The 56,634-nt window shown below is 60.9% G+C and carries 56 protein-coding genes (2 of these 56 running past the window's edge); 41 read left to right on the top strand and 15 right to left on the bottom strand.

Going from position 1 to position 56,634, the window contains the following annotated elements; genetic code table 11:
• The 6 genes from RAE21_RS18325 to RAE21_RS18300 all read left to right on the top strand — a co-directional run.
• Positions 1-408, top strand: the 3' portion of a protein-coding gene (locus tag RAE21_RS18325; protein ID WP_313874185.1) for a protein phosphatase CheZ. Its footprint begins 228 nt before the window's first position; 408 of the gene's 636 nt are visible here — the last part of the coding sequence; its start codon lies off the left edge, out of view; its stop codon occupies positions 406-408.
• A 94-nt stretch (positions 409-502) separates the two neighbouring features.
• A complete protein-coding gene (locus tag RAE21_RS18320) occupies positions 503-1,657 on the top strand; it encodes an EscU/YscU/HrcU family type III secretion system export apparatus switch protein (RefSeq protein WP_313882586.1) in 1,155 nt (384 codons plus the stop codon).
• Positions 1,654-3,735: a flagellar biosynthesis protein FlhA gene (gene flhA / locus RAE21_RS18315; protein WP_313882585.1), complete on the top strand. Its 2,082-nt coding sequence runs from the start codon at positions 1,654-1,656 to the stop codon at positions 3,733-3,735. Before RAE21_RS18320 ends, flhA begins: the two co-directional genes overlap by 4 nt.
• On the top strand, positions 3,732-5,192 hold the full coding sequence (flhF, locus tag RAE21_RS18310; protein WP_313882584.1) for a flagellar biosynthesis GTPase FlhF: 1,461 nt from the start codon (positions 3,732-3,734) through the stop codon (positions 5,190-5,192). Before flhA ends, flhF begins: the two co-directional genes overlap by 4 nt.
• A complete protein-coding gene (locus RAE21_RS18305; RefSeq protein WP_313874189.1) occupies positions 5,185-5,979 on the top strand; it encodes a hypothetical protein in 795 nt (264 codons plus the stop codon). The genes flhF and RAE21_RS18305 overlap by 8 nt, the downstream gene beginning before the upstream one ends.
• Positions 5,979-6,695: an RNA polymerase sigma factor FliA gene (locus RAE21_RS18300; RefSeq protein WP_313874190.1), complete on the top strand. Its 717-nt coding sequence runs from the start codon at positions 5,979-5,981 to the stop codon at positions 6,693-6,695. Before RAE21_RS18305 ends, RAE21_RS18300 begins: the two co-directional genes overlap by 1 nt.
• A gap of 58 nt (positions 6,696-6,753) precedes the next feature.
• On the opposite strand, the gene RAE21_RS18295 is transcribed toward RAE21_RS18300, so the two are convergent.
• The 3 genes from RAE21_RS18295 to flgA all read right to left on the bottom strand — a co-directional run bounded on the left by RAE21_RS18295 (position 6,754) and on the right by flgA (position 8,329).
• Positions 6,754-7,131 (bottom strand): hypothetical protein, encoded by a 378-nt coding sequence (locus RAE21_RS18295; RefSeq protein WP_313882583.1) that lies wholly within the window; start codon positions 7,129-7,131, stop codon positions 6,754-6,756.
• Between the two features lie 43 nt (positions 7,132-7,174).
• Positions 7,175-7,507: a flagellar biosynthesis anti-sigma factor FlgM gene (gene flgM / locus RAE21_RS18290; RefSeq protein ID WP_313882582.1), complete on the bottom strand. Its 333-nt coding sequence runs from the start codon at positions 7,505-7,507 to the stop codon at positions 7,175-7,177.
• A gap of 93 nt (positions 7,508-7,600) precedes the next feature.
• Positions 7,601-8,329, bottom strand: coding sequence for a flagellar basal body P-ring formation chaperone FlgA (flgA, locus tag RAE21_RS18285; RefSeq protein WP_313882581.1), 729 nt, complete (start codon positions 8,327-8,329; stop codon positions 7,601-7,603).
• A gap of 175 nt (positions 8,330-8,504) precedes the next feature.
• Between flgA and flgB the strand changes: the two genes are divergently transcribed.
• The 12 genes from flgB to RAE21_RS18225 all read left to right on the top strand — a co-directional run bounded on the left by flgB (position 8,505) and on the right by RAE21_RS18225 (position 20,441).
• Positions 8,505-8,945: a flagellar basal body rod protein FlgB gene (gene flgB / locus RAE21_RS18280; RefSeq protein ID WP_313882580.1), complete on the top strand. Its 441-nt coding sequence runs from the start codon at positions 8,505-8,507 to the stop codon at positions 8,943-8,945.
• Between the two features lie 28 nt (positions 8,946-8,973).
• On the top strand, positions 8,974-9,378 hold the full coding sequence (gene flgC / locus RAE21_RS18275) for a flagellar basal body rod protein FlgC (RefSeq protein ID WP_313874195.1): 405 nt from the start codon (positions 8,974-8,976) through the stop codon (positions 9,376-9,378).
• Between the two features lie 17 nt (positions 9,379-9,395).
• Positions 9,396-10,043 (top strand): flagellar hook assembly protein FlgD, encoded by a 648-nt coding sequence (locus RAE21_RS18270; protein ID WP_313882579.1) that lies wholly within the window; start codon positions 9,396-9,398, stop codon positions 10,041-10,043.
• Between the two features lie 27 nt (positions 10,044-10,070).
• Complete coding sequence (gene flgE / locus RAE21_RS18265; protein WP_313882578.1) at positions 10,071-11,474, top strand: flagellar hook protein FlgE; 1,404 nt, start codon at positions 10,071-10,073, stop codon at positions 11,472-11,474.
• Between the two features lie 22 nt (positions 11,475-11,496).
• Entirely contained in the window at positions 11,497-12,237 is a 741-nt protein-coding gene (locus RAE21_RS18260; RefSeq protein WP_313882577.1) for a flagellar basal body rod protein FlgF, read from the top strand.
• A 5-nt stretch (positions 12,238-12,242) separates the two neighbouring features.
• The gene (gene flgG, locus RAE21_RS18255; RefSeq protein ID WP_313882576.1) at positions 12,243-13,025 is read left to right on the top strand and encodes a flagellar basal-body rod protein FlgG; all 783 of its coding nucleotides are present in this window, start codon (positions 12,243-12,245) and stop codon (positions 13,023-13,025) included.
• 9 nt (positions 13,026-13,034) lie between these two features.
• A complete protein-coding gene (locus RAE21_RS18250) occupies positions 13,035-13,724 on the top strand; it encodes a flagellar basal body L-ring protein FlgH (protein ID WP_313882575.1) in 690 nt (229 codons plus the stop codon).
• Positions 13,725-13,790: 66 nt separating this feature from the next.
• Positions 13,791-14,936 (top strand): flagellar basal body P-ring protein FlgI, encoded by a 1,146-nt coding sequence (locus RAE21_RS18245; RefSeq protein WP_313882574.1) that lies wholly within the window; start codon positions 13,791-13,793, stop codon positions 14,934-14,936.
• 1 nt (position 14,937) lies between these two features.
• Positions 14,938-15,897 carry a flagellar assembly peptidoglycan hydrolase FlgJ gene (gene flgJ / locus RAE21_RS18240; RefSeq protein ID WP_313882573.1) on the top strand — a complete coding sequence of 320 codons (960 nt, stop codon included), beginning with the start codon at positions 14,938-14,940 and terminating at the stop codon, positions 15,895-15,897.
• Positions 15,898-15,915: 18 nt separating this feature from the next.
• On the top strand, positions 15,916-17,901 hold the full coding sequence (flgK, locus tag RAE21_RS18235; protein WP_313882572.1) for a flagellar hook-associated protein FlgK: 1,986 nt from the start codon (positions 15,916-15,918) through the stop codon (positions 17,899-17,901).
• Positions 17,902-17,920: 19 nt separating this feature from the next.
• The gene (flgL, locus tag RAE21_RS18230; RefSeq protein WP_313882571.1) at positions 17,921-19,216 is read left to right on the top strand and encodes a flagellar hook-associated protein FlgL; all 1,296 of its coding nucleotides are present in this window, start codon (positions 17,921-17,923) and stop codon (positions 19,214-19,216) included.
• A 4-nt stretch (positions 19,217-19,220) separates the two neighbouring features.
• Positions 19,221-20,441 carry an HDOD domain-containing protein gene (locus RAE21_RS18225; protein ID WP_313882570.1) on the top strand — a complete coding sequence of 407 codons (1,221 nt, stop codon included), beginning with the start codon at positions 19,221-19,223 and terminating at the stop codon, positions 20,439-20,441.
• A gap of 82 nt (positions 20,442-20,523) precedes the next feature.
• Here RAE21_RS18225 and RAE21_RS18220 read toward each other — a convergent pair whose 3' ends face one another.
• Together RAE21_RS18220 and RAE21_RS18215 are read right to left on the bottom strand one after the other, a co-directional pair.
• On the bottom strand, positions 20,524-22,101 hold the full coding sequence (locus RAE21_RS18220) for a methyl-accepting chemotaxis protein (RefSeq protein WP_313882569.1): 1,578 nt from the start codon (positions 22,099-22,101) through the stop codon (positions 20,524-20,526).
• Between the two features lie 85 nt (positions 22,102-22,186).
• Positions 22,187-23,662: an aminotransferase-like domain-containing protein gene (locus tag RAE21_RS18215; protein WP_313882568.1), complete on the bottom strand. Its 1,476-nt coding sequence runs from the start codon at positions 23,660-23,662 to the stop codon at positions 22,187-22,189.
• Positions 23,663-23,773: 111 nt separating this feature from the next.
• On the opposite strand from RAE21_RS18215, the gene RAE21_RS18210 reads away from it, so the two are divergent.
• From RAE21_RS18210 to RAE21_RS18170, 9 genes are all read left to right on the top strand, one after another.
• Positions 23,774-24,727, top strand: a complete 954-nt coding sequence (locus RAE21_RS18210; RefSeq protein WP_313882567.1) for a DMT family transporter — start codon at positions 23,774-23,776, stop codon at positions 24,725-24,727.
• The gene (locus RAE21_RS18205; RefSeq protein ID WP_313882566.1) at positions 24,724-25,347 is read left to right on the top strand and encodes a LysE family translocator; all 624 of its coding nucleotides are present in this window, start codon (positions 24,724-24,726) and stop codon (positions 25,345-25,347) included. Before RAE21_RS18210 ends, RAE21_RS18205 begins: the two co-directional genes overlap by 4 nt.
• 29 nt (positions 25,348-25,376) lie before the next feature.
• The gene (locus RAE21_RS18200) at positions 25,377-26,612 is read left to right on the top strand and encodes an aminotransferase-like domain-containing protein (RefSeq protein WP_313882565.1); all 1,236 of its coding nucleotides are present in this window, start codon (positions 25,377-25,379) and stop codon (positions 26,610-26,612) included.
• Positions 26,613-26,614: 2 nt separating this feature from the next.
• Complete coding sequence (locus RAE21_RS18195) at positions 26,615-27,238, top strand: glutathione S-transferase family protein (protein ID WP_313882564.1); 624 nt, start codon at positions 26,615-26,617, stop codon at positions 27,236-27,238.
• Positions 27,239-27,262: 24 nt separating this feature from the next.
• A complete protein-coding gene (locus RAE21_RS18190) occupies positions 27,263-28,135 on the top strand; it encodes a PhzF family phenazine biosynthesis protein (protein ID WP_313882563.1) in 873 nt (290 codons plus the stop codon).
• Positions 28,136-28,151: 16 nt separating this feature from the next.
• Positions 28,152-29,090, top strand: coding sequence for a PhzF family phenazine biosynthesis protein (locus RAE21_RS18185; protein WP_313882562.1), 939 nt, complete (start codon positions 28,152-28,154; stop codon positions 29,088-29,090).
• Positions 29,090-29,752, top strand: coding sequence for a LysE family translocator (locus RAE21_RS18180; protein ID WP_313882729.1), 663 nt, complete (start codon positions 29,090-29,092; stop codon positions 29,750-29,752). Before RAE21_RS18185 ends, RAE21_RS18180 begins: the two co-directional genes overlap by 1 nt.
• 25 nt (positions 29,753-29,777) lie before the next feature.
• On the top strand, positions 29,778-30,749 hold the full coding sequence (locus RAE21_RS18175) for a threonine dehydratase (protein ID WP_313882561.1): 972 nt from the start codon (positions 29,778-29,780) through the stop codon (positions 30,747-30,749).
• 370 nt (positions 30,750-31,119) lie between these two features.
• Positions 31,120-31,812, top strand: a complete 693-nt coding sequence (locus tag RAE21_RS18170; protein WP_313882560.1) for a hypothetical protein — start codon at positions 31,120-31,122, stop codon at positions 31,810-31,812.
• 38 nt (positions 31,813-31,850) lie between these two features.
• On the opposite strand, the gene RAE21_RS18165 is transcribed toward RAE21_RS18170, so the two are convergent.
• Positions 31,851-32,180: a J domain-containing protein gene (locus RAE21_RS18165; protein ID WP_313882559.1), complete on the bottom strand. Its 330-nt coding sequence runs from the start codon at positions 32,178-32,180 to the stop codon at positions 31,851-31,853.
• 147 nt (positions 32,181-32,327) lie between these two features.
• Between RAE21_RS18165 and RAE21_RS18160 the strand changes: the two genes are divergently transcribed.
• The 5 genes from RAE21_RS18160 to RAE21_RS18140 all read left to right on the top strand — a co-directional run bounded on the left by RAE21_RS18160 (position 32,328) and on the right by RAE21_RS18140 (position 36,430).
• Entirely contained in the window at positions 32,328-32,996 is a 669-nt protein-coding gene (locus RAE21_RS18160; RefSeq protein WP_313874216.1) for a histidine phosphatase family protein, read from the top strand.
• Between the two features lie 94 nt (positions 32,997-33,090).
• Positions 33,091-34,557 carry an ammonium transporter gene (locus tag RAE21_RS18155; RefSeq protein WP_428984046.1) on the top strand — a complete coding sequence of 489 codons (1,467 nt, stop codon included), beginning with the start codon at positions 33,091-33,093 and terminating at the stop codon, positions 34,555-34,557.
• A 52-nt stretch (positions 34,558-34,609) separates the two neighbouring features.
• Positions 34,610-34,963, top strand: a complete 354-nt coding sequence (locus RAE21_RS18150) for a hypothetical protein (RefSeq protein WP_313874217.1) — start codon at positions 34,610-34,612, stop codon at positions 34,961-34,963.
• Between the two features lie 43 nt (positions 34,964-35,006).
• Positions 35,007-35,411 carry a hypothetical protein gene (locus RAE21_RS18145; protein ID WP_313882558.1) on the top strand — a complete coding sequence of 135 codons (405 nt, stop codon included), beginning with the start codon at positions 35,007-35,009 and terminating at the stop codon, positions 35,409-35,411.
• On the top strand, positions 35,408-36,430 hold the full coding sequence (locus tag RAE21_RS18140; RefSeq protein WP_313882557.1) for a CapA family protein: 1,023 nt from the start codon (positions 35,408-35,410) through the stop codon (positions 36,428-36,430). The genes RAE21_RS18145 and RAE21_RS18140 overlap by 4 nt, the downstream gene beginning before the upstream one ends.
• A gap of 1 nt (position 36,431) precedes the next feature.
• Here RAE21_RS18140 and RAE21_RS18135 read toward each other — a convergent pair whose 3' ends face one another.
• Entirely contained in the window at positions 36,432-37,268 is an 837-nt protein-coding gene (locus RAE21_RS18135) for a creatininase family protein (RefSeq protein WP_313882556.1), read from the bottom strand.
• 9 nt (positions 37,269-37,277) lie between these two features.
• Complete coding sequence (locus RAE21_RS18130; RefSeq protein ID WP_313882555.1) at positions 37,278-39,257, bottom strand: ATP-binding protein; 1,980 nt, start codon at positions 39,255-39,257, stop codon at positions 37,278-37,280.
• Between the two features lie 214 nt (positions 39,258-39,471).
• Here RAE21_RS18130 and RAE21_RS18125 point away from each other — a divergent pair, with 214 nt between their 5' ends.
• The 5 genes from RAE21_RS18125 to RAE21_RS18105 all read left to right on the top strand — a co-directional run bounded on the left by RAE21_RS18125 (position 39,472) and on the right by RAE21_RS18105 (position 46,749).
• Positions 39,472-41,736, top strand: coding sequence for a protein-disulfide reductase DsbD family protein (locus tag RAE21_RS18125; RefSeq protein WP_313882554.1), 2,265 nt, complete (start codon positions 39,472-39,474; stop codon positions 41,734-41,736).
• A 31-nt stretch (positions 41,737-41,767) separates the two neighbouring features.
• Complete coding sequence (locus RAE21_RS18120; RefSeq protein ID WP_313882553.1) at positions 41,768-42,178, top strand: CoA-binding protein; 411 nt, start codon at positions 41,768-41,770, stop codon at positions 42,176-42,178.
• A 105-nt stretch (positions 42,179-42,283) separates the two neighbouring features.
• Entirely contained in the window at positions 42,284-43,447 is a 1,164-nt protein-coding gene (gene hemE / locus RAE21_RS18115) for a uroporphyrinogen decarboxylase (RefSeq protein ID WP_313882552.1), read from the top strand.
• A gap of 372 nt (positions 43,448-43,819) precedes the next feature.
• A complete protein-coding gene (gene priA / locus RAE21_RS18110; protein ID WP_313882551.1) occupies positions 43,820-45,958 on the top strand; it encodes a replication restart helicase PriA in 2,139 nt (712 codons plus the stop codon).
• 209 nt (positions 45,959-46,167) lie between these two features.
• Entirely contained in the window at positions 46,168-46,749 is a 582-nt protein-coding gene (locus RAE21_RS18105; protein WP_313882550.1) for a PEP-CTERM sorting domain-containing protein, read from the top strand.
• Between the two features lie 80 nt (positions 46,750-46,829).
• On the opposite strand, the gene RAE21_RS18100 is transcribed toward RAE21_RS18105, so the two are convergent.
• Positions 46,830-47,153, bottom strand: coding sequence for a hypothetical protein (locus RAE21_RS18100; protein WP_313882549.1), 324 nt, complete (start codon positions 47,151-47,153; stop codon positions 46,830-46,832).
• Between the two features lie 143 nt (positions 47,154-47,296).
• Entirely contained in the window at positions 47,297-48,277 is a 981-nt protein-coding gene (locus RAE21_RS18095; RefSeq protein ID WP_313874228.1) for an AEC family transporter, read from the bottom strand.
• A 106-nt stretch (positions 48,278-48,383) separates the two neighbouring features.
• Here RAE21_RS18095 and RAE21_RS18090 point away from each other — a divergent pair, with 106 nt between their 5' ends.
• The gene (locus RAE21_RS18090) at positions 48,384-50,525 is read left to right on the top strand and encodes an ATP-dependent helicase (RefSeq protein WP_313882548.1); all 2,142 of its coding nucleotides are present in this window, start codon (positions 48,384-48,386) and stop codon (positions 50,523-50,525) included.
• Positions 50,522-51,538 carry a phospholipase A gene (locus RAE21_RS18085; RefSeq protein WP_313882547.1) on the top strand — a complete coding sequence of 339 codons (1,017 nt, stop codon included), beginning with the start codon at positions 50,522-50,524 and terminating at the stop codon, positions 51,536-51,538. The genes RAE21_RS18090 and RAE21_RS18085 overlap by 4 nt, the downstream gene beginning before the upstream one ends.
• A 6-nt stretch (positions 51,539-51,544) precedes the next feature.
• Here RAE21_RS18085 and RAE21_RS18080 read toward each other — a convergent pair whose 3' ends face one another.
• Entirely contained in the window at positions 51,545-52,123 is a 579-nt protein-coding gene (locus RAE21_RS18080; protein WP_313882546.1) for a hypothetical protein, read from the bottom strand.
• Between the two features lie 472 nt (positions 52,124-52,595).
• Between RAE21_RS18080 and RAE21_RS18075 the strand changes: the two genes are divergently transcribed.
• Positions 52,596-53,384, top strand: coding sequence for a hypothetical protein (locus RAE21_RS18075; RefSeq protein ID WP_313882545.1), 789 nt, complete (start codon positions 52,596-52,598; stop codon positions 53,382-53,384).
• A 1-nt stretch (position 53,385) separates the two neighbouring features.
• Here RAE21_RS18075 and RAE21_RS18070 read toward each other — a convergent pair whose 3' ends face one another.
• Genes RAE21_RS18070 through RAE21_RS18055 form a run of 4 tightly spaced genes read right to left on the bottom strand, consistent with a single transcriptional unit; the run spans position 53,386 to position 56,347 of the window.
• Positions 53,386-53,952, bottom strand: coding sequence for an HD domain-containing protein (locus tag RAE21_RS18070; RefSeq protein ID WP_313882544.1), 567 nt, complete (start codon positions 53,950-53,952; stop codon positions 53,386-53,388).
• Positions 53,953-53,980: 28 nt separating this feature from the next.
• Complete coding sequence (locus RAE21_RS18065) at positions 53,981-55,006, bottom strand: tetratricopeptide repeat protein (protein ID WP_313882543.1); 1,026 nt, start codon at positions 55,004-55,006, stop codon at positions 53,981-53,983.
• Positions 55,003-55,590 carry an alpha/beta fold hydrolase gene (locus RAE21_RS18060; RefSeq protein WP_313882542.1) on the bottom strand — a complete coding sequence of 196 codons (588 nt, stop codon included), beginning with the start codon at positions 55,588-55,590 and terminating at the stop codon, positions 55,003-55,005. The genes RAE21_RS18065 and RAE21_RS18060 overlap by 4 nt, the downstream gene beginning before the upstream one ends.
• Before the next feature lie 19 nt (positions 55,591-55,609).
• Positions 55,610-56,347, bottom strand: a complete 738-nt coding sequence (locus RAE21_RS18055) for a hypothetical protein (RefSeq protein WP_313882541.1) — start codon at positions 56,345-56,347, stop codon at positions 55,610-55,612.
• Between the two features lie 45 nt (positions 56,348-56,392).
• Here RAE21_RS18055 and istA point away from each other — a divergent pair, with 45 nt between their 5' ends.
• Positions 56,393-56,634: the 5' end (the start) of an IS21 family transposase gene (istA, locus tag RAE21_RS18050; protein WP_428984048.1), read on the top strand. 832 nt of this gene lie beyond the right edge of the window; 242 of the gene's 1,074 nt are visible here — the first part of the coding sequence; it begins with the start codon at positions 56,393-56,395; the stop codon falls past the right edge of the window.

Raw genomic sequence — 56,634 nt, 5'->3', positions numbered from 1 at the left:
AAAGAACAGCACGACTTTATTGCGGCGGAAACACGCCGCATCGGCGAGCTCATTGTCAAAGATCCGGTGGCTGCGGTAGCCAAGGGTCACGTGATGAACTTCATCAACGATGTAGACCAAGCCAGCAAAAAGGTGGACGGACACCTTACCGAGATCATGATGGCGCAAGACTTTCACGACCTCACAGGTCAGGTGATTGCCAAAGTCGTCAATCTGGCAGCAACGATTGAAGAGCAGTTGGTGCTGTTGTTGCTACAAACTGCCCCGCCCGAAGCCGCAGCCAAAGCAGCACCACCTTCAGAATATGTGCCGGCACTTGCCGGGCCCGTGGTCGATGGTCAATCCAACCAGGAAGTCGTGACCGATCAGTCGCAAGTGGACGATTTGCTGGCAAGTCTCGGCTTCTAAACAGACCGGATGAAGGGGCAGAAAGCCCCTCTTTTCACCCTTTAGTTTCAGAGGGTGCTCGCGACAATGGTGAGAACGAAAGAGTCTCACCACTATGGAACAAGGCAGTCAAGATCGCAATTTACCGGCCTCCGAAAGGAAGCTGAAAAAAGCACGTGACGACGGCCAGGTCAGTCGCTCGCAGGACCTGACCCACTTGGGTGTGCTCGGCGCGGGCGCATTAGCCGTTCTCTCCCTCTCCCCCATTTTGTTTGAGCAGCTCAAACTCAGCATGATCCAGCAGCTGAGTTTTGACGCGGACACGGTTCGGCGCACGGGAACCATGGTGCAACGCTTGGGTGATGCCAGCATCATTGGCACGGCCGGATGTGTCGCGTTCGCAGCGATTGTCATGACAGCTGCCATTTTGTCGGCCGTTGCCTCTGGCGGCTGGGTGCAAAGTCTGAAGCCCTTGATGCCCGATTTTTCGCGGCTCAACCCGCTTTCAGGCTTTGCCAATCTCTTTTCTAAAAAGAAGTTCGTCGACACCGCCAAGATGATGTTGATGACGGGCATTTTGTTCACCATCGCAGTGGGCTTTCTCAAATCCGGCATGCAAGAAATGGCGGCCATGCTTCTGCAGCCTTCCCCGGCGGCCATTGCTCAACTCATGAAGTGGATGGTCAGCGGTCTCGGGCTGATGCTATTGGTCATTCTTCTGGCCGCGATGGTCGATGTACCGCTGCAACTTTTCTTGCACAAAGACCAGATGAAGATGTCACACCAAGAGGTGAAAGAAGAAGGTAAAGAGTCCGACGGCAACCCGCAACTCAAAGGAAAGATCCGGCAGAGACAACGCGAAATGGCGCAACGGAGCAGCGTCGGTGCCGTGCCCAAAGCGGACTTCATCGTCATGAACCCGACCCACTTTGCCGTCGCGATCCGCTATGACGAAGCCACGATGCGGGCTCCGCGCGTCATCTCCAAAGGTGCAGATCTTTTGGCCATGCGGATTCGTGATGTGGCCAAGCAGCACTCGATCCCGGTGCTGCAGTCGCCCATGTTGGCGCGCGCACTGTATGCCAACGCCGAGCTGGACCAGGACATTCCTTCTGCGCTTTACACAGCAGTTGCCCAAGTTTTGGCCTACGTGTATCGCCTGCGTGCAGCCATGCGCGGCGAAGGCGTCATGCCGTCCCAAGTACCACAACCCTTTGTTCCGCCTGAACTGGATCCCCAGTCCAAGACCTTGAAGGCAGCCACCGTATGAATACCCCCTTCCAACCTCTCCAGAAGTGGTTTACCAACAATGCTGGCGTGATGCAGGGTGCGGCAGCGCCACTCCTAGTGGTGGCGATTTTGTCCATGATGGTGCTCCCACTGCCTCCTCTGTTGCTGGACATGTTCTTCACCGTCAACATTGCCGTGGCACTGATGGTGATGATGGTCGCGGCTTACATGATCCGACCGCTGGACTTCGCGGCATTCCCCTCGGTGTTGCTGCTCACAACTTTGATGCGCCTGTCGCTGAACGTTGCGTCAACACGCGTCGTGCTGCTGGAGGGGCACACCGGCCCAGGCGCTGCGGGCGCGGTCATTGAGGCCTTCGGCCACTTTCTGATCGGAGGCAACTTTGCCGTCGGTTTGATCGTGTTTTCCATTCTGGTGGTCATCAACTTTGTGGTGGTCACCAAGGGTGCGGAACGGATCGCAGAAGTCTCGGCCCGCTTCACACTGGATGCGATGCCAGGCAAACAAATGGCGGTAGATGCCGACCTGAACGCTGGCCTGATTGATGAGAAAGAAGCCAAGCGCCGTCGCGCAGAGGTAGGTGAGGAAGCCGAGTTTTTCGGATCCATGGACGGCGCATCCAAATTCGTACGCGGTGACGCAGTGGCCGGTATTTTGATCTTGCTGATTACGATTTTCGGTGGCTTTGCTATCGGTATGTTGCAGCACGATCTCAGCGCCTCTCAGGCTGCGAACACTTACATCCTGTTGGCGGTTGGTGACGCACTGGTCGCCCAAATCCCAGGTTTGCTCATCTCGGTGGCCGCCGCCATGGTGGTGTCCCGGGTGGGCAAAGACAAAGACATCGGCAAGCAGATCGTCGGCCAGATGTTTATGTCGCCCAAAGTATTGGGCATTACCGCGGTCATCATGATCATTCTGGGCCTGATCCCCAACATGCCGCATTTTGTGTTCTTGAGTATTGGTGCAGTTCTCGGCTACGGTGCTTGGGTGCTTAATAAAAAGCCGGTCCCGACCGAAACTGACACAGCCCCCGCGGCCCCCACCGGTGACGGCGACGCCACCTGGGATGACCTGCAGCCCGTGGACCAACTGGGCCTGGAACTGGGCTACCGCCTGATTGCATTGGTGGACAAAACTCGCCAGGGCGACCTGCTGAACCGGATCAAAGGTGTGCGCCGCAAGTTTGCCCAAGAGGTGGGCTTCCTGCCACCCCCTGTACACGTCCGGGACAACCTGGAGCTCAAGCCCAGCGCTTACCGAATCACACTGCGCGGCGTGATCGTCGGCGAGGGGGAAGCATTTCCCGGCAACTACCTGGCCATCAACCCCGGTGGTATTACCACCCCGCTGATCGGCACTGCCACCACCGACCCCGCGTTTGGACTCCCCGCACACTGGATCGATGAACGCCAGAAGGAAGCCGCACAAATGGCCGGATTTACGGTGGTTGATTCTGAGACTGTCATGGCAACCCATTTGTCACACTTGATGCAAGTCCAGGCCTCCAAGCTCTTGAGCCGGACAGAAACACAACAACTGGTGGAACACGTGGCGAAACTGGCTCCTAAACTCATTGAAGAGGTCGTCCCCAAGATGGTGTCGATTGCCGTCTTCCAAAAGGTGCTGCAGCTGCTTTTGGATGAGTCGGTGCACATCCGGGATATTCGCACCATCATCGAGTCGATTGCGGAGCACGCCCCCTCCACCACAGACCCTGCTGAGCTGGCCAAGCGTGTTCGCGTGGCCCTGTCGCCCGCCATCGTGCAGCAGATTTACGGGCCGACACGTGAACTCAATGTCATAGCCATCGATCCCGGCCTCGAGCGGCTGCTGGTGCAAGCCTTGGGCAGTGCATCCGGATCTGCTTTGGATCCGGGCGTAGCCGACATGCTCAGCCGCAATGCTGCAGAAACAGCGATGAAGCAAGAAGAGGTCGGCGTACCGGCCTGCCTGCTGGTGCCAGACCAGATCCGCGGCGCGATTTCCCGCCTGGTCCGCCGCGTCGCACCCCGCTTGCAAGTGCTTGGTCACAGTGAAATTCCAGAAACCCACACTATCCGTATCGGTCCGATTTTGAGAGGCGCCACATCATGAACGTCCAACGCTTTACAGCCGCCACCTCACGCGAAGCGTTAGCCAAGGCCCGTCAGGCCTTTGGTGAAGGCACCCTTATCCTATCCAACCGCCCAACAGCGAATGGCGTTGAAGTCGTTGCCACAGCTGAAGACAGCTTGGCCACCCTCGACGCGGCAGTCAGTCGCACCGCCGCCCGCTCGGGTGGAAGCTCCCAGCAACGGCAGCAGCCCCCCAGCTACCGCGAAGTGGCGAGCAAAGTGGAAGAGGACGCAGAGCAGCTGGCGATGAGCACCCTCTCCTTCCAGGACTACGTGCGGGAGCGCATGTTGCGCCGCCGGGCCGAGGCACAGCAGATCCCTGTCTTGCAGCCCGAAGTGACCTCCATGCCGATGCCTGCACCGGCGCCCGTGCCGCTCGAGCGCCCGCAACCCACTTTGACACAGCGCATTGCGATCGACATCGAGTCGCAGCCCAAGCGGGCAGCCCCCGTGCGGCAAGCTGCACCCGCTCCGCAAGCGCCGGCAGTGAACAAAATCGTCATGGACGAGTTGCACGCCATGAAGGAACTGATCGAGGACCGTTTCAACACCCTCACCTGGTTGGGTCAAGCGAAACAAAATCCGATCCAGTCCAACATGATGCTCAAGATGATCCGGGCCGGCTACTCGCCGACGCTTTCACGGGCGATCTTGGAGCGCTTGCCAGATGACATGGATGCACCCGAATCCGTTCGCTGGGTGATGGACGTGTTGGAACGTAACCTGCATACCGATGCCGCCATTCCGGCACTCCACGAAGAAGGTGGCGTGTTTGCACTCATGGGTGCCACAGGGGTTGGCAAAACCACCACAGCGGCCAAGCTCGCGGGCTTGTGCGCGCGGACCCATGGTCCCGGCAGTGTGGGCCTGATCACCTTGGACACTTACCGCATAGGCGCCCATGAGCAGCTGCGCGCTTATGGAAAGATGCTGGGCGTAGTGGCCCACCTCGCCCATGACAAAGCGGCCTTGCAAGACTTGCTGGGCCTCCTCTCCAACAAAAAAATGGTGTTGATTGACACCACCGGCATCGCACCGCGGGACCCCCGCAAACGCGAGCTGCTGGAGTTACTCGACCTTCCGGAGATCAAACGCTTGTTGGTCCTGAATGCCGGAGGCCATGGGGACACCATGGACGAAGCTGTAGCCTGCTTCAAAACCGGAGAGACACAGCAAGTCATCCTGTCGAAGACCGATGAAGCGGTCAAACTCGGACCTTCGATCGATGCCTGCATTCGCCACCAACTGATGTTGCGGGGCACTACTACTGGTCAACGCGTCCCCGAAGACTGGGAAGCTGCAGTTGCCAGCAAGTTGGTCCGCACCTCCATGCGGAGCACGGGGGCCTCTGCCTACGACCCGAAAACGACCGATCTGGGCTTTTTCTTCAGCCAACCTGCCAACACCACTGCACACAAGGGGCGTATGAATGCTTGAAAGCCCACCGAATCAGGCCGCCGGCTTGATGGACTTTGCCGTCCCTCAAACGCCGAAACTGTTGGCCATGGTGAGCCATGGAGATGAACAGGCAGAACTCCCACTGCTGCTGCGGGTGTGCGCCGCACTGGTCGGATTCGGCTACACCGTGACGGTCCTGGACGGGTCGGTACTGGAAACGACCGACAACCCCGGCTTAGAGCAATTGTTGAATTTCACGTTCACCCAGAGCACGGGAACCGAGGCCCCATCCTGGAGCATTCTTCCTGCGGGCCTAGGACTCCAAAGCCTCGCAGCGGCCCATCGGCATGGCGGTCCGGGGCTTGGTGACTGCGGTTCATTTTTTCCGCTTGAAAGCGTAGTGATCATTTATGCCAATGCACACAGCTTGACGCCGCTAATCAAGGGAAGCCAGATACGCCCGCTGTTGGCCATGTCGGCAGCAAAAACCTCATTATTGACCACTTACCTCGCCCTCAAGCGCTTGTTGCTCAAAGCCAAGGTTGAGCCTACTATTGTGAATATGGTGGATCCGTCGAAGCCCGCCCAAGCCCACTCCACCACACCCACCAGCTTGAGCGACTGCGCCAAGTACTTTTTGAACTACGACGTGTTTCCGATTCACATCACAGCACCCATGGGGGATGAGCGCCCGTCGCCGTCCATTGAGCGATTGGCTCTGGGCCTGCTGGAAAACGCCATGTCGCTCGAAACGGGCTGGGCCTACGCGCCCCCCCAACAGAATCGTCAGTCTTTTAGCAGCCTAGCAGCCTCAGGGAGACATTGATGTACACCGCCAAAGGGCAGCTCGACCGCTCCGCATTGATCAAACAGTACCAGCCCTTGGTACGACGTTTGGCCCATCACATGATGGCCAAGCTACCGGCAAGTGTTGAGGTGGATGATCTGATCCAGGTGGGCCTTATCGGCCTGTCAGATGCCTTGTCCCGCTACGAGGCATCTCAAGGTGTTCAGTTCGAAACCTTTGCCACCCAACGCATACGCGGCGCGATGCTCGACGAGCTCCGCGAGAATGATTGGATGTCACGCGGCTCCCGCAAAAGCCAAAAAGAAATTGAAACTGCGTTACGCCGCCTGGAGCACAGGCTCGGGCGCAGCCCTGCAGAGTCCGAGATCGCCGCAGAACTGGGGATGTCTCTCGCGGATTACCAGTCCCTGCTGGGCAAAGTGCGAGGCACCCAATTGGTGTATCTGGAGGACATGTCCCGCCGCAATGAAGACGATGACACCTACCTCGACCGCCATGTGGCTGATCAGGATGCAGATCCGCTCAACATGCTGCGCGATCAGCGCCTGCGGCAATCGTTGGTCGACGCCATCAAGGGGCTCCCCGAAAGAGAGCAATACATCATGAGCATGTATTACGAACAGGACATGAATCTGAAAGAAATCGCAGCGGTGCTGGACGTTACCGAGTCACGGGTATGCCAGTTACACAGCCAATCGATTGCCAGGCTGCGCGCCAAAATGCGATCACACTAAGGTGAATGAACTGCATAAAAAAGGGCCCGTGAGGCCCTTTTTTATGCTCTGCAGGCCTTCAGGCACTTACCGCAGCCAATCGTCCTGAGGATTTGGGACCTGCGCCGTAATTACCGCCCCCCGCATAGGTGGGATCCACGGAAGCAGGTACCACCAGGTTCAGCGCTTGCTCCACCAACATGGCACGACGCAACAAACTGGATCGCACTATTTGTAAACCCTCGGCCAACGCTTTGACACGTTCTGCAATGCCTGGCTCTACCAAGCCTTGGCGCTGCCATTGCTGCCAAACCCCGGCAAGACTGACGGCTGTTTTCTGGATCTGTTCTGACAAAGCCGGCAAGGTTTCTGCGTCGCCGGTTGCAACAGCTAGTGCAAGGTCGTTGAACTGGACCTCCAGCGCATCGAAGTAAGAATCAGGTTGGATGGTGCTCATGGGGTCCCCCTCGTATCAATGGCGATACGCAGGAGGCACGCACTTACCGGGTCGTTCGGTTCAGCATTTCCTGCGCGTTGGATAACAGCTTGTCGGCAATCGCTTCCGCATTCACGGAAAACGTGCCGTTTTGGATAGACGCCCGCACCGACTCCACTTTGGCCAGATCGACGTCCGAGGCTTCGCTGCGCTCGGGCTTCTCCAAAGCGCGCGCCGCGGTCGACACCGTCACAGCCACGCCGGCGGACCGGGTGCTCTGAGTGGCGTTGGTGTTCGCATTGGCCGCCGCATTGCTGCTCTGCGCAGCCTTTTGGGCAGCACCGGACACCGTAGTGGATACGGAAGCGGGTAATTCTGAGGGTTGACCAATTTTCATCGCGTTCTCCAAAACTACGGTAAGCGTAGCCTCGTACGATGTTTATCGGTCGGGTTCGGGCTAACTTTAGGGCTATTTTCACGATTTTCGCCTCTAAAGGTCTATTTTGACTGTACGCACATCCAGCACAGTCCCCGATGTCACCCGACCGTTGTCCATTTTGACGCGGGCCTGCTGCCCCACCACCCCAGCGGAAAGCGCCTGGGCCTCACTGGAAATCTGAAAGCCGGGGCCCTGCGCCACAATTTTGACGGTAGCCCCCGCCTGAAAAACTTGGGCCGGCCGCAACATGCCTTGGCGCAGCGCTTGTCCGGTCGTCAACGCGCGGGACGCTGTCTGCCCCATCCAGGCAGCCCGGTCCGTGAGGATCGCGCCCTGCTCTTCCGCCCAATCAACCTCGCCGCGTGTGACATCACTCTCCGTGACTGCCGTGCCCGCCGCGAGCTGTGTTTTCACGACCCACGCTTCACCGAGTGCCCGCACAGTGACCGGCAGCGTGACGTTCCAACGGCTGATGCCGTCCACACAACGCACCCCGACGCGACTGCGCCCCCAGAGTCGCGCACCCGGTGGCACATACGCTTCCATGTTGCCGCATGCCGCCAAGCGCACACGCGCATCGAGCGCACCTACGGTGACGTCCATCCGCAAAGGCGTCGGCTCAGCGCGTTGACTTTTCTGCACCGCCTCAACCGCCCATTGCTGCGCAAGGGCCTGCACTCCCTGTGCCACCTGCTCTTGAGCGAATACAGGAGCCGCGCAAGCAACCAACGCTATCCACAAGGCGTGCGCGGGTTGGAGAGAGGTGCGAATTGCGGGCATAGGAGGCTCCAGAAGTTGCTTCAACTATAGGAAGCAGCGCCCACGAAGAAGCCCGCAAATACACAGCTTTCAGCGCCTTATTCCAAAGCTCAAAAATTAAAGCTTTTCCCATAATTGCCCCACGTCACCAGCCGGCCCGCTTGCTGGGACCCGACGATCAACCGTTGAGGTATCTATGTTTTCGAAACTAACCAATGCTTTAGATTTCCAATCAAAGGGGTTGGTGCTGCGCGCAGAGCGGCAACGCGTCATCGCCAGCAACATCGCAAACGCCGACACGCCCGGGTTTTCCGGCCGCGACTTTGACTTCAAAAAAGCCATGGCGGAAGCGACTTCCGGCCCTGCTTTTCCCATGGCCACTCCCTCTAGCGGCCCCAACAGTGACGGAACAACCAATGCCCGCCACATACCGATCAGCAACATTGACAGCTCCACGCTGGGCGACAACAGCAGGCTTGCCTACACGCTCCAGACGCAGCCCGCCATGGACGGCAATAGCGTGGATATGGACCGTGAGCGCGCCAACTTCGTCGACAACTCCGTCCGCTATGAAGCCACGCTCCGTTTTATTAACGGCTCTTCCCGAACAATCTTGAGCGCGATTCAAGGCCAGTAAGCACTGAATTAGCCAGAGGAGACCCTCCATGTCCATGTTTTCCATCTTCAACGTCAGCGGCAGTGCCGTCAGCGCCCAGTCCCAGCGCCTCAACGTCGTGGCCAGCAACCTGGCCAATGCGGATGCCGTGGCCGGCCCGGACGGCCAGGGTTACAAAAGCCGCCAAGTGGTGTTTGAAACCGTGCCCATGGGCTCGGAGGCTTCGGCAGGCGTCAAAGTGAACGCCATCAAGGAAAGCAACGAGCCCCTGCGCAAAGTGCACAACCCGATGCACCCCTCGGCAGATGCAGAAGGCTACGTCACCCAATCCAACGTGAATCCCGTCGAAGAAATGGTCAACATGATTTCTGCGTCACGCTCGTACCAGAACAACGTGGAAGTCATGAACACGGCCAAAAGTCTGCTGCTCAAAACGCTGCAGATGGGTCAATAAATTCAAGGACGCTCACCATGGCCACCGCAGTCAGTAACAACACCGCACTCTCCGGCACCAGTGCCACATCAAGTGGAACCGTCAGCGCCCAAGAGCAAACAGACCGATTCATGAAATTGTTGGTTGCACAACTCAACAACCAGGATCCCATGAACCCGATGGATAACGCCCAGATGACCAGCCAGATCGCGCAGATCAACACGGTCTCCGGCATCCAGGAGCTCAACGCCACGATGCAAAGCATGGCGGCCCAGTTCACCTCCATGCAAGTCTTGCAGGGTGCCAGTATGGTGGGGCATGGGGTACTCGTAGAGTCGAACACCCTGTCGATCGATGGCGGCACGGCCAAAGGTGCCATCAATCTGGCCAGCAAGGCAGACAAAGTCACGATCGACATCAAGACCGCTGGCGGCCAATTGCTGGAAACCATCAACCTTGGCGCATTACCGGCCGGTCAGAGCAACTTCCAATGGGACGCCTCCAAATACAGCGGCCTGAGCAGTGTCAACTTCAAGGTGAACGCGACCCAAGGCGGAAACACCGTCAAGAGTACCGATCTGGCACAAGACACCGTAACGGCCGTTGGCACAGAAAACGGAGCCATGTCGCTCCAGCTCAAAGGCCGCACGGCAGTCGCCTACAGCGCCATCAAATCCATTCTCTAACACCCCATTTCCCAAGAGGTAACCACCATGAGCTTTCAAACAGGACTCTCCGGCCTCAACGGCGCCAGCAAAAGTCTGGACGTGATCGGCAACAACATCGCCAACGCCAATACCGTGGGAATGAAATACTCCCGCACAGAGTTTTCTTCACTGGTCGCAGGCCAGCTGGGCGCTGCAGGCGGAAGTACCGGCAACACACCGGGTATCGGGGTGACCGTGGGCACGATCGCGCAGCAGTTCTCCCAGGGCAATATCAGCATCACTGGAAATAGCCTTGACGTAGCGGTCAACGGCGGTGGCTTCTTTCAACTCACCCAGCCTGACGGCTCCACCGCTTACACCCGTGACGGCCAGTTCAAGCTGGACTCCGACGGCAACCTGGTCACCAACAGTGGTGCCAACGTGATGGGCTTCCCCACCGACTTGCTGGGAAACAGGACCAGCATCACGCCGCAGCCCATGGTGATTCCGACCAGCGCCCCGATTCCCGCCCAAAGAACCAGAGAAATCACGGCGGAGTTCAATCTGGATGCTCGGACCAAGCCTGCAATCCAAACAACACCGCCAACGCCGATTTCGACCTACGGCACCACACTCACCGCGTTTGACTCGCAAGGTAACGAGGTCCCAGTGAGTCTGTACTTCGTCAAGCGCGGCCCGGACACCACAGCTAACCCGGCAGTTCTGACGGACACATGGGACGTCTATGACGCCAGCACCGTGGCTGCAGGCACTACCGCGCTCAACACCAATGCTGCCCGATATGCTACGCACCAGGCCAACGTGGCCTACAACACCACCACCCCGCCACCGACAGACCTAAAACCCACCTTCGCGGCCGCAGGCACCGGCGCCTTTGCCGCACCCGCGCTCACCACGGTGGCGACAGGCGCGCTATTCCAGTTGAACTACGACGCCAATGGCAAATTGACATCGCCGCTAGCCGCTCAAACTCTGAACTTGACATCGCCCAACACGGCGATCGGCACCTTCAGCACCACCCTGGATCTGACAAAAACAACGCAGTACGGCACTACGTTTGCCGTCTCCAACCTGACCCAGGACGGCTATACCGCCGGCGATCTGACCGGCATCTCCATTGACCCGAGTGGCGTGATTACCACCCGCTACTCGAACGGTGAGACCCAGTCCCGCGGCCAACTTTTGCTGGCGGACTTCCGCAACGTGCAAGGTTTGACACCTATCAGCGGCGGGAACTGGACCGAGTCGTTTGCATCCGGGCAACCGGTGCTCGGCAACCCGGGTTTGGGCAAGTTCGGTGGCCTGCGCTCAGGCGCCCTCGAAGACTCCAACGTCGACCTCACGGGTGAGCTCGTCAACATGATGACCGCCCAGCGTAATTACCAAGCCAATGCACAAACCATCAAGACCCAGGACCAGATCCTGTCGACCTTGGTCAATTTGCGTTAACCATCAGCAGGACTGAAACACCATGGACCGCATGATATACACCGCCATGACCGGCGCCAATGCGGCGGCGAGCCGGCAGTCGGTCATCGCCAACAACCTTGCCAACGTCTCCACCAATGGCTTTCGCGCGCAGCTGGCAACGTACCGCGCGGTACCCCTGCGCGGCGAAGGCGCAACCACCCGGGTTTTTGCCCTCGAAGCAACGGCCGGACACCTCGACACTCCCGGCCCTGCCATGCGCACTGACCGCAGTCTCGACGTCATGGCCAAAGACGGTGCATGGTTCGCAGTGCAAGGCCTAGACGGCACCGAGGCCTACACCCGCAACGGGCATGTGGAAGTCGCCACAGACGGCACACTGACCACCGGCAACGGGCTGCAGGTCCTCTCCAGCGACGGCTCCCCCATCACATCGCCCGCCGGGGCTGAACTCACCATTCAACCGGACGGCACGGTCAGCGCCAAAGTCGGCAACCAGCCGGCCAACGCGATCGGCAGGCTCAAACTGGTGGTTCCCACCCCGGAAGACCCGCTCGTGCGCAGCGGCGATGGTTTGTTCCGCGCCTTGTCCGGCGATCCGCTGAACAACGAAGACACCGCGCGCGTGCAGGCCGGCATGCTGGAAGGCTCCAATGTCAATGCGATCGAAGCCATGGTCGGCATGATCCAAACCGCACGCCAGTTCGAAGCCCAAACCCGCCTCATGCAAACGGCCGAGTCGAATGACCGTTCTGCTGGGCAACTCTTGAACATGCAAGGATAAACACCATGATCAACTCGCTCTGGATTTCCAAAACGGGCATGGAAGCCCAACAAATGCAGTTGGACGTGATCTCCAACAACTTGGCCAACGTGTCTACCAATGGCTTCAAAAAATCGCACGCGGTCTTTGAAGACTTGATGTACCAGAACCTGCGCCAGGTCGGCTCCAACACGTCTGAGCAGTCCACCCTACCTACCGGCTTGCAGCTCGGCTTGGGTGTGCGCACCGTGGCGACCAGCCGATCATTTGCACAAGGCAACCTGCAACAGTCCAGCAACAATCTGGACGTGGCGATCCAAGGCAACGGCTTCTTTCAAGTCACCATGCCCGACGGCACCACCGGCTACACCCGCGACGGTGCCTTCCAGGTCGACAACACCGGCCGCATGGTCACCTCCAACGGGCTGCCGATCTTGAACGGCATTACCGTTCCCGCCAACGCCACCAGCCTCGCGATTGCGCAAGACGGCAACGTGACCGCCACCATTCCCGGCAACGTGGCGCCCCAACCGATCGGCACCATCACCCTGGCCAGCTTTATCAACCCGGCAGGCCTGGAGCCCAAAGGGCAAAACATTTACGCAGAAAGCGCCGCATCAGGCCAGCCCAACGCCGGCACCGCAGGCGCCAACGGCCTGGGCACTTTGGCCCAAGGGTTTGTCGAAACCTCCAACGTCAACGTAGTCCAGGAGCTGGTCACCATGATCCAGACCCAGCGGGCCTATGAAATGAACTCCAAGGCCATTCAAACCTCTGACCAGATGCTGCAAAAGCTCGGCCAGCTGTAAGGACCCACCATGACACACCGACGCCTACACCGCATCGCAGCCGCAGTGGCCATCGGCTTGCTGGCAGCAGGCTGCCAGCAATTGCCGCAAAAAGTCGCCGTCGACTTTGTGGAGCCGCGCGTTCCTGCGGCGCCTATCGTGTCGGTAGCGTCCAAACCGGCCAACGGCAGCATCTACCAAACCGCTGCCTACCGCCCTGCCTTTGAAGACCGGCGTGCACGCCTGGTCGGCGACAACGTCACGATCCAAATCGTCGAAAACGTCACTGCCAGCCAAAAGTCCACCTCCACGGTCAACCGCAATAGTTCTATCGACTCCGCCATTACAGCCCTGCCGGATCAAACACTGGCGGGCCTGGGCAAACTCAACATTGGCGCTGCGACCAACAACAACTTCTCAGGCAAGGGCGGCACCGAGAGTGCCAACACCTTTGCCGGGTCGATCACCGCCACCGTCATTGAAACCCTGCCCAACGGGCACCTGATCGTGACAGGTGAAAAGCAGATCGGCGTCAACCAAAATGTGGACGTGCTCCGCTTCTCGGGCACCATCGACCCACGGATGCTGCAACCCGGCAGCGTGATCAGCTCCACCCAGGTGGCGAATGTGCGCGTCGAGTCCCGCGGACGCGGTGCACAGGGTGAAGCGCAAACAGTTGGCTGGTTATCACGGTTCTTTTTGAGTTTTCAGCCCTTCTAAAGAAATCCAGAATAGTGCCGAGGGGTAACAGATCCAGTCGGATCGCCCCGTTAACCGACTCGGCACATGACACACTGGAACCACTTAGCGAACACCTTCCGCTCACAGCGCTGGGGCGGCTTGTTGGTGGCAATTGCCATGGTCGCAGCCCCTGCGGCCCATGGCGCCAAACGCATCAAGGAAGTCGCCGCCATCGAAGGCGTGCGCAGCAACCAGTTGACGGGCTTTGGCCTCGTCATCGGCCTCGATGGCACCGGTGACCAAACCACCCAGATGCCTTACACCACGCAAGGCCTCAAAAACTACATGGAGCAGCTCGGTCTCACCCTGACGCCCGCCTCCCAGAACCAGTTGCAAATGAAAAACGTGGCGGCCGTACTGGTCACCGCGCAGCTGCCCGCGTTTGCCCGGCCAGGACAACTGCTCGACATCAATGTCTCCTCACTGGGCAACGCCAAGTCCCTTAAAGGCGGCACATTGATTGCCACCCCCCTCAAAGGGGCCGATGGCGAGGTCTATGCCATGGCACAAGGTAATTTGATCGTGGCCGGTGCCGGCGCAGCAGCCGGCGGCAGCAAAGTGCAGGTCAACCACTTGAGCGCCGGGCGCATTCCGGATGGTGCGCAAGTTGAGCGCTCTGTCCCCACCAGCTTGCAAGACGGCCCCACCATCAACCTGAGCCTGAGCGCGTCGGACTTCCAGACCGCGCGCAAAGTAGCCCAGGCCGTCAACACCCGTTTCGGCCCCGGCGTGGCTCAAGCCCTGGACGGCCGTACGGTGCAGGTCAAGGCCCCGACCAACCCCAACGACCGCGTCAGCTTCATTGCTGACATGGAAGAGCTGCCTGTTGACAACTCGATTGCTGCCGCCAAGATCATCATCAACTCGCGCACCGGCTCTATCGTCATGAACCAGGCGGTCACCCTGGGTGCCTGTGCGATCGCCCATGGCAACTTGTCGGTCAGCGTCTCGTCCAGCCCCGTCATCAGTCAGCCCAACCCGCTCTCGGGCGGACAGACCGTGGTCGGTGAAAAGGCCAACATCGAGATCAAGCAAGATGCCGGCAAACTCATCCAGCTGCCCCAAGCGGCCCAGCTCACCGATGTGGTCAAGGCCCTGAATTCGCTGGGCGCGACCCCCCAAGACTTGTTGGCCATTTTGCAAGCGATCAAATTGGCCGGTGCCTTGAACGCGGAGTTGGAGGTGATTTGACATGAGCTACGGTTCTGCCCTCGGCTCCACGCCGATATCCAGCGCCCAAGACCTGGTCGCTGATGCCCGCTCCCTGAGCGCCCTCAAAGCCGGTGCCGACAAAGCCACGCCGGACACCATCCGCGAAACCGCCAAACAGTTCGAGTCGCTGTTCATGCGCGAGCTCCTCAAAAGCATGCGCGAAGCGACCATGAAATCCGGCATGCTGGACAACGCCGGCAGTGACCTTGGCACCGACCTGTTCGACCAGCAAATGTCGGTCAGCATGTCCGGCCAGCCCGGCGGCCTATCCGACCTGATTGCCCAGCAGCTCAGCCGCCAGATGGGTGTGGAAATGCCCGGCTCCACCGTCGGTATGGCTAACAGCAGCAGCCTGCAGCCCGTCAAGGCACCCGACACACTGACCCCGAAAAGCAGCGTTGGCAAACTCACCGCATCCGATATGGCACTGACGCCGGTCGCCCCTAAAAAGGCGCCTACCAGCACCCAGGCGGATTTCGTGTCCAAGCACACCGACGCTGCCAACAAAATCGAAAAGGCCACCGGCATTCCAGCCAGCTTCATGCTCGGCCAGGCGGGCCACGAAACAGGCTGGGGCAAGCACCAGATCAAGAACAAAGACGGCAGCAACTCCTTCAATCTGTTCGGCATCAAGGCCGGATCCAGCTGGACCGGCAAAGTCGCCGAAATCACAACCACCGAGTATGTGAATGGCGTCGCGCAAAAGAAGATCGCCAAATTCCGCGCCTACGACTCTTTTGAAGACTCTTTCAAAGACTACGCCCGCCTGATTTCAGACAGCCCGCGCTATGCCAAGGCACGCCAGCAAACCCAGTCCGTCACGGCCTTTGCCACCGGCCTGCAAAAAGCCGGCTACGCCACCGACCCCGAGTACGCAGCCAAACTGAGCCGCGCCATCAACACCACCTTGCATCTGCGCCGCGCGCAAGTGCAGGCGTAATCGAGCCAGCGACAGACTATGAGCGTCCTCAATATCGGCACCCGGGCTCTGCAGGCCAATCAGATCGCCCTGCAGACTGCCGGCAACAACATCGCCAACGTCAACACGCCCGGCTATTCGCGCCAAAGCGTGGTGCTCACCGCGGTGGAGGGGCAGTTCACCGGAGGTGGCTACATCGGCAAAGGCGTGGATGTGCAAACCATCCAACGCAACTTCAGCGCTTTCCTGACCCGCCAAGCCACATTGGCCAGTGCCACCCAAAACGCGGATGTCGCCCGCTCCAACAAGCTCAACCAGCTCCAGGACATCTTCTCAGGCGGCAGCACCGGTTTGGGCGCCGCGGTCAGCGACATGATGAACGCGTTTTCTGACGTCGCCAGCGCCCCGACCGACCTCACCGCCCGCACCGTGGCACTCACCCGTGTGGACGAAACAGCGGGCCGCTTCCGCGCCGCAGCCCAGGCCATCAAAGACCTGCAGACCGGGGTATCGCAAGAGATCAGTCAGAAGGTCAATAACATCAATACCCTGGCAAAAAATATTGCCGATGTGAACGACGAAATCGCACGTGCACAAGGCAAGGGCCAGCCTCCGAACGATCTGCTCGACCGACGCGACCAACTGGTGCGCGAACTCAATCAGTTCGTGCAAACCACCTCCATCGCCGCAGACGACGGCAGCGTGGGCATCTTTTTGGCGGGCAGCCAGCCTCTGGTACTCGGAACCACCGTATCGCCCGTGTCGCTCGTTAGCGATGACTTTGGCGACACGCTGAAAAGCAAGCTCTCCATCATCCGCGATGGTCGGCAGGTCCTGCTGGACGAAAACGCGTTGGGTGGCGGTGAGGTATCGGGATTGTTGCGTTTTCAAAACAATGATTTGGTGGAGGGGCGCAACCTGCTCGGACGTCTCACCTTGGCGATTACCACTCAAATGAACGAGCAACATGCACTCGGGCTTGACCTGGATGGCAAGGCAGGCGGAGACTTGTTCACCCGCATTGATATCAACACCACGGCCAACATCAGCAAACCCACAGCTCCCGCCACCCTGAATACGGGAACTGCAGCCCTCAGCCTCTCTATTAAAGATTCCACGCAGTTCGCGGCATCCGATTACGAGGTGAATTTCAACTCGGCCACCTCCGGCAACATTACCCGCAAATCCGATGGCAAAGTAATTACCTTCCCGCAGACTCCACCGGCCACCGCGCCCGCGCTGGCCAGCGTAGATGGACTCAACATCAACCTGGCTTCTGGCGCTGCCAATGTCGGCGATCGCTTTTTAATCAAACCATTCGCTACATCGGCAGACAATGTTGCCCGCGTATTCTCCACCCCGCGCCAACTGGCGGTGGCCAGTCCGATTGCCGGCGCCATGGGCACCGTCAACAAGGGCAGTTTGCAACTTGTCTCTTTGAATGCGCTCACCAACAACCAATCGGCCACGCCCCATTCGCCCGTCACGCTCACTTTTGCCGTGAATGTCACCACGAACGCCGTCACTTACACCCGGAGCGACGAAGTGCCGGTCGCCAACACCACCAGCTACCCGTTCGACCCGAACACCCCCATCACGGCGGTGGACCCTCTCGCAAACTGGAGCCTGAAACTCACAGGCACACCAAAGACAGGGGATACCTTCAAAGTGGTGGACATCAAGGACCCGGCCTTCAAGCTCGACCTCAAGCTCAACGGCGGCAACGCCACGGCCATGATGAACCTGCGCGACAAAGCCATGTTCGATGGCTCGGTCATGACCGACGGCTATGCCAGCGCGATATCGCAGATCGGCATCCGCACCCAGAGTGCCGGCTACTCCGCTACGGTATCGAGCACGATTGCCGCCAATCTGGAGCAGGACCGCAGCGCGGTCTCCGGCGTCAACCTTGACGAAGAGGCCGCCAAACTCATCCAATACCAGCAGGCCTACCAGGCCTCTGCCAAGATGATCCAGATCGCACAAAACATATTCGACACCCTGATCCAGGGCCTAGGCCGTTAAGGCCTGAAGGAGTCACAGCATGGCCGTCAACCTCTCCCGCCTCGCCTCTGCCAACACCTACGACAACGCGATCAGCAACCTCGCCAAGCGGCAAACCGCTTTGTCGAACCTGCAGGAAAACCTCACCTCCGGCAAAAAGGTGGTGCGCGCCAGCGACGATCCGACCGGCGCCGCCCAAGCCGAACGCGCCCTTACCCGCCTGGCCCGCATTGCGACCGACCAACGCGCCCTCGAATCCCAGCGCAACACGATTGCCAACGCCGAAAGCACCCTGGGCGATGTGGTGGATGCCATCCAACAGTTCCGCGAACTGGTGGTCAGTGCGGGCAATGGCAGCCAAACCCCGGCAGACCGGAAAACGATTGCCAACCAATTGCAAGGACTGCGTGAGCAGATTCTGGGTTACGCCAATCGCAAGGACACCAATGGTCAACCGCTGTTTGGCGCATTGGCCAGTGCAGCGGAGCCGTTCACCGGCCCCAGCGCCACGGCACCGGACTACACCTACAACGGGTTAGCAGGCCAAGCATCCACCAGTAACACCGCCATCGTGAGCACCCTGGATGGCGAGAGCGCGTTCATGCACCGGACCTCGCGCGATGGTGTCTACAACGTCAGCACCAGCACCATCCCCAGCGACCGGGCACTCACCACCAGCAATGTGACCGTGACCGACTCCAGCCTGGTCAGCCGCGCCAGCTACAAGATCACCTTTGGCCCGGTGACCGCCGGTGCCACTGCCGGAACCAGCTCCATCAGCTACACCGTGGAAGAGATTCCGGCCACCGGAGACCTGCCCACCTTCCCCGGCCCGCCCTATCAGGTGGGCCCCTTCACCGTGCCCGACTACCCCACCGGCAAACCGGTCTCCGTGAACCAGGCGCCTGCAATCAACGGCATGCCCGGCCTGTCGCTAACCATCACAGGTACACCTGCCGCCGGTGATGTGATCAAGGTCGACCCGAACCCCAGCATCTTCAGCGTCATGGACGACGCCATCCGCGACATCGGCGGTGCCGCCAACTCGAATGCCGCCACCCAGGCCGTTGGCCAGGCAATCTACAACCTGGATATCGGCATGAACCGGGTGTCCGCCATCCGGGGCCAGGCAGGCGACTTGCTGAACCGGGCTGACCGCATTACCTCGAACCAGGAGAGCAAGAGCATCCAGCTCGAAGCCGACCGCTCACGCGCGGAAGACCTCGACATGATCAAAGGCATTGCCGACTTCCAGAACCAGCAAACCGGCTACCAGGCCGCCTTGCAGTCGTACGCGCAAGTGCAAAAGCTCTCGCTGTTCAACTTCATCAGCTAAGGCCATGAGCAGCTCGGTCCTTGGCAGCATCACCATCGGGTACGAAGCCCTGTGGGACCAATGGCGCAAGCGCATGGGCGTGCGGCTCTGGCTGGACCCGGACAGCAGCAGCGCGGTCGATGCCACCCACCTGATCGAGTCCCTCCAAGAGCTCTGGCCGGCATCCCGCGAGATTTGCCTGCTCCATGCGCGCACCCCTAGTCTGCTGGCCGACTTGCTGGACCACAGCAGCGCGCCCAACATCTGGGTCGAAGTGCCCGAGCACTGGCTCAACGACGCCCTGTTGGCCGGCCGCGTGCGCAAAGCACAGCAACGTGGCGTCAAGCTGGTGTGGTGCGGCGAGCCGGGCGAGCGCCCGCAGGCCGACATGGCGCAGTGGTTTCACTCCACCATGCTTTCGCTCACTCCAGCCCAAGCGCTGGGTGCACTGCGGGCAGCCCTGCAACGCAGCCAGGACGGCAGCAGCGCTGCGTCGCGCCCGCCAGAGAGCCCGGTGCAAAGCGGGCAACTGTATGAATTGCTGGCCAGCCAAGCTCTGGTGGAGCATGCGCTCGACCAGCAGCATGTGCGCGCGGTGTCCGGCTGGCCGGCAGAAGAGGTGCTATACGCCTACCGCTACCGCCAGATCCAGCCCGCCCGCCAGGCGCTGCTGGACCTGGTCAAGGCGATCGATGCGGACGAATCCCTCGACGCCCTGGAACACGCCATGGGCCGCGAGCCTTTGCTCTGCTACCGCTTCATGCGCTTTGCGAACTCGGCCGCCTTGGGCCTGCGCAACGAAATCGGCAGCCTGCGCCAAGCCTTGATGACCCTCGGCTACAGCCGCTTGCGGGCCTGGCTGATGGAGCACCTGCCCCATGCCAGCGCCGACAGCAACATCGACCCCATCCGCCACAACATGGTGCTGCGCGCCCGCATCATGGAGCACCTGGCGGACGCCGGTGTTGAAGACGAGCTGCGCCGGGAAGTATTTTTGTGCGGTGTGTTTTCGCAGGTCGATGTGCTGCTGGGCGAAAACCTGGGCGCAGCACTGCACCGCTTGCCCCTGCCGGGGCGGGTCGCATCTGCGGTGGTGGGCCAGACTGGCCCTTACGCGCCGTGGCTGGAAGTCGCAGCTGCCCTGGAGGGCCGCAACACCAAGGTCATCCGCGAGGTCTGCCGCGCCCACCAGATACCGGCCGACGAGGTGAACCGCGCACTCTTGCGGGCACTGGCGCAGCACTAGCCACGAGCCGGCTCATTTTTAGAGCCAAATCAGCCTCTAGCGCTCGTTTTATATGCGCCACCAGCTACTAAATTCATAGCAATTACACTGCCAGCTGCCCATCCAGCTTGAAGATAGACACGGTCTGGACCAGCGCCCGGGTTTGGGTTTCCAGGTTCTGAGACGCTGCGGCGCTCTCTTCCACCAAGGCTGCGTTTTGCTGGGTCGTCTGGTCCAGCTGGGTGACGGCCTCGCCGATCTGGGCAATCGCACGCTCCTGCTCCGCGCTGGCGTGGCTGATTTCTTCCACCATATGGCCGACCCGCTGCACCACCTCCACCACATCGCGCATGGTGGCGCCGGCCTCGGTGACCAGGTTGGTTCCGGAGTTCACCTGCACCACGCTGTCCTGGATCAGCTGCTTGATCTCTTTGGCCGCCTCGGCGCTGCGCTGGGCGAGGTGGCGCACTTCACTTGCCACCACTGCAAACCCGCGGCCCTGCTCGCCGGCGCGAGCGGCTTCCACTGCGGCATTCAGGGCCAGGATATTGGTCTGGAAGGCAATGCCATCGATCACGCTGGTGATTTCACCAATACGCCGTGAGCTCGCGCTGATGCCTTGCATCGTGTCCACCACCTGCTCCACCTGGGCACCACCCCGCTGCGCCACCGCGCTGGCGTTGCTGGCGAGTTCATTTGCGGCCTGGGCGCCTTCGGCGCTCTTGCGTGCAGCGCCGTTGAGCTCTTCCATGGTGGCTGCGGTTTCCTCGAGGGCACTGGCCTGCTCTTCAGTGCGCTGGCTCAGGTCCATGCTGCCGGTTGCAATTTGCTGCACACCGGTGGCGAGGTTGTCACTTGCGGAGCGCACCCGCCCCACGATCTCCACCAGACTGCCTTGCATTGCTCCCATGTAGGCCAGCACACTGCCTTCGGGCGCACCGGCAAATTGTGCTTTCGTGGTCAGGTCGCCATGGGCCACACTTTCGGCGGTCGCCCGCAAATCAGAAGGTTCAGCGCCCAGCGCCCGACCCAGGTAGCGGATCATGGCCGTGGCCATGATCACCGCAGCCAACAGCGCTACCAAGGCAACACCCGCCAGCAATTGCAGGTTGCGGTGGAAAGAGGCCTCCGCTTCGGTCACCATCATTTGCGAGCGCTCGGTCGCATAGGCCGCGTATTCCTCCGCCTTGCTCACCAAGGCCACCAGCAACGGGCGGCATTCGACATTGATTTTTTGTATGGCTTGATCGCGCTGCCCTTTCATCGCCATGTCGACTACGGCCAAGGCCACCGGCTCGTATTGGGCCTCCACTTTGGCAATCTCTGCGACCAAGGCGCGCCCGCGTGCGGTCTCATCAGCATCCTGCATCCGCGTGGTCAGGGCGGCCAGCTTGGCCACTACTTGCTTGTTGGCAGCCACCACGAGGGTGAACTCTTGTTGCTTGTCAGACTCGTTGGCCGCATTGACCAGGTTTCTGGCGTGCACCGCGCGCTTGAACACCGCGGCTTGCAGCTCTTCTGCGAGGGTGGAGCGGGCGTTGACCCCCTTCACAAAGCTGGACATGTCGGCATGCATTGCATCCGTCGAGCGGTAGCCCATCCACGACACCAGCATCAAAAAGCCGATCATCAGTCCAAAGGCCAGACTGAGTTGGGCGCGGATCGTGAGTGGAGAAGACATGGCAACACCTTGTAAAAGCAGGTGTCTTTACTTTACGCCCAAATTACCGTTTTAGTCAAATTTTTTGTTTTTGAATTAAATTTGCCTAATTCGCCTTTTGCTTGAATCGTAGTGATTCATCGCGCAGCCGGGCAAAGGTTTTCCAGAACTGCGCCTCTTGGGTGCACGCGAAGTTGATGCGCATCAGGCTGCTGGGCGTGCGCTGCGCATGAAACAGGGCACCGGGGGCGAGCAGGTAGCCCTCGTCCAACATGCGCTGGCTGAGAGCATCAGTGTCCACCCCCGTCTCCACCCAGCCAAACAAGCCCACCGGGTCAGAGGCAAAAGTGCAGCCGTGGGCCAGCGCAAGCTTCACGCTGCGGGCCCGCGCAGCATCCAGCTGGGTGCGGATGCGCTCGGCGTGCCGGCGCAGCTGGCCTTGGTCGATGCACCAGGCAATGGCTTTTTCCAGTAAGGCCGGCGTGGTCAGGGTGGAGAGCAGCTTGGTGTCCAGCAAGCGCTCGGCCAAGTCTCTGGGCGCAGCCATGTAGCCCACGCGCCAGTTGGGCGCGAGGATCTTGGCAAAACCCGCCACATAAATCGTGCGCTGCAGCCCGTCCAGCGCGCAAAGGCGGGTGGCGTGCTCGGGGGCGAAGTGGCTGTAGGTGTCGTCTTCAACGATATGGAAGTCGTGCTGGTTCGCCAACTGCAAGATGCGGTAAGCGCTGCTGGGCGAGAGGCAAAAACCGGTGGGGTTGTGGAACACGCTCACGCTCACAAACAGCTTGGGCTTGTGCACCTCGCAGTACTTGGCCATGACCTCCAGGTCCGGCCCTTCTGCGCGGCGCGGCACCGGCAGAATGCGCATGCCCAAGGCGTCCAGCCGCGCAAACTCCACCGCCCAGCCGGGCTCTTCGACCATCACGTAGTCGCCCGCACGCAGCAGGGTGCGGCTGACCACGTCCAGCGCGTGGGTGGCGCCCATGGTGGTGATGATCTGCTCCGGCGCGGCATGCACTGCCAGTCCCGCCAGCTTGGTGGACAGCGCCCGGCGCAGCCCGATGTCGCCGGCCGGCTCGCCGTATTGCAGCGAGAAGGCGTTCAGCGCCTCCACACTGCAACTGCGGCGCACCGCGGTGGCCAAAAAGGTAGTCTCCAGCCACTCCTTGGGCAGCACGCCCATGCCGGGCTGCGGCTTGTTACTTACGCCATGGAACATGCCGCGTATCAGCGCCGTGGCGTTGAGCGGCGCGCGCTGGCGGGGCATGGTCAGCACCAAACTGCCGCCGTCCGTACCAGCTTCATTTGCTCCTGAAATCATAGCTACACGCGCACCATCCACCTGGGCCAGTGGCACATCTCGCACATAAAACCCGCGGTTGCGGCGCGCTTCGATCAGGCCTTGCGCCAGCAGCTGGTCATAGGCCGTCACCACGGTCGACGGGCTCACCTTCTGCTGCTGGGCACACAGGCGCACCGAGGGCAGGCGCGCACCGGGCGCCAGCAAGCGGTCGCGAATGCGCTGGGCGAACACAGCGCAGAGCTGCTCAGCCAGGGTCTGGGCGGCGGTTTTCATCAACATGGGTCGGTCCCTTGGGGTGGCGCTGTAACGGTCGTGCCAGCAATACAGATTGCAGGCTGTTTAGCGAAACTGTACTGCAACTGTGTTGTTTTTCAAAGTACAGTGAATCGCATGAATTCCAAAAACGAAACACGCGGCCTCTGGCTGGGCCTGCTGGGCGTGGCGATCTTTGCCATCACCCTGCCCATGACCCGCCTGGCCACCGGCACCGCCGACGCGCCCCAGCTCTCGCCCTGGTTTGTGACGCTGGGCCGCGCGGCGCTGGCCGGCGGTTTGTCGATCGTGTTTCTGCTGGCCACCCGCTCGCGCTGGCCCACCGCCGCCGAGTGGCGCCCCTTAAGCATTGCCACGCTGGGCAATGCGCTGGGCTTCCCGCTGCTGATCGGCTACGCACTGCTCACCATCAGCGCGAGCCACGCCGCCGTCATCATTGCGCTGCTGCCACTGGCGACTGCGGTGGTGGCCGCCATCGTCATGCACCAGCGGGCGCGGCTGGGCTTTTGGCTGAGTGCCTGCATTGGCGCCGCGCTGGTTGTGGGCTTTTCGCTCTACCGCGCCACGCAGCATGGCCCGGGCCTGGCCTTGGAGTGGGGCGATGTGCTGATGCTGGGCGCAGTGGTGTCTGCCGCGCTGGGCTATGTGTATGGCGCCAAGGTCACGCCCACGCTGGGTGCCGAGCAGGTCATCTGCTGGGTGTGTGTGCTCGCACTCCCCGTCACCCTGCCGGGTGCCTGGCTCACTTGGCCTGAGCAGGCGATCCGCGCCAGCTCTTGGTGGGCGCTGGGCTATGTGGGCGTGTTCTCCATGTGGGCAGGCTTCTTTGCCTGGTACCGCGGGCTGGCGCTGGGTGGCACGCTCAAAGTGAGCCAGGTGCAACTGCTGCAACCGTTTTTGAGCATTCTGGCGGCCATCCCCCTTTTGGGCGAGTCGCTGGACCTGATGACGGTGGGCTTTGCACTGGCCGTGGTGGCTACCGTGTTCATCGGCAAGCGGTTTGCCTCCAGCCCCGTGCCCCCACCTGCACCCCGGGCCAGCCCCACCGACCTGCCAAGGGCCACGCCATGAACACCGAAACCCTCTTCGCCGCCGGCCTGTTTGCCGTGGTCAGCTCGGTCACTCCGGGGCCTAACAACACCATGCTCATGGCCTCGGGCGTGAACTTCGGGTTCCGGCGCTCCCAGCGCCACCTCTGGGGCGTGAACCTGGGCTTTACCTTCATGCTGCTGTGTGTGGGTCTGGGCCTGCACTCGGTGCTGGACCGGTTTCCGCAGTTTTACGATGTGCTGCGCTACCTGGGTTCGGCCTACATGCTCTGGATTGCCTGGAAGCTGGCCAGCGCACGGCCGTCCCACACCAGCGGCGCCACCGCAGCAGAGCCCGGCAACCCGGCCATCTTGCGCCCCATGGGGTTTTGGGCTGCGGCGGCTTTTCAATGGATCAACCCCAAAGCCTGGGTGATGGCGGTGACCTGCATGAGTACCTACCTCTCGCCCAACGCCGGCGCGGCCCAAGTGGCGCTGCTGGCAGGCCTGTTTATGGTGATGGGTGCGCCGTGCTCCGCGTTTTGGGTAGGCTTCGGGCAGGCCATGCGCGGCCTGCTGCAAGACCCCCTGCGCCTGCGCATTTTCAACATCACCATGGCGCTGGCCCTGGTGGCCTCGCTCTACCCTATGCTCAAGGGCTGACTCCGAATTTTTTTCAAGAGACGATAACCATGACGAACTCCACGCACTGGACCCTGGCCGAACGTGCCGCCAAGATGAACCCCTCGGTGATCCGCGAGATCCTCAAAGTGACCGAGAAGCCCGGCATCATCAGCTTTGCCGGCGGCTTGCCCAGCAGCAAAACATTCCCCGTGGCCGAGTTTGAAGCCGCCTGCGCCAAGGTGCTCAAAGACGACCCCGCAGGCGCCCTGCAGTACGCCGCCAGCGAGGGATATGGCCCCCTGCGCGAACTGGTCGCCGCCCAGCTCAAGGCGCAAAGTGCCGCTGCCGGCGTGACCTGGAACGTGGATCCCGCCCAAGTGCTCATCACCACCGGCTCGCAGCAGGGCTTGGACCTGGTCGCCAAAATTTTGATCGACAAAGACAGCAAGGTGCTAGTCGAGTCCCCCACCTACCTGGGTGCGGTGATGGCATTCACCCCCATGGAGCCCAACGTGGTGAGCGTGGCCAGCGACGCAGAAGGCATCGACATTGCCGACCTGGCCGCCAAGTCTGCCGAAGCCCGCTTTTTGTATGTGCTGCCCAACTTCCAGAACCCCACCGGCCGCAGCATGACCGAAGCGCGCCGCGCAGCACTCAGCGCAGAAGCCGCCCGCAGCGGCCTGCCCATCATGGAAGACAACCCCTATGGCGACCTGTGGTTTGACCAGGCGCCTCCTGCGCCGCTGACTGCGCGCAACCCCGAAGGCGGCATTTACCTCGGCTCGTTCTCCAAGGTACTGGCGCCCGGCCTGCGCATGGGCTTTATCGTGGCGCCCAAGGCGGTGTACCCCAAGCTCTTGCAAGCCAAGCAAGCGGCCGACCTGCACAGCCCCGGCTTCAACCAGCGCCTGATTTTTGAGGTGATGCAAAACGGTTTCCTGGACCGCCATGTGCCCACCATCCGCAGCCTCTACAAAGCCCAGCGCGACGCGATGCTGGAAGCGCTGGCCAAACACTTCCCCGAGTCGCAAGGCCCGGACTCTGCCAATGCCGACAGTACTTTCACCTGGAACACCCCGGCCGGCGGCATGTTCTTGTGGGCGCGCCTGCCTGCCGGCATGAACGCCGTGGACCTGCTGCCCCACGCGGTGGACAAGGGTGTGGCCTTTGTGCCCGGTGCCCCGTTCTACGCCGGCAATGCCGATGCCCGCGCCATGCGCCTGAGCTTTGTGACCCCCAGCGTGGAAGAAATCCACCGCGGTGTGGCCGCGCTGGCCGAAGCCATCCACGCCCAAAGGAGCTGAACATGACGGTCCATATCTGGGGGCGCCTGAGTTCGCTCAATGTACGCAAAGTGGTGTGGGCCGCGCAAGAAACCGGCGTCGCCTTTACCCGCAGCGATGCGGGCATGGCCTTCGGGGTGGTCAAAACCCCCGAGTACCTGGCCATGAACCCCAACGCGCTGGTGCCCACGTTGCAGGATGGCGACTTCACGCTCTGGGAGAGCAACGCCATCGTCCGTTACCTCTGCGCCAAGTACGGTAACGACCAGCTCTACCCTCAAGACCTGACCCAACGCTTTGACGCCGAGCGCTGGATGGACTGGCAACAAACCACCCTGAACCGCGAGAGCGGTGGCGCGTTTCTGCAGTGGTTCCGCACGCCGGCCGACAAGCGCGACGCCGCCGTCATTGCCCGCTCCACCGCCGCCACCGAGCCGGCCATGGCCCAGCTCAACGACCATTTGGCCACCCGCACCTGGATGTGCGGCGAGTATTTCAGCATGGCAGACATTCCCGTGGCCTGCGATGTGCACCGCTGGTTCGCCCTGCCGCAGCCGCGGCCTGACTGGCCGCACCTGGAGCGCTGGTTTGCGGCCATCCTGGCGCGCCCGGCCACGCGCGGTGTGCTCGACCTCCCTATTTCATAACGCTCAACCCTAGAAAGGCTCCTCGTGCCCCAGCTTCGCCCCTTCGCCCAAGTCGATGTGTTCACTGCCCAGCCGTATCTGGGTAACCCGCTCGCCGTCGTGCTCGACGGCAGTGGCCTGAACGATGCGCAGATGCAGGGCTTTGCACGATGGACCAACCTGAGCGAAACCACCTTTTTGCTGCCCCCCACGCCCGAGGCAGCGGCACAGGGCGCGGACTACCGGGTGCGCATCTTCACCCCCGGCGGCGAGCTGCCCTTTGCCGGCCACCCCACACTGGGCAGCTGCCACGCTTGGCTGGAGGCCGGTGGCACGCCCCGAGCCAAAGACCGCATCGTGCAAGAGTGCGCCAAAGGCCTGGTGCAGATCTGCCGCGATGGCAGCCGCCTGGCCTTTGCGGCCCCCTCGTTCCAACGCAAAAACCCAAGCCCCGGCTTGCTGGCACAGGTGGCCCACGCGCTGGGCCTGACGGCCAAGCAAATCATTTCGGCCCAGCACCTGAGCAACGGCACCGACTGGCTGGGCGTGCTGGTGGACGACATGCAGTCCGTGCTGCAACTGCAGCCCGACCACCCCGCCCTCAAGAACTTGGGCGTAAAAGTGGGCGTAGCCGCCGTGGACAGTGCGCGAGCAGCTCCTGATTCGATAGCAGCCAAACTGGAAGTGCGCGCCTTTGCCGCGCTCAACGGCATCAACGAAGACCCGGTCACCGGCAGCTTGAACGCCAGCCTGGCCCAGTGGCTGATTGCGGACGAATACATGCCCGCCAGCTACGTGGTGCACCAGGGCACCTGCATCCAGCGCGAAGGCCGCATCCACATCCGCCAGGACGCCAGCGGCCAGGTTTGGGTGGGCGGTGACTCGGTCACATGCATACGCGGCAGCGCCACTCTGTAACCCGAAGAGACAGCCCATGACCCCACGCGCCTACCAACAAGTCGACGTCTTCACCCGTATCCCCTACTTGGGCAACGCCTTGGGCGTGGTGATGGATGGCAGCGGCCTCAGCGATGAAGAGATGCAGGCCTTCGCCCGCTGGACCAACCTGAGCGAGACCACCTTTTTGCTGCCCCCCAGCCCCGCTGCCGCGGCGCAGGGTGCGGACTACCGGGTGCGCATCTTCACCCCCGCCGATGAGCTGCCGTTTGCCGGCCACCCCACGCTGGGTAGCTGCCACGCCTGGCTGCAAGCGGGTGGCACGCCCAAGGCGGCTGGCACCATCGTGCAAGAGTGCGCCAAAGGTTTAGTCAAACTCAAGCGCGATAGCAGCCGCCTGGCCTTTGCCGCGCCCAGCCTGCAGCGCAGCACGCCCGACTCAGCGCTGATCGCAGAGGTGGCTGCGGCCCTGGGGCTGCGCACCGAGCAGATCCGCGCAGCCCAGTGGCTGGACAACGGGCCAGTCTGGTTGGGCCTGCTGCTCGACAGCATGGACACCGTGCTGGACTTGCGCCCGGACCACTCCGCCCTCAAAGGCTTGGCACGCGGCATTGGTGTAGCCGGCATGGACAGTGCGCCAGAAGCTCCTGATTTGATAGTGCGCAGCAACCGCGAAGCGCGCGCTTTCGGGGGCAGCAGCAGCTCAAGCGCCGCCACACTAGACGACACCCCGTCCATCGAGGTCCGCTTCTTTGCGGACGATATCGGCGTGACCGAAGACCCCGTCACAGGCAGCTTCAACGCCAGCCTCGCCCAGTGGCTGATTGCCGACGGCATCGCCCCCGCCCGCTACGTGGCCGCCCAAGGCACCTGCATTGGCCGTGCCGGCCGCGTCTTTATTGAGCAAGACGCGCATGGCCAGGTGTGGGTGGGTGGCGACTCGGTCACTTGCATTGAAGGAAAGGTTACCCTGTGATGGCGCCGCTGGATGCGTGGCTGTACGCCCCCATGGCCGCGCAACTGGCGCTGGCGTGGACCACGTATTTGATTGGCACCGCCAGCCCCGGCCCGAGCAACATGGCCATCATGGGCATGGCCATGAACGCCGGGCGCCGCCCCGCGCTGTGGCTGACGCTGGGCATTTTGAGCGGCTCCTGGTTCTGGGGCGTGCTGGCAGCACTGGGCATCTCGCAGCTGCTGGCCAGCTTCGGCGCCGGGCTGATCGCCATGAAAGTGCTGTGCGGTTTGTACCTGCTGTGGCTGGCCTTCAAGTCGGGCCGCTCGGCCTTGCAGCCCCAAGCTTCTGCGGCATCGGCCACACCGCAAGCGGTGGATGCGCGCAGCCTGTATTTGCGTGGTTTGGCCATGCACCTCACCAACCCCAAAGCCGTTTTGAGCTGGCTGGCCACGGTCACCGTGGGCATTCCTGCCGGCGCCTCGCCGCACTTGGCATGGGTGGTGGTGGGCGGCTGCATGGTCATGGGGGTGGCCATCTTCGGCGGCTATGCGCTGGCGTTTTCTACCCCGGCCGCACGCCGCGTCTATGCCCGTGCCCGCCGCGGATTGGAAGGCCTGCTGGCCGCCGTGTTCGGCATGGCCGGGCTGCAGCTGCTGCGCACCAGCACCCACGCACATTGAATTTCACACTGCTTCAGGACCCACCATGACTGCCAACGCCCTGCTCCCCACCCTGCAAGACATCGAAGCTGCGGCCCAGGTGGTGTACCGCGAATTCGGCCCCACGCCGCAGTACCGCTGGGGCCAGCTCTCCAGCCTGCTGGGCGCCACCTGCTGGTTCAAGCACGAGAACCACACGCCGGTGGGCGCTTTCAAAATCCGCGGCGGCCTGACCTACTTTGACCAGCTGGCCCAGCGCGGCACCATGCCCGCCGAAGTGGTGGGCGCCACGCGCGGCAACCACGGCCAAAGCGTGGGCTGGGCCGCGCGCGCGCACGGCGTGCCCTGCACCATTGTGGTCCCGCGCGGCAACTCGGTAGAAAAGAACGCCGCCATGCGCGCACTGGGCGTCACCCTCATCGAGCATGGCACCGACTTTCAAGAGAGCCGCGAGTTCGCCATCCAACTCGCCCAAGACCGTGGCGCCCACATGGTGCCCAGCTTCCACCCCGACCTGCTGCGCGGCGTAGCCACCTACTGGTGGGAACTGCTCAAGGCCGCGCCGGAGTTGGACGTGATCTATGTGCCCATCGGCCAAGGCTCAGGCGCCTGCAGCGCTGTGGCTGCCAAACGCGCACTGGGCCACCGGGCCCGCATCGTGGGCGTGGTGAGCGCACACGCCACCACCTATGCCGATTCATTCGCAGCCGGCAAAGTGGTGGAGGCGCCCGTGACCACCCAACTGGCCGACGGCATGGCCTGCCGCGTCGCCGACCCTGAGGCGCTGGAGATATTGATGGGCGCCATCGACCACCTCGTGCAAGTGACCGACACCGAAGTCGCCCAAGCCATGCGCGACATCTTCGCTTGCACCCACAACGTAGCCGAAGGTGCCGGTGCCGCCAGCTTCGCCGCAGCGATGCAAGAGCGCGAGGGCCTACAAGGGCAGACGGTGGGGATTACGCTGTGCGGGGGGAATGTGGACTCGGCGGTGTTTGCCGGGGTGCTGCGAAATTGATAGCTGCTGGCGCTTTTTTTATGCGGGCTATTGGCGCTTTTTGCATTAGCGTCTGCATAATTTAAGTGCAAATAACGCGAGCGTGCCATTTAGCTTGTCAACGCCGTTTTTTAGGTTTGAGTTAGGGAGGTCGGCAAGTGTTTTTGTAGTCCATTCACGCGAAATGAGAAACCACTCACATCAAACCAATCTCCCAGCAAACTGACATTACGATGAACCCACATTGAATTAAGACGCTGATGAACAGTTTTGCAGGGTTTCAGGGCTTGTTAATCGACTGCACAGCAGCCAGTACACTGAAAAAAATCGAATTTAAACATCCACTCAAGCACAAGCTTTCTACTGCCTCGTTAGGCGCCATCATCCTCCCATGCGAGACAGCAAATTCCTCCTCGGTGTCGTTCTGACCATCACCTGGCTTGCCTTAGGGGCTTGGATAGTCATCGCCACGCCAGACGCAAGACCAACAAAGATGAACGAATGGGGAGACGTTTTCGCTGGCTTCTTCTCTCCAGTGGCCTTCTTGTGGCTTGTCCTCGGCTTTATGCAGCAAGGCGACGAACTGCGCCTGAATACGAAGGCGCTTGAGCTGCAGGCAGAAGAATTGCGAAACTCGGTAAACCAGCAACGCGAACTGGTGGAAGTGACTCGGCGGCAAGTAGATGCTGAATTGGAAGCGCTTCGAGCAGCACGGGAAGACAAGCGTCAGGCTGCCCAGCCAAAGTTCATCGTTTCCGATCCGGGTGCTTTCTGGTCTGCAACTGTCAGGTACACGTCCAACATAAAGAACGTTGGAAGCACCGCAACAGATGTACTCTTCACTTTTGATCCACCGCTTAAGCTTTCTACATTAACCCGACTGGGATCCATCGCTCGCGGGGAATCTCAGTCTTTTGAGTTTGAATACACAACTGGCGTAGCGAACGACCTCACGATCATGCGTATCGACTACACCGATGCCGATGGCGGACCCGGAACGCAACGCTTCCGCCTCAAAGCTGTTCAATCGAATCCAGGCCCCATGGTCGAGATCACCAAAGATCACGTCTACCCCCCCGGTTAACAGTCAAAACCTGGCAGTGAGCGTGCCAAGAGTCTCCCCTAAACCAAAGGCCGAAAAGCAAACGGCCGGCAAGTGACACCACCCGCAGAATCCGGCGCATGGTGAATCCGGGGCCTCACATCCAGCCCCCGTCGCTCCACAAACGCAGCATCAATCCCCTCTCGGATGTCATAGCCCCGCCGCTTCACCGGGTCCGCCAACACCGAATACGCGAAATTGATCATCGCCAAGCGCTGCCCGGCGGCGTCGGAGTTCAGGTGTTTGTCCGGGTGGTGTTGCTGGGCCAAGCAGCGGTAGGCCGCGCGGATCACCGAGGGGCTGGCCTGCGGGCTGACTTCCAGGGTTTCGTAAAGAGATAGCTTGGGCATCAGCCATTGAACGCCGTTACAGCACGTTTGTTTGTGCACTGCCCTACATAGCACCGCGAACCAGCCACAGGCATAGCGCTCCTAATTTCATAGCTGCTGTCGCACATTTAACAAGCGCCAAGTGCCGATTGGGCTTAAATCCTTCCCATGGGAAATCTTTATTTGGTGCGCCACGGGCAGGCCTCTTTCGGGGCGGCTGATTACGACAACCTGAGCGAGCTCGGCCACCGGCAGAGCGTGCGGCTGGGGGAGTACTTTGCGGGCAAGGGCTTGCAGTTTGACGCGGTAATCACCGGCACACTCAAGCGCCACGCCCAGACTTGGGCGGGTATTGCCCAAGGCGCGGGGCTCACACACCAGCCCCTTGAGTGGCCGGGCCTGAATGAATACGACAGCGAGGCGGTGATCAAAGCGATTCACCCCACGCCCCTCGAAAAACCCGACACGCCCGAGATGTACCGCCACCATTTCCGGCTGCTGCGCGACGGCCTGACGCAGTGGATGAATGGGGTGGTCAGCCCGCAGGGCATGCCCAGCTACGACGACTTTGTGCGCGGGGTAACCAGCGCGCTGGAGCATGTGCGCAAGTCGCACACCGGCAATGTGCTGATCGTCAGCAGTGGCGGGCCTATCTCCACCGCTGTGGGGCATGTTTTGGGCACCACGCCCGAAACCACGATTGAGCTGAACCTGCGCATCCGCAACAGCTCTGTAACCGAGCTGGCCTACACGCCCAAGCGCCACATGCTGGTGACCTACAACACCCTGCCCCACCTGGATGACGCAGCCCACGCGGATTGGGTGACTTACTCCTGAGGGTGTCGCGCTCGCGTCGCTAAAGAAGACGCCCTTGGCGCCTCTGGCATAGCTCGTGCTTTGTGACCTGTGTTGGAAAACACAGAGGAACACAATGCACCAAAAAGGTCTGCCCTCCCTAGCGCTATGGATGGGCATCGTCGTGCTGAGCTGGTCGCTCAATACCCAAGCACAAACGCCCGCCAGCGGCACTGTTACCGAGGCCGCGCCAGTTGCAGCGGTGGTTGCACCTGACCCGGCCCCGGCTGCGGTTGCCGCGCCAGCACCGGCAACAGCCCCGACTCCAGAGCCTGCATCGGCACCGGTATCGCCAGCGCCGACCAAACCGTTTCTGGCCAAACAAGACAGCATCAACGCCGCAGACACGGCTTGGATGATGACCAGCACCGCGCTGGTGTTGCTGATGACGCTGCCCGGTATTGCCTTGTTTTATGGCGGCATGGTGCGCAAAAAGAGTGTCATCAACACCATGGCGAGTGTGGTGGCGGTGGCAGCCCTGCTGAGCCTGCTCTGGTTTGCAGTGGGCTACTCGCTGGCCTTTACGCCGGGCACGGCCTGGCTGGGCGGGACCGAGCGGATGTGGTTCAGCGGGCTGGGCTACCTCAAAGAGGCGGGCTTGGTGGCGGTGAGCCATGTGGCGCCCAATATCCCAGAGTCGGTGTATGCGATGTTTCAGCTCACCTTTTTCATCATCACCGGGGCGCTGATTGTGGGCGCGCTGGTCGAGCGGATGCGCTTCTCGGCCATGCTGCTGTTTATTGGCATGTGGTCGGTGGTGGTGTACGCCCCGATTGCCCACTGGGTGTGGGAGCCGGGCGGCTGGCTGGTGCAAATGGGCGTGCTCGACTTTGCAGGCGGTGCCGTGGTGCACATCAATGCGGGCGTTTCGGGTTTGGTGTGCGCCTACATGCTGGGCGCCCGCAAGGGCTATGGCAAAGAGCCGTTTGAGCCTTTCAACCTGGGCCTGACCATGGTAGGCGCAGGCCTGCTGTGGGTGGGCTGGTTCGGCTTCAATGCCGGCTCGGCGGTGGCGGCCGATGGGCGGGCGGGCTTGGCCATGGCGGTTACGCACCTTGCGGCATCCGCCGGTGCCATGAGTTGGATGCTGGGTGAATGGGTCATGCGCGGGCGCCCCTCTTTACTGGGGCTGTGCTCCGGCTTGGTGGCAGGGCTAGTGGCGATCACCCCGGCGGCAGGTTTTGTGTCGCCCAGCGCGGCGGTGATCATCGGTTTGGTGGCGGGGGTGACCTGCTACTGGGGCGCGACCGGCCTGAAGCGCATGCTCAATGCTGACGACTCACTGGATGTATTTGGGGTGCACGGCATAGGCGGCATCGTGGGGTCCTTGCTCACCGGGGTGTTTGCCAGCAAGGGCATTTCTGGCGTGACCGGCAGTGTGGCCACCCAGGCGCTGGGCGCGGTTGTGGTGGTGGTCTACAGCGGCGCCATGAGCTTTGCGCTGCTGTGGCTGACCAAGGTGATTGTGGGCCTGCGGGTCGATGACAACGCGGAACTGGTGGGCCTGGATGTGTCGCAACACCGCGAGCACATCGGGGGTTGATGGAGTGATTTGAAACAGGTTGCGGCCGCCAGCGGCTGCCAAGGAGTGTTGCATGTTGAACAGCGAAAAACTGGCGATTGCCGCCCATTTGCACGTGCTGCTGCGCCGCAAAACCGGCCGGGTGACCGATACCGAGTGGATGGCCAGCAACACCGAGTACGCCGCTGAAATCATCCGCTTTGCGCGCGCCGCCGCTAAAGACGACGGCCATGCCGACCTCGGCGAGTGGGCCGCCAAACTGGAGCTCGCCATGGAGCCGCAGCATCCCCACCGCGCGACCAGCCGCGACAAGTTGTTCGGCATGCTGGGGGGCAACACCCGCCCTGCGCCGCTGCCCGGTGCATCCGACTCGCTGCTGGGCGCAGCCGATGCGGGCGGGCACCGGTATATACGCGGCATCCGCTAGCGGCCGCGGCCCAACCGGGGCCTATCACCGGCACAATCTGCGCATGCTGTGTTTAACCTTTCGCCTGTTGGCCTGTGCCGCACTGATGTGCGCCACTACCCTGCACGCCAGCCCCTTGCTCCGCTGTGAGCTCACCTACGCTGGCAGTACCCAAACCCTGGAGGCCACGCCCGTGGACGACCCATACCCGGTCGCATCGGTCGATGTGGGCGGGCGCTTTTTCTTCAAGGCGGTGGTGGTGGGCCGTGGCGCGCAGCCGGAATACATCAAAACCTATGCCTACCTCGATACCCTTACCCAGCCGGTGCTGGTGCAGCAGGCCAGCTATTTCCCGCCGTTCACTGCGGCGCCGGGTGGGCAACGGCTGACCGGCAAACAGTTTGTGTATGCAGGCCCCGTCGAGCGGGAACTGCAATACGAGTGTGTACTGCACGGGGTGCAACCATGAAGCGCCCCACCCTCAACCACGTGCTCGGCCTGCTGCTCGCAGGCACTATCGCCCTGTTGGGCCACAGCGCAGCCGTGGCCCAGCCGGTGCCACCAGCCCACAACGAGTCGGGCTGGGTGACGCTGGTGTTTGCCGGAGACATCGTGCTTGACGATGTGGCGGGCGCCATGATCGAGCGGGGCGAAGACCCGTTCGGCGGCTTCCGGGACTTTTTTGCGAAGGCGGATATCCGCATTGGCAACCTCGAGTGCGTAGTGGCGACCACCGGCTCGGCGGGCGACAAAAACTTCACCTTCCGGGCCCACCCGCGGACCTTGCCAGTGCTCAAGCGCCACTTCGATGCGCTGGCCCTGGCCAACAACCACTCGGGCGACTATGGCCGCGAAGCATTTGCCGAAATGCTCACCCTGCTGCCGGCCGCCGGGCTGCAGTACTTTGGTGGTGGCCGCAACCTGAAAGAGGCCCACGCGCCGCTGATCCTGGAGCGCAAGGGCTTGCGGATTGCGCTACTGAGCTACAACGAGTTCATGCCGCGCAGTTTTGAAGCGGACTTTGACGCCCCGGGCATCGCCTGGAGCGAAGACGAGCAGGTGGTGGCCGACATTCGCGCCGCCCGTGCGGTGCACCGCGCGGATTTGGTGATTCCCGTCATGCACTGGGGATGGGAAAACGAACTGGTAGCCAACAGCCGCCAACGCACCTTGGCCCGCCGCATGGTGGATGCGGGTGCGGACGCGGTGATTGGCGGCCACCCGCATGTCACCCAGGACATTGACTACCACCAAGGCAAACCCATCGTCTACAGCGTGGGCAACTTTGTGATGAAGGAAACCGACAACGACGACCAGCGCCGCGCGTGGGTGCTGAAGCTGCGCCTGAGCGCACAGGGTGTGCAGGCCTTTGAGACCCGGGCTGTCAATATTGACCTGCAGGGCATTCCCACCCCGGACCCGACCCGCGCCACACCGTGCTGGCGCCGTGGCGAGGCGGGTACCCGCCTGTGCACCCCAGCCGACTGAGCTAAGCCAGCGACCTCAAAGTGTCGCCGGGCAGTGCATGGATCTCGGCCAATAAGCCCGCAAGTGCGCGGCCTGCGGCAGACAAAACCGCCTCGCCCTTGGCTGCTGTAGCAGCCGCCGCGTTGCCGACAGCGCCTGCGGGGTTGTAGTCCTGCATTTGCCAGCCCAGCTTGGCGCTCTTGCCATTGCCAAGAATAGGAAAGGCCTTGGCACGGTCTTCAGAAGTCGAGGCAAAGTTTTCTGCTTGCGCCATGTCTACCAGGTCAGGGCGCAGGGCGAGCATCATCGAGGTTTCGACGTCACCGGCATGGATGCCAAACCGGTGCTCATGGGCGCTGAAGAGCGCATTCACATCGCTGCCATCGGGTGCGGTCAGGGGCAAGCCAAACCAGTTGACGCTGTAGACCAACATGCCGAGGCGGGCGCGCAGGTCACGCGCCACCACATCCATCAGCCCTACCTGGCCGCCGTGGCTGTTAAACAGCACCATGCGTTTCACCCCGGTGGCGGCCACGCATTCGCCGATCTCGGTCCAGATGCGGATCACGGTTTCGGCCTTGAAGGTCAGGGTGCCGGCGAACTCCGCGTGTTCAGGGCTGTACCCCACGACTTGGGTGGGCAAAAACAGGGCGGGAACATCGGGGGCGATATGGGGTAGCGCATGCGCTACCACGCCATCAACCAGCGCGCTGTCCACCTGCAACGGCAGATGCGGACCATGCTGCTCGGTAGCGGCTACGGGTAACACGGCAATCAGGCGATCCAGCGTGCCGGCGGTGCGGGCGGCGTCGAATTGCGGGCTGGTCCAGTCAGCCCAGAAACGGGAGGGAGGGTGCATCACTCCATCTTACCCAGCGGCACTGTCCGGCGCGATCACCGGTGCCACGAGCGGCATGCGGATGCGGAAGCATGCCCCCGAGTCGGGCAGGTTGCTCACATCGATGGTGCCACCCAGTGTTTTGGTCACCAGGTTGTAGACGATATTGAGCCCCAGACCACTGCCGCCTTGGCCCAGACGGGTGGTGAAAAACGGGTCAAAAACCCGCGCCAAGTGCGCTGCCGGTATGCCGCGCCCGTTATCCGAGACCAGCAGTTCCAGCCGGTTGTCGCCGTCCAGGCGGGCGGTGATCTGGATGGTGCCGGGCGGGCCGTTGTCGTCGAACGCGTGGATCAGGGCGTTATTCATCAAATTGGTGAGCACCTGCCCCAAGGGGCCGGGGTAGCTGTTGAGCTCGACATCGTGCGGGATATCGGTGGTCACCTTGTGCGGTGACTTGCGGATGGTGGGCCCCAGCGTCAGCAGAATCTCTGCCACCGTGTGCTGCAACTCAAAATTGCGCCGGTTCAGGCTGGTCTGGTCGACCGCCACTTGCTTGAAGCTGGCCACCAGCTCTGCCGCATGTTGCAGGCCGCGCATCAAGATGCCGGCACCTTGCTGGGTGTTGGCCACGAACTCGTCCAGCCGGCTGCGGGTCAAGCCTTTGCTCATGCTCTGCGCAAAGTTGTCAGCATGGTCTTGCAGGGTGCTGGCCACGGTGAGGCTATTGCCGATGGGGGTGTTCAGCTCGTGGGCAATGCCGGCCACCAGAGAGCCCAAGGCCGACATTTTTTCGGCGCGCACCAGCTCGGACTGGGCGGCGCGCAGTTGCCCCAAAGCATCGGTCAGCTCCTGGGTGCGCTCCTGGACCCGGTGCTCCAAGGTGGCGTTGAGCTGGAGGATGTTTTCGTCGTAGCGGTGCTGTTCGGTGATGTCGTCAAACGCCATGATCAACACCTGCTGCCCCTCCAGCCACACCACCCGGCCGGACAAGTCGCAATAAATCTCGGCCCCATGCAAGCCGCGTCTCATCCACGCCTGAAAGTTGGACAGTTCGCCGGTAGCTCGCAGCGTTTCCAGCGCGCGTTTACGCACTTCCAGGTCTTTCCAGATCCCCATCCGCTTGCCATTGGTGCCGATCACGCTGGCACGGTCCATGCCGAACACACGGCCCCACGCGGAGTTGACATCGAGGGTCTGTACCTCTTCGCCCATGGTCGACACTGACATCGCCACTGGCGAGGCGTCAAAAATCGCGGCAAATTTGGCCTGGCTGTCGCGCAGCGCCTGCTCGGTGCGGGCCCGCTCTTCGAGCTCGCGCTGAAGGGCCAGTGTTTTTTGCTCGCGCTCGCCGAGTAGTGCGCCGAGGTCGATGCGCATGGTGTCGAGCGCGTTGGAGAGCTGGCCCATTTCGTCATTTTTGGGGCTGGCTACCGACTCGGACAAATCCCCGCGGGCCAGGCGCAGGGCACTTTCCCGCAGGCGCAGCATGGGTTGCACGATGCGGCTGCTGAACAAGGGCCAAATAAAGGCAAACGCCAGCGCGACCTGCAGCAGCAAGGCACCGGAGAAGCGCATCAACTCATCACGCGCCTCAGCCTGCACCTGCAGGGTGGACATGGTGACGCTCAAGTTGCCGACCCGGGCGCCGTTGTAGGTGATTTCGCGCTCTTCTTGCCGCTGGTTGTCGATATCGCCCGAGGCGTCGCCACGCTTGACGAAGGGCTCGCCGAACTCGTCGGTCACGGTCACACTCACCACGTCGGGGTTGCGCATCACGGCTTCGACAAGCTCGATCGCAACACCCCGGTCCAGATTCCACACCGCCACGGCCATGCCGCGCGACAGTACGTCGGCATATTGCTTGAGGGGGGCTTCGACCCGCAGTGCGACCTCGGTCTCCAGCTTGCTGGTGACCTGAAAGCCGGCGAAGAACAGGGCTGGCAACAGAATGCCGGCGGCCACCCCGAGCATCAGCGTTTGGCGCAGCGAAAAACTCGGGAACTTCACGCGGAACGGGCCTTTCCGAAGGTTGTACAAAAGTGCTGACGCAGTATGGCCGCGGGTAGGGTACGGGTCAAGCGCACAAAGCGCAGGTGCAACAACCGTGCCTGTTTGCCCTGCCTGTTATAACCCAGCGCAAGTACCCCAGCCCTCGCAAGCCAGCCCCACGGCCCGCCCCGCGCGAGGAACTATTGCCCGCCCTAGTGGCTCTGACCAGCAGATGAACGACTCCTTTTTTTGCGCCCGCGTGCGCCGCCTGCCTGCCGCTCTCTTTTTTATAGCTGCTTGCGCACTGTTTTCGGGGGCTCATGCCCAATTGGGGCCTGCAACCAGCCCCACGCTGGGCGGACCCGCTGCGAGCGCAGCCGCGGGAGCCACGGTGCGCACCGAACAGGTGAGCGCCGAGCTGTTGGTGCATGCGCCCGACGGGCTCACGCCCGGCAGCACTCTGTGGCTGGGCTTGCGGCTGCAACACCAGCCCCATTGGCACACCTATTGGAAAAACCCCGGCGACTCCGGCCTGCCCACGCTGCTGCAGTGGACGCTGCCGCCCGGCCTGAGTGCCGGCGAGATTGCCTGGCCGGCCCCGCAAAAGATCGCCATCGGCACCTTGGCCAACCTGGGTTACGAGGGCGAGGTGCTGCTGCCGGTGCCCGTGCAGGTAAGCCGCGACTTCAAAGCCACCGGGTTGACCCCGGGCGCCGAGGTGCAGCTGGCGGCCAGCTGGCTGGTGTGCCGCGAAGAGTGCATTCCCCAGGAAGGCCGTTTCAGTGTGCGGATACCGGCCCAAGGCTCCACCGCGCTGCACACCGGGCTCTTCAAGGCTGCGTGGGCCGCTGCGCCGCAGCCCTTCACCGGTAAGTTTGAAGTGACCGCTGAGCCCGAAGGCCTGCGCCTGCAGGCAAGCGGCCTGCCCGCTGCATGGGTGGGCCGGGCCCTTCAGGCACTGCCCGAAACCGCCGAATTGCTCGACACCCCGGCCCTGCCCTCTAACGCCGACCGCTTGCACCAAGGCGCACTTCAGCTCCGCCAGCAAGGCTGGGATGGCACCACCTGGCGGGCCTGGCTGCCTTACGCCGCCCAACGCAACACCTCGCCCACGCGCTTGGCGTGGGTACTGAGTGCCGGTGGCACCGAGAGCCTGCGCGCCGAGGTACCTGTGAACGGCACTTGGCCGCCGGTGGCTGCCATGGCAACCGTCTCGCCAGCCCTGCAAGCCGCGCTGGACAGCAATGCGCGTGGCAACACCCCACCGCCCGCCGCGCAAAGCGGCTGGGCTTGGATGCTGATGGGCGCCCTGCTGGGCGGGCTGATTTTAAATTTGATGCCCTGCGTGTTCCCGGTGCTGGCACTCAAGGTGCTGGGCTTTGCCGGCCAAAGCGCCCAGCCCCGTAGCCAGCAACGTGCCCAAGGCTTGGCCTACACCGCCGGAGTGGTGCTGTCATTCATGGCGCTGGGTGGCTTGCTGCTGGCGCTGCGCGCCGGGGGCGAACAGCTGGGTTGGGGCTTTCAGCTGCAGTCCCCCGCGGTGATTGTGGCCCTGGCCTTGTTGTTCACCCTGCTGGCGATGAACCTGGCCGGTTGGCTGCATATCGGCAGCGTAGTGCCCGACCGCTTGGCCGGGCTGCAACTGCGGCACCCGGTGGCCGAGGCATTTTTGTCGGGGGTGCTAGCGGTGGCGATTGCCTCGCCGTGCACCGCGCCGTTCATGGGCGCGTCGCTGGGCTATGCGATTACTTTGCCGGGCGCGCAGTCTTTGGTGTTGTTTGCGGCACTCGGCTTCGGCATGGCCTTGCCTTACCTGCTGGCGAGCTGGTGGCCCGCGGTAGGCCGGATGCTGCCGCGCCCCGGTGCCTGGATGGAGACTTTCAAGCATTTCCTGGCCTTCCCGATGGCAGCCACCGTGGTGTGGCTGGTGTGGGTGCTGGGTCATCTGGCCGGTGTAGATGGTGCTGCCAGTTTGCTGCTGCTGCTCTTGAGCGTGGGCCTTGGGGTCTGGGCGCTGCGGCAAACCGGGCGCTCCAAAGCGATATTTACTATCATTTCTATAGCTGCTTGCGCAATATCTATAAGCGCTACATGGCAATTTGGCTTGAAAGCCGCGGAGGAGCCTACCGCGCGCACTACCGGTGCCACACCGGCAGGCGCCCACTGGCAGCCATGGTCTGATGCCGCGGTGCAAGCCGCGCTGCAGCAAGGCAAGCCGGTGTTTGTGGATTTCACGGCCGCTTGGTGCATCACCTGCCAGGTGAATAAGAAAACCACCTTGGGCCAAGCCGAGGTGGAGGCCGCCTTTGCCGCCAAACAAGTCACCCTGCTGCGGGCAGACTGGACCCGGCGTGACCCCGCCATCACCCGCGCGCTGGAGCAACTCGGCCGCAGCGGCGTGCCGGTCTATGTGCTGTACGCCCCGGGGCGCAGCCCCCAAGTGCTGACTGAGTTGCTGACGCCCGGCGAGGTGCTCGGCACCTTGGCCACCTTGTAAGCGCCCACACACCTTCACCCTACGGACCACCATGCGCTCCATCGACACCCTTCACCCGCTGCTGTTCCCGCCCCGCACCGTGGCAGTGGTGGGCCTGTCGCCCAAGCCGCACCGCGAGAGTTTCAAGGTGGCGGCCTATATGCAGCGGCAGGGCTGGCGCATCGTGCCGATCAACCCGAACGCTGCAGAGATCCTGGGCGAAAAGGCCTACCCCAGCCTCACCGAAGCCGCGGCGCATGAAACGATTGCCATGGTGAACGTGTTCCGCAACAGCGAGGATGTGCCGCCGGTGGTGGACGAGGCGATTGCTATCGGCGCCCCTGCGATCTGGCTGCAACTCGGCATCCGCAACGACGACGCCATGGCCCGCGCCCGGGCCGCCGGTATGCAGACGGTGCAGGACAAATGCCTACTGATAGAGCACGCGCGCGCCGCGTCTTGAGGCACTTGGGCGCAGCTACCAAGCAAGCCACCGGGGTACGGGCCATCTGGCCTTGACTTGAGGCAAGACAAAAGCGGTAGGCGCTTGAACTGCGACAATCGGTCCATGACCGACATCAACCCCACCAACGCACCTTTCGCAGTCGAAGCCACCACCTTTGACGGCCTGCACAACCCCACTTTTCTGCAGGCCTGCATGCGCCAGGCTACGCCTCACACCCCTGTGTGGTTGATGCGCCAGGCCGGCCGCTACCTGCCGGAATACGTGGCCACCCGCGCTACCGCCGGCAGCTTCATGGGCTTGGCCACCAACCGCGAATACGCCACCGAGGTGACCCTGCAACCCCTGGAGCGCTACCCTTTAGATGCGGCCATTTTGTTCAGCGACATCCTGACCGTGCCGGACGCCATGGGCCTCGGCCTGTCGTTCGCCCAGGGCGAAGGCCCGCGCTTTGCCAGCCCTATCAAAAACGAGGCCGATGTGGCCAAGCTCGAAGTGCCCGACATGGCCAAGCTGCAGTACGTGTTTGACGCGGTGAGCAGCATCCGCAAGGCACTCACCGTAAACGGCAAGAGCCGCGTGCCCCTGATCGGCTTCAGTGGCAGCCCTTGGACACTGGCCTGCTACATGGTCGAAGGCAAGGGCAGCGACGACTACCGCCTGGTCAAAACCATGATGTACAGCCGCCCGGACCTGATGCACCGCATGCTGGCCATCAACGCGGACTCGGTCGCCGCTTATTTGAATGCCCAGATCGACGCAGGCGCCCAAGCGGTCATGGTGTTTGACAGCTGGGGCGGCGTGCTGGCCGATGGCGCTTTCCAAGAGTTCAGCCTGGCCTACACCGCACGCGTGTTGAAACAACTCAAGCGCTTCGGCACCGACGGCAAAGTGGTGCCACGGATTGTGTTTACCAAAGGCGGCGGCTTGTGGCTGCAAGACATGCAGGCGCTAGACTGCGAAGTGCTGGGCTTGGACTGGACAGTCAACCTTGCCAAAGCCCGTGCTTTGGTCGGCGGCATGGAGAACGGCCCCGGCAAGGCGCTGCAAGGCAACATCGACCCCAACGTGTTGTTTGCGCCACCGGCTGCTATCGAAACTGAAGTGGCCAAAGTCTTGGACAGTTTCGGCACGCCCTATCAAGGCAGCGGCACCGGCCCCACGCACATCTTCAACCTGGGCCACGGCATCAGCCAGTACACCCCGCCGGAACATGTGGCGGCACTGGTGGCGGCGGTACACAGCCACTCCAAAAGCTTGCGCGCTTGATCGGCTACCACGTTTTTTTTGAAAAAACAAAGTTTCCGACACTTAGTTATGCACAAAAATGGCGATTTAGGGTTAACCCTTAATCCCCTTGGTAGGAGCAGCGCTACAAAACCGATAGCGCTCCTAAGTGCTTGATTTATATAAATTTCTGTTTTTGCTTTTTTTCTGGGCAGCGTAAGAAAACCCTTGATTTATAAGGCCTGAAGCGCGGCTCAAGGCACATATCAACAAAGTTATCCACAGAAAACCTGAATCAAATGCAAACCTCATGTAAATCAAGCACTTAGCACTCATTCCGCAAGTTCACCTCAAGAAGACGCCCCAAGTGACATTCCGCATCACGAGAAGTCAGACGACCTCCGGACCCTGCCCATGAGCCATTGGCTGCCCGTTTTGGTGCACACGCCGGCGCATGCGGCGCTCGGACCGGTGCTCACCTACCGCAGCGAACAGCTGTTGCCGGCCGGCACCCTAGTGCGGGTGCCCTTGGGCAAGCGCGAGACGCTGGGTGTAGTGTGGGATGCGGCTACTGCAGAGGCGACCGGCGAGTTCGATCCTGCCAAGGTGCGTGACATAGCCGGTGTGCTGGAGGGCATTCCGCCCTTGAGCCGGGCCTGGCAGCAACTCTTGAGCTTTACCGCCGCCTACTACCAGCGCTCGGCCGGCGAAGTGGCGCTCGCCGCCCTGCCCCCGCAGCTGCGCGAGTTGAACCCAGAGCAGATGGCGCGGCGCCTCAAACGCAAAAAGGTGGAAGCGGGTGCCGGCGGCGCCGTGCTGGCCGCACCGGCACTCAGCCCCGAGCAAGCTGCGGCGATTGCGCAGATCGACGCACACCCCGGGCCTTATCTGCTGTTCGGCGCCACCGGCAGCGGCAAGACCGAGGTGTATTTGCACTGCGTGCACAAGCTGCTGGCAGCCGACCCGGATGCCCAAGCGCTGGTCATGGTGCCGGAGATCAACCTCACCCCCCAGCTCGAAGAGCGCTTCAAGGCCCGCTTTGCCCCGCTTTACGGCGAACAGGCCGTGGTCAGCCTGCACAGCGGCATGACCAACCCGCAGCGCCTCAAAAGCTGGCTCAGCGCCCATGGAGGTGCGGCCCGTATCGTGCTGGGTACCCGCATGGCGGTGTTTGCCAGCCTGCCCAAATTGCGACTCATCGTGGTCGACGAGGAGCACGACCCCAGCTACAAAAGCGGCGAAGGTGCCCGCTACTCTGCGCGTGACCTCGCTGTCTACCGGGGCAAGCTGGAGGGGGCCAAGGTCATCCTCGGCTCTGCCACGCCCTCGCTGGAGACCTGGCACCACAGCCGCGCAGCCGAGGAAGGCGGGCGCTACCTGCGCCTGCACATGCCCAGCCGTATCGGAGAGTCTTCCCGATTACCGCTGGTGCGCCGGGTGGACATGAACCACCAGCCCCGGCGCGCCATTTTCTCGACCCCGCTGATTGCGGCCATCACCGAGCGGGTGGCGCGTGGCGAGCAGGTCATGGTGTTTTTGAACCGGCGCGGCTACGCCCCGGTGCTGACCTGCGAAGACTGCGGCTGGAAGAGCGAGTGCCCGCACTGCAGCGCATTCCGCGTGTTCCACAAAATCGACCGCACCCTGCGCTGCCACCACTGCGGCTTTACTGAGCGGGTGCCGCGCGCCTGCCCGGACTGCGGCAATGTGGACATCGCCCCCTTCGGGCGCGGCACCGAGCAACTGGAAGAACACCTGGCAGAGCTGCTGGTGGATGTGCGACGCCATGGCTCCGTCACGCCCGAGAACCCGGACGGCGAACATGTGCGCATCGCACGCATCGACGCCGACAGCACCAAGCTCAAAGGCCAGCTGGAAGAGCAACTGGCTGCCGTGCATGCGGGGGACGTGGATGTGCTGGTCGGCACGCAGATGATTGCCAAGGGCCACGACTTCCGCCGCATCACGCTGGTTGCAGCGGTGAACCCGGACGGCGCCTTGTTCAGCAGCGACTTCCGGGCGCCCGAGCGCTTGTTCAGTTTGCTGATGCAGGCCGCAGGTCGCGCGGGGCGCGATGCGACCCTGGGCGCGCAGAGCGAGGTGTGGCTGCAAACCTTCCAGCCCGAACACGGCCTGTACGCCGCCCTCAAGAAGCACGACTACCCCACCTTCGCCGCGCAGCAGCTCAAAGAACGCGAACAAGCCAACATGCCGCCCTTCAGCGCCCAAGCGCTGGTGCGCGCCGAAGCCAAAACGCAAGAAGCGGCGCAAGCTTTTTTGAACGCCGCCCGCACCTTCGCCCAAACCGAGATGGCCGCGTGGGACGGCTGGGCCGAGGCGCTGACGCAAGTCTTCCTCTACCCCGCCGTGCCCATGGCCATCCAACGGGTGGCCAATATCGAACGCGCCCAGATGCTCATCGAGTGCCCCTCACGCGCCACGCTCCAGCAGTTCCTGACCGCCTGGCAAAGCGTGCTCCACGCCACCCGCAGCCAGCCCGAGTGCAAAGGGCTGATCCGCTGGGCGATTGATGTGGATCCGTTGGCGATTTGAAGCAAAAAGCGGGCTTGGCGCACATCAAATATGCGCAAGCAGCTACTTTTTACATAGCAAATCACAATGCTTGGACGAGACAAAGCGCCCTTTCCACGCTGTCTGCGGCCACACGAGTTCCCGGGAGTTTTCAAGGCTTTTTAGTCCAGACGGCCTATTGCCCACCCCCTACCCCACAAATACAGTCAACCCATCAACTAGGGATGCTCATGAAACTCCAAAAAACCATCGCCGCCATGGCCATCGCGCTCTCCGGCGTAGCGGCACAAGCCACGGTTACCACTTCCGTCATCGGTAACACCACCACCTATACTGAAAACTTCAACGGCGGAACCAGCTTCAGCGCTGGCGCGTTCAACGCGCCGTTCACTTCGGACGACTACCTCTTGTTGACGCGGCCCGGCACCAGCACGGCGAGTTACAGCTTTTCCACACTGTCGGCCGTCCAGTCCCTGACCGTGAGCTTCTGGTACTCCGCAGCATCGACCGCCGCGTCGTGGAGCCTGTCCGGACCTTCCCAGACATTGGCAAATACCGGCCTTGGCTTTTTGCTGAACAACCCCGGCCCAGGCGGCCTGCCGGGTGCGGACCAGCATGTGTCTTACACTTGGAATAATCTGGCAGCCGGCCACTACACACTGGCTTTTGCGACCAACTTGGGCGCCCTCAAAGTAGACGATGTTCAGGTAGCCGTGACTGCGGTGCCCGAGCCAGAAACCTACGCCATGATGCTGGCCGGTCTGGGCCTGATGGCGTCCGTAGCACGCCGCCGCAAGACCAAGCAAGCTTAACAAGGTTTCGTTAACTGCAAAAAAGGGGAGCCGAGGCTCCCCTTTTTTGTTTCTATCCCGTAAGCGATAAGCACTTGGCTTTAGTGGTCTAGCGGCAAAGCGCCCCTGGCCTTTTGCGCTTGCACCTCATGCGCCTGCACATCCACCACGTCGTCCGACGCAGGACGGACAAAGCCACGCCCACTACGTGTCGCCCAATCACCGCGCTTGAACTGCTGACGCGCCTGGTTGAACCGCTGGAAGGTGGTGACAAACGCCGGTTTGCGGCCGGTCAGCAAGGCCTTGAGCAGCACCCACACGACGCTCAGCAGCGCAACCACGATCAGGCTCAGGGCAAAGACGGCGGCTGCAGCGATGAGCACCAGTTTGAGTGCGGTGCGGAAAATGGCGGATACGAAATTCATCAGAGTGTCCATGTGATTATTGTGCGCGCCAGAGCAAAGCCACCTGCATTTCCATGGATTCGCCCCTGACGGCTGAAGATCAGCATCTTTTCAGCCTCTGGCGCCCATAAAACCTGCGCGAGTAGCTATCAATTCAATAGCAACTAAATTCCTACCATCAGCGCCACAGCACCCGAAAATGTAAAAAAGGCCGCTGCGGTAGAAACCAGAATGATGCGGGCAATGCGCCCATTGTCCGCACCGAAGCGCTCTGCCAGCAGCGACACATTGCTGGCACTCGGGAGGGCGGCCAGCAGCACCAGCACGGTGAGTGCAAATTTGTCGATGTGCACCCCGAGGCTCACTGCCGACACGCCGACCAGCAGCACCAGCAAGGGGTGCAAAAAGAGCTTGATCAGTGCCACTGGCACATATTCCTGCCAATGCACTTCGTGGGATTTGTCGTCCTTGGCCAGCATTTGGGAGCGGGCTAGCACCGCGCCGATGGTGAACAGCGCGACCGGTGAAGCCGCATCGGCCAGCAGGCCCACCGTAGCGGCAACAGGCTTGGGTAGCTCGAGCTGCAGCGCTGAAAACAAGGCTCCGAGCAAAATGGACCAAGGCATGGGATTGGCAGCAACCCCCTTTAGCGCGTTTTTGGCAGCCTGCCCCGCCGACACGCCGCCTTGCGCAGGGTCACCGCCAAGACGCGACAGCGCAATACACAGAGACGAGGTGATCACCATGTCCACCAGAATCGTGACGATGGCAGGGCCCGCCGCCTTGGCCCCCAAGAGCGCAACCAGCAGCGGCACCCCCATGAAGCCGGTGTTGGGGAAGGCGCCCACCAGTGCGCCAAAGGCAGCGTCATTCCAGCCGATGCGACCGTGCAGCGTGACTGCCACCACAAAAGCCACCATCACCAAGGCACACAGCAGGTAGGTGAGCGCCAGACTCACATCCAACAGTTCACCAATGGGCGTGCTCGCGCCGAAACGGTAGAGCATGCACGGCAACGCGAAAAACAGCACAAAGCCATTGAGCCCGGGGATGGCCGCCAGCGGCAGCATGCCCCGGCGGGCGGCCAGATAGCCGCAGAGCACCAAGGCAAAAAAAGGAAAAGTCACTGTCAGGATTTGCAGCATGGGAGCCATTGTCGGGGAAATGCAGGGGCACCCCAGTCACCGGGCGGGCGAGTAGCGGCGAGCCGTTAAGATGGCCCGCTCTCTGCACGCTACACCTGCCCGCTCCATGTCCTCCCCTTCCGCCAACCACGGCATGAACCCCGCCCAGCAAGAGGCGGTGAACTACCTCCACGGGCCCTGCCTGGTGCTGGCCGGTGCGGGCTCGGGCAAAACGCGGGTGATCACCCACAAAATCGCCCGTCTGATCCAAATGGGCATGCCCGCCAACCGGATTGCGGCGATCACCTTTACCAACAAAGCGGCCGCGGAAATGCGGGAGCGCGCCAAGCACCTGATTGGCAAGGCGGCCAAGGATGTGGTGGTGTGCACCTTTCACGCGCTGGGCGTGCGCATGCTGCGGGAAGACGGCTCGGTGCTGGGCCTGAAACCCCAGTTCAGTATTCTGGACAGTGACGATGTGACCAGCATCATCAAAGATGCGGGCGGCACGATCGACACGGCTACCGCCCGCCAATGGCAGTGGACCATCAGCGCCTGGAAAGGCGCAGGCCTGAACAGCGAGCAGGCGCTCGCCGCCGCCGAGGACGACAACGAGCGCATCATCGCCACCGCCATGGCGCGCTATGAAGAACGCTTGGTGGCCTACCAGAGTGTGGACTTTGATGACTTGATCAGTCTGCCGCTCAAGCTGCTGCGGGATTTCCCCGAAGTACGTGCCCGCTGGCAGAACCTGTTGGGCCATGTGCTGGTGGATGAGTACCAGGACACCAACGCCACCCAGTACGAGGTGCTGAAGTACCTGGTCGGGGAGAAAGCGCGCTTCACCGCGGTGGGGGATGACGACCAGTCCATCTACGGCTGGCGCGGTGCCACGCTAGACAACCTCAAGAAGCTGCCAGTGGACTTCCCCACCCTCAAGGTCATCAAGCTGGAGCAGAACTACCGTTCCACTAGCGCCATCCTGCGGGCCGCCAATAACGTGATCGGACCGAACCCCAAGCTGTTTCCGAAAACCCTGTTCAGCGAACTCGGCGAGGGCGAACCGGTGCGGGTCGTGGACGCTGACAACGAAGAGCACGAGGCCGAACGTGCCGTTGCCCGGATACAGAGCCTGCGCGCCAACGGGATTGGTGGGGGCGTCCCAGACGCCCAGGGCAAGCAGTACAAAGAATTCCGCGACTTTGCGGTGCTCTACCGGGCCAACCACCAGGCCAAGCCATTTGAGAAGGCGCTGCGCAAGGCGGGCATTCCGTACAAGGTGTCCGGCGGCCAGAGCTTTTTTGACCGGGCCGAAATCCGCGACCTGTGCGCCTGGTTCCGCTTGTGGAGCAATAACGACGATGACCCCGCGTTTTTGCGGGCAGTCACTACGCCTAAGCGCGGCATTGGCCACACCACTTTGGGCACCCTGGGGGTGTTTGCCACCCAGTACAAGCTGAGCCTGTTTGAGTCTCTGTTTTCGTCGTCACTGGCCAGTGTGCTGAGCGCCAAGGCACTGGGCAGCCTGCATGAGTTTGGCCGGTATATCAACGACCTTGAATACCGCGCACGCCATACTGAGGGCGCCGAGGCGGCACTGGCGTTCATCATGGATTGGCTCAAAGAGATCGGGTACGAAAAGCACCTCTACGACGGGGAAGACAGTGAGGGCGCCGCGTCTGCCAAGTGGAGCAACGTGATCGAGTTCTGCGAATGGATGGCCCAGCGCTGCGGCGGTCAGATTGACGATGCGGCCGGCGTGACCAACACGCGGGAAATCAAAAATCTGCTCGAAGTCTCGCAGACCATTGCACTGCTCTCCACCATCAGTGAGCGGGAAAAAGACCAAAACGTGGTGACGCTCTCCACGCTGCATGCCTCCAAGGGACTGGAGTGGCCGCATGTGATGCTGGTTGGTGTGACCGAAGGCATGTTGCCCTTCAAGCTGGGGGATGGCGCAGACACCTTGGGTGGCTCTAGCCTGGACCATGAGTCTGCCAATGAAGACATCGCCGCCCGTCTGCAGGAAGAGCGCCGTTTGATGTATGTCGGCATTACCCGCGCGCAGCGCAGTTTGGCGGTGAGCTGGACCCGCCGCCGCAAAAAAGGCCGCGAGATGGTCGCCGCCTTACCTAGCCGGTTTATTGCCGAGATGGCACTGGACTCTGCGACCGCGAAAGAAGACCCGCGTGAAAAACTGCGCGCCCTGCGCGCAGAGTTCGCCGCCAAAGCCCTCGCCACAGCCGCCACTGCGGCAGAAAAACCATGAAAAATCGTAAGCGCCTCGCTGTTTGTCTGCTCGTGCTCTCCGCTTTCTCAGCGGCTACCCAAGCGCAAAAGGCCGAACCGGTCGCGGCCAACATGTTGCTGATGGAGTCTGTCGCGCCTGTGGAGACCCCCGTGCCGGTAGAGGTGGTGAGCTGCAAAAACCCCTCTGCAACGCCGCTATCGCGTTTCTGGGAGCTGGAGCCCGCCAGCGACTGCGGCACCTTCGGCTTGAGAGGGTACCGGCCAGTGAGTCTTGCAGTGATCGGCTCCGACAGCGTCAATACGGCACCCAGCTCGCCGGCAAGCGGACACACGGGTACCTTTCAGGCCTACACCAAGACCGAAACCCGGATCAACCTCTCCGTGCGGACCAAAGTGGCGCAGGGCCTGCTGACGGGCGGCGACCCCAACCGCTTGGATTCGTTGTGGTTTGCGTACAGCCAGCAGTCGTATTGGCAGCTTTTCAATGCCGATTTGTCGCGCCCTTTCCGCGCAACGGACCATGAGCCCGAGTTGATCTACATTTTCCCGATCGCAAGCGCCCTGCCCTCCGGCTGGCGCTTGCGCTACGGCGGTATCGGAGTGAACCACCAGAGCAATGGCCAAAGCTTGCCCCTTTCGCGGAGCTGGAACCGGATCATCGGGCGGGCGGGCTTGGAGTTTGGAAACCAAATCTCGATCACCGGCGCGCTATGGCAGCGCATTCCGGAGGACAGTGCCAGCGATGACAACCCCGATATCGTGGACCGCATTGGTCGCGCGGAAGTCTCTGCCGTTTGGAATGTGGACCCGCACAACTCTTTGGCGCTGACCGTTCGCCATTCCCTGCAATCCAGCGATAGCGGATCTTTGCGTTTTGCTTGGTTCAAAAAAATCGGGAGCGCAACGGAGAACGCCAACCGGAGCAGTCTTCGCTTGCACACCGAGCTGTTTACCGGCTACGGTGACTCCTTGATGGACTACAACCGCCAGCGCACAGTACTCAGCCTAGGGCTGACCCTGCTGGATTGGTAGGGACGATTAGCGCAGCCCGCTCAAGCTGGAATGCACCGACGGCGCAAACCCTGAATCAGCGGGAGGCTCTGCGGGGCCGAACAGCACATCGTGCAAATCCGCCAGTTGCAGCATGGCCTCGACCGCCTCCGGCTTGAATCCGATGCGTGCATTCCCCATGCCATCGCCACCACTCATGATGAGTTGGTTAATGTAAGCACTGCACTCTTTGTAGCCCCACAGCGTACGGATCGTTTGGGCAATCCGGTGGTGATGCAGCTCGACCCGCTCCAGGGCCTCTGCAGCAAGCACTTCGGGCTCTTTCTCATCCAGCCCCATCGGACGGGTGGGGGCATCGTCAAAATCCAATGCACGATGGGCCGGATAGAGCCCGGGCATGCGGTGTTGCGCCGCGCTACCGTTCGGACGCGTATTGCCGGCAGCATCCAGCATGCTGTGTTGGGAATCCTGCGCAGCCAAGGCGTTGTCCCACAAACTCCAGGAAGTTTCAGGATCATCCTCAACTACTTCGAGCCCCCTGGAGTCTTGGGCCTCAGATCGCTGGGCCCCTCCGGACGCACTTTTGCCGAAAATTTTGCTGAACATGTGATACCCCAGATTGTTTTTTTATATCTGTGAAGCGCGGCTTATTGCCTGTATCGCTTCCCCACTCCCGCCGCGCGCTGGAACCCACTCACACGACATCGAAAGGTTAAACCCTTCGTTGCTTCAAGACAAGTGCCCATAGGGACTAGTGGCAAATCCAGAGAAGTAACAAGTACCGACAAAGAAAAAGCGGCATCTCTTGAAAAGAAATGCCGCTTTATATCTGGTGGTGGAGTATAGCAGCACCACAAACACTCATCCCGAAGGTGTGAGGATTGTTGTCCTGAAAACACCCCCAAGTGAGGAGGTCAGGGTGCATCCAAGGGTTCGCTCCGAGTTCCTCACCAGTTAGGGAAAACTTCCCTTCTTGCGTGTGTCGCGCGATCCCTTTGCTGGACGGCTAACTCTCTAATCGTAATTTTATCTCGAAAAATTCAGGAAAATGGGCTCAAGAGACTCAAACAGCATGCCCATGGACAACTCAAACAACCAGCCTGACCGATTAGGCAACCAACACGACCCAGCGGATGACAACAACATCATGGTCGAAGATGCTGTTTCCAAATTCACCTGGGAGCTGAGTCGCAACGGCGAAGCGCAGCAAGTCAATGGAGCCGTTCTCGCAGTGCTTGTTTCTGTCGCTCTGGAAAACGGGTGGAAATTCCCCTCAGAAACACAGCCAAAAGCGAACTTCAATGACCTCCAGCTTCTGAACCAGTTGCCCGGCCATTTCGACGACCAACAGGCCAGGAAATTCTCGCGAGAGACTCTTCGAGCTATTGGGAAACAAGGAGCAGAAACGCTTGGCGCTGAGGGAGCAGCTCTGTCCGAACTGCTCGACTTCATTTACCGGGGTGCCTTTGATCTGAAAAAACTGGATGCAACATCTGCGTCCGGACCACTCCGTCCGATGTGCAGGATATTGGACATCCCAGATGATCTACCAACACCAGCGGCAAAGATGAGGGTCATGTCCTTGGAAGGGGAAGGACTTCGCACAGTCCAGGTGCCCGACGCGGTCCTTGACTACTGGGCAAATTTTGAAACGGGTGACCCTGAACTTTACCTACACGCCATCATTCCGGACGAGACGCGGCACAGAGAAGTCATTCTCATAAAGAAAGATGCGTGGGAGAAAGCAAGCCACGTGTTGAGGTACTTCGCAGACAGCAGCAATGAAGTCTACGAAGATCAATTTCAAAAGGTCCTCGATCAGATTCTGCGAGCAGAGGAGTTCAAAAAACTCACCCTCGAAGGCTAGATCATCTAGAAAGCTCTCTCATCCTTCGAACCGTGTCATTCAAAGATGCTGCTACCGGGGTGCCACGCTCGGAAAACACCTTCGCCAAAGATTCGTAGTACCAGAGAGTCTGTTCTTGGCTCGCCGTGAATCGGTCGTAGACAGCAGAACCGATTCGCAGGAGGTCTTCGACAATTGCACGTGCGTTGTGCAGCTTGTCAGATCCACTCACCAACAACACATCGTCTGTGGCGTCTTTCAGATGTTCGAGGTATTGCTCCTTGCGGATCTTCCAGGGTGCTTTTTTGCCGCTGGCATCAGGAATGCCATCAGTACACCCCTCGACAATATCGGCCACGCGATCACCGAATTTGTCACGGATCAACCTGGCATATTGAGGACCACCATCCTCAATAGCATCGTGAAGCAACGCCGCCATCGCTTGCTCCTCATCAGCTCCGTGATCAAGCGCAATTGATGCCACCCCCATCGGGTGAGCGACATAAGGAATGTCAGTTCCTTTCCGCTTTTGTCCAGTGTGTGCCTCAACAGCTAGAGCAAGCGCTTGTGAAATTCGTTCTGTCAGCATTAGTTATCCGTTTCAGATCATTGAATATTTACTTATCGTGAACGGGGTATCTCCACTCTTTGTCTTTGGTGAACTCGGTCACGAAGTTTTCTGAGTGTTTGAGTTGCGGCTCGGAAAGGACGTGAGCGCCCAGAAGCTCCCCGGTAAAGCTTAAATTTTCAGGCGCTCGCCGTGCGAGATTTCGTTCAGCAATTCGGATCCACGCATATGCGAGTGTGAGATTTTTCTCGACACCAACACCCAGCAAGTAGAGTGAAGAAAGACGTGCCTGGGCAAGTTTCGAATGCTTATGTGCGGCCTTCTCAAAGCATCGGAACCCATCGTATGGGCTCTTGTCCATCTCCTCACCAGAGAGGTACATTCCACCTAGCCTGATAAGTGCATCAACATAATCCTGCTCAGAAGCCTTAAATAGCCAAGAAATCCCCAGGCGGGCATCCTTCTTGAAACCCTCACCAGTCAAGTAACGATTTGCCAATTCAAATTGACACTCTGCGTTACCTGATTTCGCCCCGACTGTCATTAGCTCTTTGCCACGAGAACACTTTTCTTCGTCGTCAGACTTGAGATAGATCTTGGCCAGAACTGGATATCCTTTTCGATCGCCATACTCCAAGGACTGCTCAAGATATTTAGCGGCAAGATCCTCATCTTCAGCAAGGCCGAGGGTTCCAAGGTAGTAGGCCTTACCGAGCTCAAATGCCGAGTCTCCATCACGTAATGACGCTGAGAATTGCAACCAGTGCACTGCATTCTGATCGCTATCTTCTTCGTCGACATATAGACGATAGTGTTCGGCCAAGACGTTAGCAGCTTGAGCAGACTGATTTTTTTCAGCAAAGTTGCCTAGCAATTTGAGCGCTCTTGGCTGATCCTCTTCAGTGTAGGAATCCCCCCAAAAGTATGAATTGAAGAGCTTTTCAACCGCCTCGAAGCTCCCCTTTTCGACAAGATCGTTCAGATATGAAACATATTCTGGATGATTTTCTTCCGTCAGAAAATGCTCGAGATTTTCAATCGAGACCTCAGCAAATTTGTTTAAGTCAGGCTTCATAATTTTCTTTCAGGGGCCATCACGGAAACCTCTAGCCAGTTGTCAAGAATGCCGCCAACATATTCTTTGCCAAGTTGATGACCGAGTCCAGGAACAACAGTAGCTGTGATTCCGAGCCTGGCGGCGAACTCAAGAACATTCTCGGGGTTACTTTGCCAATCTTCGGAGCCAACATGAATCTGGCAATTTAATGGCACAGGATACTGGTTTGACTCGGCCAACTCTCTAAGTTTGTCAGCTCTGGGAGGAATGAATCCTAGGCCTATCTCCTCACTGGAAAACTGACCAACTATTGGAGAGAGCAGCAGCACTTTACCGACATATGGCGGCAGCTGTGCTTGGGCATGAAGGAAAAGATATGCCCCAAAGGAAACGGCGACTACGTGTGCATCTTCACGCCAAAACATCGCACGCAAATCGTCTGCTATGGCGTCAACTTGTTTCTGGAATGGCCACTTCCGGAATTCGCCAATTGTTTCTCGCCCTTTAGCGGCCCAGCCTCGACTCAAAAGTCCCTCGCCCAGACCGGTGCTGATATATCCGCCCGCACCAGGCAAATAGTAAGCAGTTCGATTCAAGGCCATGCGGGATCTCCCAATCTGATTAAAGGTCTCGCAAAATTGCTGTGGCCATATTTGCGCCGGTTCTCGAAACATCCTTGCATTGGTCAGCGAATATGAGTTCGAATTCGCTATCGGACATATGGTCGAACTTTGAACCTGTTGGACCATTTCTACTCATCAGCACATCGAGAATCGGAACGAATATCTGCTCATGCCCTGCCTTCTCTCGATCGAGAGAGGCCTCGATTGCTACTGAAAGCCGATCAACGAACACTTTATTTGAGTCGTTGAACATGCGATGCATGTCTATCCCCAACAGCTTATTGAGTTCTGCAAGCCCTGGCCCAGAACCGCCAGCTTTATCTTTCAGAGTGTTGTTGACCACTCCCATCGTTAGGTTGTTATTGACAGCAAGAACTTTGTTCAAGCCTTCAATCGTGATTGACTTCAAGCGCTGATCATTGCTTCCCGCCTTTCGCAGCGACATCCACAAAATGCTCCACGCGAAAAATGGGCCAGGATTTGCAAACAACTGTCCAAATCCGTTCTTTGAACAATAGCTGTCAAAGCGATTCCCCGCATTCCGGATAAACGACGAGGCTCGAAAGAGCGGATCTTGGTGTGTAGGCTTCGACACCTGCGGTGAAAGTGGTGCACTCTGCACCCGCTTAGAAGCCAAGAACGAATCGAAGGCGGCAGACCTTTTCTTGGCGTCTTGCTTGGTAATGTCACGCGCAGTATGAAAATGACACGCAAACGCGGTGAGGAATTGATACACCTCGACTAACGTGCCAAGCCATCCGAACCATGGATGGGACTGGCAATGATTACGAACGAGGAGTACATGGAACTCAAGGTTTTAAGGAAGCACAGGCTGAGCTTGCGCGAGATATCGGCGCAAACTGGAATGGCAGTCAACACGGTGCGTAAGTATTTGGAGGGCGGTCCGCCGGCCATGAAGAAACTGCCGGAACGTAAAAGCAAGCTCGATCCATTCAAGGACTACTTGGCTGGACGTATTCAGGCGGCCAAGCCTGATTGGATTCCCGCAACGGTGCTGCAGCG

This window comes from Rhodoferax potami (assembly GCF_032193765.1).
Classification (GTDB): Bacteria; Pseudomonadota; Gammaproteobacteria; order Burkholderiales; family Burkholderiaceae_C; genus Allorhodoferax; species Allorhodoferax potami.
The sequence above is the reverse complement of the archived record's forward strand: the minus strand, read 5'-3'. Positions and strand labels throughout refer to the sequence as shown.

Coding starts and splice junctions, on each gene's coding strand:
- RAE21_RS18320 (WP_313882586.1), top strand. CDS start 503: ATGGAACAAGGCAGTCAAGATCGCAATTTACCGGCCTCCGAAAGGAAG.
- flhA (WP_313882585.1), top strand. CDS start 1,654: ATGAATACCCCCTTCCAACCTCTCCAGAAGTGGTTTACCAACAATGCT.
- flhF (WP_313882584.1), top strand. CDS start 3,732: ATGAACGTCCAACGCTTTACAGCCGCCACCTCACGCGAAGCGTTAGCC.
- RAE21_RS18305 (WP_313874189.1), top strand. CDS start 5,185: ATGCTTGAAAGCCCACCGAATCAGGCCGCCGGCTTGATGGACTTTGCC.
- RAE21_RS18300 (WP_313874190.1), top strand. CDS start 5,979: ATGTACACCGCCAAAGGGCAGCTCGACCGCTCCGCATTGATCAAACAG.
- RAE21_RS18295 (WP_313882583.1), bottom strand. CDS start 7,131: ATGAGCACCATCCAACCTGATTCTTACTTCGATGCGCTGGAGGTCCAG.
- flgM (WP_313882582.1), bottom strand. CDS start 7,507: ATGAAAATTGGTCAACCCTCAGAATTACCCGCTTCCGTATCCACTACG.
- flgA (WP_313882581.1), bottom strand. CDS start 8,329: ATGCCCGCAATTCGCACCTCTCTCCAACCCGCGCACGCCTTGTGGATA.
- flgB (WP_313882580.1), top strand. CDS start 8,505: ATGTTTTCGAAACTAACCAATGCTTTAGATTTCCAATCAAAGGGGTTG.
- flgC (WP_313874195.1), top strand. CDS start 8,974: ATGTCCATGTTTTCCATCTTCAACGTCAGCGGCAGTGCCGTCAGCGCC.
- RAE21_RS18270 (WP_313882579.1), top strand. CDS start 9,396: ATGGCCACCGCAGTCAGTAACAACACCGCACTCTCCGGCACCAGTGCC.
- flgE (WP_313882578.1), top strand. CDS start 10,071: ATGAGCTTTCAAACAGGACTCTCCGGCCTCAACGGCGCCAGCAAAAGT.
- RAE21_RS18260 (WP_313882577.1), top strand. CDS start 11,497: ATGGACCGCATGATATACACCGCCATGACCGGCGCCAATGCGGCGGCG.
- flgG (WP_313882576.1), top strand. CDS start 12,243: ATGATCAACTCGCTCTGGATTTCCAAAACGGGCATGGAAGCCCAACAA.
- RAE21_RS18250 (WP_313882575.1), top strand. CDS start 13,035: ATGACACACCGACGCCTACACCGCATCGCAGCCGCAGTGGCCATCGGC.
- RAE21_RS18245 (WP_313882574.1), top strand. CDS start 13,791: ATGACACACTGGAACCACTTAGCGAACACCTTCCGCTCACAGCGCTGG.
- flgJ (WP_313882573.1), top strand. CDS start 14,938: ATGAGCTACGGTTCTGCCCTCGGCTCCACGCCGATATCCAGCGCCCAA.
- flgK (WP_313882572.1), top strand. CDS start 15,916: ATGAGCGTCCTCAATATCGGCACCCGGGCTCTGCAGGCCAATCAGATC.
- flgL (WP_313882571.1), top strand. CDS start 17,921: ATGGCCGTCAACCTCTCCCGCCTCGCCTCTGCCAACACCTACGACAAC.
- RAE21_RS18225 (WP_313882570.1), top strand. CDS start 19,221: ATGAGCAGCTCGGTCCTTGGCAGCATCACCATCGGGTACGAAGCCCTG.
- RAE21_RS18220 (WP_313882569.1), bottom strand. CDS start 22,101: ATGTCTTCTCCACTCACGATCCGCGCCCAACTCAGTCTGGCCTTTGGA.
- RAE21_RS18215 (WP_313882568.1), bottom strand. CDS start 23,662: ATGTTGATGAAAACCGCCGCCCAGACCCTGGCTGAGCAGCTCTGCGCT.
- RAE21_RS18210 (WP_313882567.1), top strand. CDS start 23,774: ATGAATTCCAAAAACGAAACACGCGGCCTCTGGCTGGGCCTGCTGGGC.
- RAE21_RS18205 (WP_313882566.1), top strand. CDS start 24,724: ATGAACACCGAAACCCTCTTCGCCGCCGGCCTGTTTGCCGTGGTCAGC.
- RAE21_RS18200 (WP_313882565.1), top strand. CDS start 25,377: ATGACGAACTCCACGCACTGGACCCTGGCCGAACGTGCCGCCAAGATG.
- RAE21_RS18195 (WP_313882564.1), top strand. CDS start 26,615: ATGACGGTCCATATCTGGGGGCGCCTGAGTTCGCTCAATGTACGCAAA.
- RAE21_RS18185 (WP_313882562.1), top strand. CDS start 28,152: ATGACCCCACGCGCCTACCAACAAGTCGACGTCTTCACCCGTATCCCC.
- RAE21_RS18180 (WP_313882729.1), top strand. CDS start 29,090: ATGGCGCCGCTGGATGCGTGGCTGTACGCCCCCATGGCCGCGCAACTG.
- RAE21_RS18175 (WP_313882561.1), top strand. CDS start 29,778: ATGACTGCCAACGCCCTGCTCCCCACCCTGCAAGACATCGAAGCTGCG.
- RAE21_RS18170 (WP_313882560.1), top strand. CDS start 31,120: ATGCGAGACAGCAAATTCCTCCTCGGTGTCGTTCTGACCATCACCTGG.
- RAE21_RS18165 (WP_313882559.1), bottom strand. CDS start 32,180: ATGCCCAAGCTATCTCTTTACGAAACCCTGGAAGTCAGCCCGCAGGCC.
- RAE21_RS18160 (WP_313874216.1), top strand. CDS start 32,328: ATGGGAAATCTTTATTTGGTGCGCCACGGGCAGGCCTCTTTCGGGGCG.
- RAE21_RS18155 (WP_428984046.1), top strand. CDS start 33,091: ATGCACCAAAAAGGTCTGCCCTCCCTAGCGCTATGGATGGGCATCGTC.
- RAE21_RS18150 (WP_313874217.1), top strand. CDS start 34,610: ATGTTGAACAGCGAAAAACTGGCGATTGCCGCCCATTTGCACGTGCTG.
- RAE21_RS18145 (WP_313882558.1), top strand. CDS start 35,007: ATGCTGTGTTTAACCTTTCGCCTGTTGGCCTGTGCCGCACTGATGTGC.
- RAE21_RS18140 (WP_313882557.1), top strand. CDS start 35,408: ATGAAGCGCCCCACCCTCAACCACGTGCTCGGCCTGCTGCTCGCAGGC.
- RAE21_RS18135 (WP_313882556.1), bottom strand. CDS start 37,268: ATGCACCCTCCCTCCCGTTTCTGGGCTGACTGGACCAGCCCGCAATTC.
- RAE21_RS18125 (WP_313882554.1), top strand. CDS start 39,472: ATGAACGACTCCTTTTTTTGCGCCCGCGTGCGCCGCCTGCCTGCCGCT.
- RAE21_RS18120 (WP_313882553.1), top strand. CDS start 41,768: ATGCGCTCCATCGACACCCTTCACCCGCTGCTGTTCCCGCCCCGCACC.
- hemE (WP_313882552.1), top strand. CDS start 42,284: ATGACCGACATCAACCCCACCAACGCACCTTTCGCAGTCGAAGCCACC.
- priA (WP_313882551.1), top strand. CDS start 43,820: ATGAGCCATTGGCTGCCCGTTTTGGTGCACACGCCGGCGCATGCGGCG.
- RAE21_RS18105 (WP_313882550.1), top strand. CDS start 46,168: ATGAAACTCCAAAAAACCATCGCCGCCATGGCCATCGCGCTCTCCGGC.
- RAE21_RS18100 (WP_313882549.1), bottom strand. CDS start 47,153: ATGAATTTCGTATCCGCCATTTTCCGCACCGCACTCAAACTGGTGCTC.
- RAE21_RS18095 (WP_313874228.1), bottom strand. CDS start 48,277: ATGCTGCAAATCCTGACAGTGACTTTTCCTTTTTTTGCCTTGGTGCTC.
- RAE21_RS18090 (WP_313882548.1), top strand. CDS start 48,384: ATGTCCTCCCCTTCCGCCAACCACGGCATGAACCCCGCCCAGCAAGAG.
- RAE21_RS18085 (WP_313882547.1), top strand. CDS start 50,522: ATGAAAAATCGTAAGCGCCTCGCTGTTTGTCTGCTCGTGCTCTCCGCT.
- RAE21_RS18080 (WP_313882546.1), bottom strand. CDS start 52,123: ATGTTCAGCAAAATTTTCGGCAAAAGTGCGTCCGGAGGGGCCCAGCGA.
- RAE21_RS18075 (WP_313882545.1), top strand. CDS start 52,596: ATGGACAACTCAAACAACCAGCCTGACCGATTAGGCAACCAACACGAC.
- RAE21_RS18070 (WP_313882544.1), bottom strand. CDS start 53,952: ATGCTGACAGAACGAATTTCACAAGCGCTTGCTCTAGCTGTTGAGGCA.
- RAE21_RS18065 (WP_313882543.1), bottom strand. CDS start 55,006: ATGAAGCCTGACTTAAACAAATTTGCTGAGGTCTCGATTGAAAATCTC.
- RAE21_RS18060 (WP_313882542.1), bottom strand. CDS start 55,590: ATGGCCTTGAATCGAACTGCTTACTATTTGCCTGGTGCGGGCGGATAT.